We start from the raw sequence: 50253 nt of genomic DNA, 5'->3' as shown, positions 1-50253 counted from the left end.
GAGGCGCTCCAAGAGGCCCTGCCGCCGCTCGTGGAGCTGTGCCAGGCTGTCCGGAGGGCAATCGACTTCGCCGAAGCGATCAAGGTGAGCTTTCGGATGCTCGTTCAGGAGTGACCCGACGGCGCCCGTTTGGGCGCCGTCCCTTGAGGGGCCGAGAGGCCCCGGCGCCGGGATTGGATCCCCCGGCGTCCGGCGCGCCGGTGATGATCACCACTCCTTGCTGCTACGAGGACGCCGGCGCGCCACCAATCTCACAGGAGAAACCGATGAAATACTGCACCCGCGCCCGAGTCTGGCTGCGTCGAAACCTCGTGCGCATTGCGATTGTCGCGCTGCTGGTCGTCCACGGCGCTCTGCTGATCTGGCCGGGCCAGTAGTTTGGGCAGGGTGCGCGCTTCGTGGCCCGTGGGGATATGGGCGAGACGACCTCGCTACCGACGATCTACCTGCGCGGGCGCAGAGGAATGTGGAGCAAAAAGTGGAGCAAATTTACCGGCAATTGCGGGCGCATAGCGCGGAAATGCCTTGTTTCTTTGAGTGAATGCACATCGCATCATGCCAAGAGTGGCGGAGAGACAGGGATTCGAACCCTGGAGACGGTTTCCCGCCTACACACTTTCCAGGCGTGCGCCTTCGACCACTCGGCCACCTCTCCGCATGGGGGGCGGTTTAGTCGGCTTCGTCGCGCATCGCAAGCGAAAAACAGAGGGATTTCAGGTGGTCGAACCGATGCCGTCAGCTCGCAAAATCCCCGTCGCCGGGCCGTATGACAGGTGACGCGGGCGGAGTTCTGCGCTAGGCGCTCTCGCGAGAAGCGCAAGGAGATCGACCATGAGCCTTCGTTCTGCCGACGAGACCGATGCGGCACGCAGAGCCTTTCTCGCGGATCATGCACCGGGTGCGATTCGTGTGACGCCGCTTGCCTCGGATGCATCGGCGCGCCGCTATTTCCGGCTGGAGGAGGAGGGCCTTCTGCTGCTTCAGGACGATGATGGTGCCCCGACATTGGCACGCTTCATCGAGATCGCCGCCCATCTGCGGCAGCTCGGCCTGAGCGCGCCGGCCCTGCGGGCGTGCGATGTGACCGCGGGGCTCGCGCTGATCGAGGATTTCGGCGACGGAACCTATACCCGGCTCCTGGCGCAGGGGCGGGACGAGGCCATGCTCTACGGCCTTGCCGTCGATGCGCTCGCGCATCTGCACGAGCGGCCCGAGGCGACGGCGATCAGCGTGCCGACATTCGATCTGCCGCGAATGATGGAGGAGTTGACGCTCTTCACCGACTGGTTCGTGCCGCGTCTTCGGCCAGCGGTAGCGCACGAGGCGTTCAGGCGGGACTTCCTGGATATCGCTCGCGGTGTTCTGGCGCCCGTTGGCGGATTGCACGGGACGCTGATCTTGCGTGACTTCCATGTCGACAACCTCATGCTGCTCGAGGAGCGGCACGGGGTGGCGGCCTGCGGCCTGCTGGACTTCCAGGACGCGGTCATCGGCGGCGGCGCCTATGATCTGGTCTCGCTCCTGCAAGATGCGAGGCGTGATCTGGCCTCCGGTCTCGAGGAGCGGATGCTCGCGCGGTATCTCGCCGCGCGGCCCGCGCTCGATGCGCCGACATTCATGCGCCACTACCACCTTTACGGATTGCAGCGGCATCTGCGGATCGCCGGTGTTTTCGTCCGCCTTGCCGAACGCGACGGCAAGCCGCATTACCTTGCCTTCATGCCGCGCGTTCTGCGACAGGTGCAGCAGGCCCTTGCCGCGTCACGGCAAGAGGAGCTGCAGGCACTTTTGTCCCGGTCCCTCGGCGCCTGGACCGAATGGCCCGCGCAGGGCTGAGCTCGCGGCCTATTCCACGGTCACCGATTTCGCGAGATTGCGCGGCTGATCGACATCCGTGCCCTTCGCGATCGCCGTGTGGTAGGCGAGGAGCTGCGCCGGAACGGCATAGAGGATCGGGGCGAAGATCTGCGGCACGTCCGGCAGGGTGATGACCTGCCAGACACCATCCAGATCAGCCGCGGTGCCCTGCGCGTCCGAGATCAGCACGACGCGCCCGCCGCGTGCCATCACCTCCTGCATGTTCGAGATCGACTTGTCGAAAAGGTTGTCGCGCGGGGCCATGACGATCACCGGGACCTTGTCGTCGATCAGGGCGATGGGCCCATGTTTCAGCTCGCCCGATGCATAACCTTCGGCGTGGATATAGCTGATTTCCTTCAGTTTCAGCGCGCCCTCCATCGCAAGGGGGTACATCGCGCCGCGCCCGAGGAAGAGGATGTCCCGCGCTTCGGAGAGTTGCCTTGCGATGTTTTCGATGGCTTCCTCGGCATTGAGCGCCTGCGCCATCAGGCCGGGCAGGCGGCGCAGGTCGGCATGATGCACGGCGAGCTGATCCGCGCCCTGCATTCCGCGATCCCCTGCCGCCTTCAGCGCGAGGATCGACAGGACGGACAACTGGCAGGTGAAGGCCTTCGTCGAGGCGACGCCGATCTCGATCCCGGCGTGAATGGGCAGGGCGAGATCGCTCTCGCGCGCGATCGAGCTTTCGGGAACATTGACCACCGACAGGATATGGGCTTTGCCCTGGCAGTAGCGCAGGGCCGCGAGCGTATCGGCCGTCTCTCCTGACTGGCTGACGAAGATCGCGAGGGTGCGCGGCGCGATGGGTGGCTCGCGGTAGCGGAACTCCGATGCGATATCCACTTCCACCGGAATGCGGGCAATCTGCTCGAACCAGTATTTCGCGGTGAGACAGGCATAGAAGGCGGTCCCGCAGGCGACCATCACGATCCGGTCGAACCGGGTGAAATCGAAATCAGTGAGCGGTCCGGCCGAAGCGGCTTCTTCGCCGAGGTAATGAGCGAGTGCATCGGCGATGACGACGGGCTGCTCGGCGATCTCCTTGGCCATCCAGTGACGGTGTCCGGCCTTATCGGCGAGGGCGCTGTCGATCTGGATGACACGCTCTTCGCGGCGGGTCTCGCGGCCCTCGGCATCGATGATGCGCATGCTCGTCCGGGTCAGGACGGCGCAGTCGCCCTCTTCGAGGTAGGTGATGCGATTGGTCATCGGCGCGAGCGCGATCGCGTCGGAGCCGACATACATCTCGCCCTCGCCGCGCCCGATTGCCAGGGGCGAGCCCTTGCGTGCCGCGATCATCAGGTCCTGCTCGCCCTCGAAGAGGAAGGCGAGGGCGAAGGCGCCCTCGAGCCGTTCGAGCGTGTGGCGCACGGCCTCTTCCGGGCTCTGGCCTTCGGCGATCTGCGTCTGGACGAGATGCGCGACCGTTTCGGTATCCGTGTCGCTTTCGAAACCCTGGCCCCGGGCCGCAAGCTCCCGGCGAAGCTCGGCGTAGTTCTCGATGATCCCGTTATGGACGACCGCGACACCGCCGGAGCGGTGCGGATGCGCGTTCGCCTCGCTCGGACCGCCATGGGTGGCCCAGCGCGTATGACCGATGCCGGATTTTCCCGCCAGGGGTTCATGCACCAGCTTGTCCGACAGGTTCACCAGCTTGCCGACGGCGCGGCGCCGATCGAGCCGGCCTTCCTCGATCGTGGCGATCCCGGCGCTGTCATAGCCGCGATACTCGAGGCGCTTGAGCGATTCGAGAATGATCGGTGAGACTTCATGCGTTCCCAGAACGCCGACGATTCCACACATCAGGCATCATCCTTGTTGCGCGCGGCCTTTGCCGCCTTGAGCTTGTCGACGAGGCGCCGGGCCAGCCCCGGCTTGGTCACCTGCCGCGCCCGGCCGATCGCGAGGGCGCCATCGGGAACGTCGGTGGTGATGACCGAGCCGCTCGCCGTCATGGCATCCGCGCCGATCGCGACCGGCGCCACCAGCATCGTGCTCGACCCGATGAAGGCCCGGGCGCCGATGCTGGTGCGATGTTTCAGGACACCGTCATAATTGCAGGTCACGGTGCCGGCTCCCAGATTGGCCGCGTTGCCGATCTCCGCATCGCCGACATAGCTCAGGTGATTGACCTTCGCGCCTTCGCCGATCGCGGCCTCCTTGATCTCGACGAAATTGCCGATCTTCGCGTCATTGCCAAGCTCCGTGCCCGGGCGCAGGCGCGCATAGGGTCCGACCACCGCGCGGGCGCCGACATGCGCGCCTTCCAGATGGCTGAAGGCGCGGATGCGCGCGCCCGACTCGACGCTTACGCCGGGGCCGAAGACCACCATCTGCTCCACCACCGCATCGCGGCCGATAACCGTGTCGAAGGCCAGGTGAACGGTGTGCGGCGCCAGCAGGATCGCGCCGTCCTGCGCGGCCCGGGCCCTGGCCTCCTCTTGGAATAGGGCCTCCGCGCGCACCAGCTCGCCGCGCGTATTGATGCCGAGCGTCTCGCGCTCGGCGCAGCGCACCACCGCCGCGTCAAGCCCGCGTGCGCGGGCGATCGCGACGATGTCGGTGAGGTAATACTCGCCGCTGGCATTGTCGTTGCCGACCGCCTCGACCAGCTCGAAGAGAAGCGCGGCATCGGCGGCGATGACACCGCTGTTGCAAAGGGTTATGTCGCGCTCTTCGGGTGTGGCATCCTTGTATTCGACGATCCGCTCCAGGCTGTCGCCGCGCGCCACGAGCCGGCCGTAGCGGCCGGGGGTTTCGGCCTCGAAACCCAGCACGACGATCGACGCGCCCTCGGCGCGTTTCTGCGCCATCTCGTCCAGCGTACCGGAGCTTATGAAGGGCGTGTCGCCATAGAGGATGAAGACATCGCCCTCCGCGTCCGCGAGGAAGGGGCGCGCCTGTGCCACGGCATGGGCCGTCCCCAGTTGCTCGTGCTGCACGGCGATCTCGATCTCCGGGTCGATCTCGGCCGCCGCCGCGCGCACCAGCTCGGCGCCGTGTCCCGCGACCAGCACGCTGCGCTCGGGAGAGAGGCTGCGTCCCGCGGCGAGCGCATGCGCGAAGAGGGGCGCGTGGCCGATTTCATGCAGAACCTTGGGCAGGTCCGACTCCATCCTCGTACCGCGGCCGGCGGCGAGGACGACGAGATGTGCCGTCATGACAGGCCTTTCAAAATGTGCGGGCTCGTTCTACCCCGGCGGCACCGGATCGCAAGCGTGTCCGGTTTCAGCATATATCGTGCCGCCTAGCATGGCGGCGGCGCGTCAGCGAGGGGCGGCATGGCAAAAACGGTGATCTTCGACCTTGATGGCACATTGGCCGATACCGGCGCTGACCTGATCGCGGCGGCGAATGCGTGTTTTCGCGGGCTCGGGCAGGGCGATCAGCTCGATCCCGCCCGCGACAAGGGTACGGCCTTTCGCGGTGGGCGGGCGATGCTGCGCCTGGGGTTCGAGCGGCTCGGCCGGGAGGGCGCGCATCTCGATGAGGGCATCGAGGCACAGTATCCGCTCCTTCTGGACAGTTACGGCGAGAATATCGACACCCATACCGTCCTCTACGATGGTGCGGCCGCGGCGATCTCCGAGCTGCGCGAGGCGGGATACGGCGTCGGGATCTGCACCAACAAGCCGGAGGCCCTGGCCGAGACGCTGCTCGCGCGGATGGGATGCCGCGATTGGTTCGGCGCGCTCGTCGGCGCCGACACGCTGGCGCAGCGCAAGCCCGATCCGGCACCCTTCCACGAGGCCGTGCGGCGCGCCGGCGGCGGCGATGGCGCGGAGGGCGCCGTGCTCGTCGGTGACACCGATACGGACCGGCAGACGGCGCGGGCGGCGGGCGTTCCGTGCATCCTCGTCACGTTCGGCCCCGAAGGGGACAGGGTATCGGCCCTGGGTCCCGAGGCTCTCCTCGGCGACTACCGCGACCTGCCGGTGACGGTGGCAAAGCTCATCGGGTGAACTCTGTGCGCCGCGCCGCGTTATCTCCGGGGTCCGCTGGGGGCCCGGTCAGGGAGGCGAACATGCAAGGCAGTGACGGCGAGCGGGGACAGTTTTCGGGTCTCAGGGCGGTTTTCGTGAATACGACGCTGAAGAAGAAGTCGGAGGACAGCCACACGCGCCTTCTCGTCAATGCGTCGGCGAACATCATGGCGCGCGAGGGCGTGGACGTGCAAAAGCTGCACATGCTGAGCCACGATGTGCCGCCCGGCGTCTATCCCGACATGACCGACTATGGCTGGGAGCGCGATGACTGGCCGCAGCTATGGCAGCAGATCGAGGCCGCCGACATCCTCGTCGTCGCGACGCCGATCTGGCTGGGCGAGGAAAGCTCGGTCTGCCGCGTCCTGATCGAGCGGCTCTACGCGATGTCCGGCGAACTCAACGCGCATGGCCAGTCGGTCTTCTACGGCAAGGTCGCGGGCGCGCTGATCACCGGCAACGAGGACGGCATCAAGCATGTTGCGCAGACGCTGATCTTCGCGATGAGCCATCTGGGCTACACGATCCCGCCCCAGGCGGATGCCGGCTGGATCGGCGAGGCCGGGCCGGGCCCGTCCTACGGGGACGAGCTCGATGACGGCACCCGCGCCGGTTTCGACAATGACTTCGTCGCCCGCAACACGACGATCATGAGCTGGAACCTGATGCACATGGCGCGCATGCTGAAGGCCGGCATTCCGAATCAGGGCAACGACCGCAACGCCTTGAAAGACGGTGTGAAGCTCGACCATTCCGCGTCCGACTGATGTGCCGTGCGCCCCGCGGGCGGACGGAGGGCGGCTGGCGATCCCCGCCGCCCCGGTCTAGAAAGAAGCCGAACCGTGCGCGGCGCGCCGCCGCGGCCCATCTTGTCGAAAGGAGCCGACATGATCGTCCTGCACCATTGCCACCAGACCCGGTCGATGCGCAGCCTGTGGCTCCTCAACGAGCTCGGGGTGGAGTTCTCGCTCAGGGTCCATTCCTTCGATCGCAACCTGCGCGAGCCGCAATATCTCAGCCTCAATCCCGCCGGCCGGGTCCCCGCGCTCGAGCTCAACGGGGATGTCATCTGGGAGACCGGCGCCATCACGGAGGTGCTGTGCGAGCGCTTTCCCGAACGCGGGCTGGGACGTCCGCCGGGGGATATCGACCGGCCCGACTGGCTGATCTGGGTGCATTTCGCCGAGACCATCTCGCAGCATGCCGCCACGCTGACGCAGCAGCACATCATCCTGCGCGACCCGCAGACCCGCTCGCCGCTCCTCACCCAGCTGGAGCCGATGCGCCTTCGCAAATGCTACGCCGCGATCGAGGGACGCCTGTCGACCCCGGTGGAGAACCGCGAATACCTGCTGACCAGCGGCTTCTCGGCGGCGGACATATCGGTGGGGCAGGCGGTCTACATGGCGCGGCATTTCGCCGATTTCGAGGGTTTCCCCGAACTGGCGCGCTGGTATGCGCAGATCACCGAGCGCGAGGGGTTCCTGGCATCCCTGCCGCCGAGCGAGGGCGCCGAGCTTCTCTACGGCCGTTCGTTCTACGCCCCGATCGAGGCGTGAGGCCGGCCGCCCCCGCGCCCGGACGCGGGGGCCTGTGCGCCAGGATGACGCGCCGCGCGCTTTGCCCGGCCGCTCGTGTTGACCCTTCGGGGGGGCGGGTCTACACCCGTATGCAATTGAAGCCGGCCGTGGCCGGTTTGCCGCGAAAGGAGTTCTCGTGGACGACCTTCTCAGAGAGTACCTGCCGATCCTGATCTTCCTGGGCCTGGCGTTGACGCTCGGCCTGGTCCTGATCCTGGCCGCCGCGGTCCTGGCCGTCCGCAGCCCCGATCCCGAGAAGGTCAGCGCCTATGAATGCGGCTTCAACGCGTTCGACGATGCACGGATGAAGTTCGACGTGCGCTTCTACCTCGTGTCGATCCTCTTCATCATCTTCGATCTCGAGATCGCCTTCCTCTTTCCCTGGGCCGTCGCGTTCAAGGATCTGGGCGCCGTGCCGTTCTGGTCGATGATGGTGTTCCTGGGCGTGCTGACGGTCGGCTTCGCCTATGAGTGGAAAAAAGGAGCCCTCGAATGGGAGTGAGCACCTCAGCCAACACCGCAGGGGCCGACCGCGAGGTCACGGTCCAGGCACTCAACGCCGATCTGGCCGACAAGGGGTTCCTGCTCACCTCGGCCGACGACATCATCAACTGGGCGCGCACCGGCAGCTTGCACTGGATGACCTTCGGGCTTGCCTGCTGCGCGGTCGAGATGATGCATACCTCGATGCCCCGTTATGATGCCGAGCGGTTCGGCATCGCGCCGCGCGCCAGCCCGCGCCAGTCCGACGTGATGATCGTCGCCGGCACCCTGACCAACAAGATGGCGCCCGCGCTGCGCAAGGTCTACGACCAGATGCCCGAACCGCGTTACGTGATCTCCATGGGAAGCTGCGCCAATGGCGGCGGCTATTACCATTACAGCTATTCGGTGGTGCGCGGCTGCGACAGGATCGTGCCGGTCGACATCTACGTGCCGGGCTGCCCGCCATCGGCGGAGGCGCTGCTCTATGGCATCTTGCAACTGCAGCGGAAGATCCGCCGCACCGGAACCATCACGCGCTGAGGCGAGACGAGGACAAGCATGACCGATGCCCTGAACGAGCTTGGTGCCCATATCGAGGGACACAAGCCTGATTGCGTGCTCAACTACGCGGTGGCGCATGGCGAGCTGACCGTGACCATTGCCCGTTCGTCGGTCAAGTCGATGGTGGAATTTCTCAAGACCGACCGGACTTGCAAGTTCTCGTCCCTCGTCGACATCACGGCGATCGACTATCCCGCGCGCGAGGAACGCTTCGACGTCATCTATCACTTCCTGTCGATGTACACCAACCAACGCATCCGCCTGCGCTGCGCGGTGCGCGAGGAGGACATGGTCGCCTCGATCACCGATGTGCATCCCTCAGCCAACTGGTTCGAGCGCGAGGTGTTCGACATGTTCGGCATCCTCTTCTCGGGCCATCCCGACCTGCGCCGGATCCTCACCGATTACGGCTTCAGGGGCTATCCGCTGCGCAAGGATTTCCCAACGACCGGCTATACCGAGGTCCGCTACGACGACGAGCAGAAGCGCGTGGTCTACGAGCCGGTGAACCTCGTGCAGGAATACAGGCAGTTCGACTTCATGTCGCCCTGGGAAGGGGCCGATTACATCCTGCCGGGCGACGACAAGGCCGAGGCGACCGGGGACAAGCGGTGAGCGCGGCCCATTCCGCAGCGCGGCGCGCGGCGCCCTGATGGATGATCTGCGGGTGGCATATTGCGTCGGCGCGACGAAGGCGGGCACCAGTTGGCTGCACCGCTACCTGAGCGATCATCCCGATTGCCATCTGCGATCGGTGAAGGAGCTGCATTACTTCGACACGCTCGAGGCGGGGCGCACCGCGCGCGAGGCCGAGCGTCACGCGATCCGGTGGGAGATGCTCGAGCGGGAGCTGTCGCAGGCAAGCCGGCCGCAGCGCCGCGCGACGCTCGAGCGCCATATCGCGGATGCGCGGGAGCTTTCGGCGCTCTTCGCGCAGGCGGGGCAGGGCGGCGCGGGCGATGGCCGTTATCTCGACTATCTCGCCCGGGGCCGCGGCGATCGCGGGCTGCTTGCCGACATCACCCCGGCATACGCGCTGCTGCCGGAGGCCCGCCTGCGGCAGATGGCGGCGCTCGCGCCCCAAACACGCTTCGTCTACCTGCTGCGTGATCCGGTGGCGCGGCTCTGGTCGCATGTGCGCATGATGGCGGCGCGGCGCGCAGCGGCGCCATCCGAAGTGCCCCAGAGGGCGCGCAACATCCTCGCCCGCGTTCTGCGCGGCGGGGAGGAGCAGATCGAGATCCGGTCGCAATACGGCGCCGCCCTGCGCCGGCTGACCGCCGCGCTCGAGCCCGACCGTTTGCTCTGCGTCTTCTACGAGGATATGTTCGGCGGGGACGCGCTTTCCCGGATCTGCGGCTTTCTGGGGATCCGCGCGCGGCCCGCCGATTTCTCGCGGCGCATCCACGAGGGACCGACACTCGATCCCGGCGCGGAGGCGCTCGCCCAGATGCGCGCGCATCTGGCGGATCAATACGACGCGGTCGCCGCCCATATGGGACGGCTGCCGCAGGCATGGCTGGCCAATATTCATCCGCCCGCCGGGCGGAGCAACGCGATGAAGGTCTGAGACAATGGACGGACAATTCGACGACGCCCTGACGGGCGAGCAGAAGATCCGCAACTTCAACCTGAACTTCGGGCCGCAGCATCCGGCGGCGCACGGGGTTCTCAGGCTCGTTCTCGAGCTTGACGGCGAGATCGTGGAGCGGTGCGATCCGCATATCGGGCTTTTGCATCGCGGAACCGAAAAGCTGATGGAATCGCGCACCTATCTGCAGAACCTGCCTTATCTCGACCGGCTCGACTACGTCGCCCCGATGAACCAGGAGCATGCCTGGTGCCTTGCGATCGAGCGGCTGACGGGCACCGAGGTGCCGCGCCGCGCCTCCCTCATCCGCGTGCTCTATTCCGAGATCGGCCGCATCCTGTCGCACCTGCTGAACGTGACCACGCAGGCGATGGATGTGGGCGCTCTGACGCCTCCGCTCTGGGGCTTCGAGGAGCGCGAGAAACTTATGGTCTTCTACGAGCGGGCCTGCGGCGCGCGGCTGCACGCGGCCTATTTCCGCCCCGGCGGGGTGCACCAGGACCTGCCGCCGAAGCTGATCGAGGATATCGACGCCTGGGCGGTGGATTTCCCGGCGGTGCTCGATGATATCGACGGGCTCCTGAGCGAGAACCGCATCTTCAAACAGCGCAACGCCGATATCGGGATCATCTCCGAGGAGGAGATCCAGGAATGGGGCTTTTCCGGCGTGATGGTGCGCGGCTCGGGTCTCGCCTGGGACCTGCGGCGCGCGCAGCCCTACGAATGCTATGACGAGTTCGAGTTCCAGATCCCCACGGGCGTCAACGGCGACTGCTATGACCGCTACCTGGTGCGGATGGCGGAGATGCGCGAGTCGGTGAAGATCATCCGGCAGGCCTGCGAGAAGCTGCGGCGCGAGCCCGGCCCCGTGCTGGCGCGCGGCAAGCTCGCGCCGCCCGCGCGCGGCGACATGAAGACATCGATGGAGGCGCTCATCCATCACTTCAAGCTCTATACCGAGGGCTTCCACGTGCCCGCCGGCGAGGTTTATGCCGCGGTCGAGGCGCCGAAGGGCGAATTCGGGGTTTACCTGGTTGCCGATGGAAGCAACAAGCCTTACCGGGCAAAGCTGCGTGCGCCGGGCTATTTGCATCTCCAGGCGATGGACCATGTGGCGAAGGGCCATCAGCTTGCAGATGTCAGTGCCATCATCGGCACGATGGATGTAGTTTTCGGAGAGATCGACCGATGAAACCAACCTTGTTCACGATGCTCGCGGCGAGCGGCGCCCTTCTGGCCGCGCCGGTGGCCGCCGAGGAAAGCCGCGACGCGCTTCTGACCGTCCTTGCGCAGAATGCCTGCTCTGTCGCGCAGCCCGAGGTTGTCGAGATGTTCGGGCCCGAGGGCTTCACGCCCGGTTTCGTGCAGGAGACGCTTTCGGGCTGGCTCGTGGACGGGACGGCCAGCGAGGATGCACGCGGCATCCTGTCGGTTCCCGCCAGCATCTGTCCGCCCGAGTCGCCGGCCCCAAGCCCGCGCGATGCGATGATCGAAGCGTTTTCGGGCGCCGAGTGCCGCCTCATGCGCTCCGAACTTGGCCAGCTGACCGAGCGCACCGGACTTTCGGAGGCGCAGATGCGCGCCATCGTCGAGCCGATGGTCGCATCCGGCACCATCACCATTTCACGCTCGGCCGCGACGCTCGACGACGCGCTGTGCGATCCCAAGACCTGATCGAGGACATCCATGCTGCGCCGCCTGCATCCCGAACAGCCCGAGAGCTTCTCCTTCACCCCGGACAACCATGCCTGGGCCGAGGCGCAGATCAGCAAGTATCCCGCCGGGCGTCAGGCCAGCGCCGTGATCCCGCTCCTGTGGCGTGCGCAGGAGCAGGAGGGCTGGCTGAGCCGGCCGGCGATCGAGGAAATCGGGCGGATGCTCGACATGGCCTATATCAGGGTGCTCGAGGTCGCGACCTTCTACTTCATGTTCCAGCTGCAGCCGGTCGGCAGCCTCGCCCATGTGCAGGTCTGCGGAACCACGTCATGCATGATCTGCGGCGCCGAGGATCTGATCGCGGTCTGCCGTGAGAAGATCGCACCCAAGGCCCATCAGCTCAGCGGTGACGGACGCTTTTCCTGGGAGGAGGTCGAATGCCTTGGCGCCTGCGCGAACGCGCCGATGGTGCAGATCGGCAAGGATTACTACGAGGACCTGACGACCGAAAGTTTCGGCGCTTTGCTGGACCGCTTCGCGGCTGGCGAGGTTCCGCTGCCGGGTCCGCAAAGCGGGCGTTTCGCCGCAGAACCCGCCGGCGGGGCGACGAGCCTCGTGCCAGAGGAGGGTGAGAGCGCCGCGCATAATGCCAGCGTGACCCTCGCCAGGGATATCGGCGACACGATCCGCCGGATCGACGGAACCGAGGTCCCGCTGCTGACCCCGTGGCGCAAGGGCAATACCGCCGACGCGCAGCCGCCGCGCAATCGCGACGACCTGATGCCGCCATCCTCGCCCGCGCAGGCGCCCACGCCGGGGCCGCGCTCTTCCGAAGGCAAGCCTGCAGACGAGACCGGCGTGACCGAACAGGCCGCCGAGGCTGTCGAGATGGGCCGCCCCAAGAACGGCCAGGCCGCTCAATCCGCGCCGCATGTCAGCGAGCCGGCCCGGCTGGGCGCTCCCCGCGAGGGCAGGCCCGACGATCTTCAGAGGATCACCGGCATCGACGCCGGCATCGAGGGACTGCTGCACGAGATGGGGATCTATCACTACGAGCAGATCGCGGAATGGGGTCCGGCCGAGATCGCCTGGGTCGACGCCCATCTCGAGGGGGCGGGCGGGCGCGCGAGCCGGGATGACTGGACCGGCCAGGCGCAGGCGCTTCGTGACGGGCAGACAGAAAGCTGAAACGGCGATAGGCTCCTGGCGGGGAGCCGGAACAGGCTCCGTTTCAGGAGGATACCGGGATGAACGGACAATCTGAGAAACCATCGGGCAACGGCGCCATGATCGCCGCCGGCGTCGGCGCCGGCGCCTTCGTGCTGTTCCTGCTCATGGGCTACGGCTTCGTAGCGGCGATCCTGCTCGGGCTCGTCCTCGCAGGGGCGGTGGCCGCGGCGCTGGCATTCGGCGCGGGGCAGGGCGATGCCGCCGCCACCAAGACCGCGGACGCGCCTCCTGCCTCAAGCACGACCGGAACGGACACTTCAAGCACGACCGGCGCGGCAAAGCCGTCGCCCGAGACGCCCCGGGACGAAACGGCCCATGGCGCACCGGAATTCGAGGCCGATGCCTCTGCGGAAACACAAGACCAGACGCCAGACGCTGGAAGCGACGGGGAGCGCGCTGCAAAAGAGTCGGCCGGTGGCGCCCCCGCCTCCGAGGAAACCGCGCCGGCGCCGACACCGGGCGCGCGGGGCGATCTTGGCGAGGAAGCAACCGGGGAGCGCGCGCCGGAGCCATCCGGGCAGGGCGATGCCGAGATGGAAGGCGAACGTCCCGCGGGTCGGATCCAGGCCAGCAAACCCCTTCCGGGGCAGGATGACCTTGCCGCGCGCAAGGGAAGCTGGCGCTACGAGGGGGGCAACACGCGAGCCGATGAGGGCGCGGCGCCGCGGAACGGCGAGACCGAAGGCGTGCAGGAGCGGCGACCGGCCGCAATGGACGCGCCGCGCGGCGGCCGGAAGGACGATCTGCAGAAGATCCGCGGGATCGGCCCGAAGCTCGAGGACATGCTCAACGAAATGGGCATCTACCATTACGAACAGATTGCCGGCTGGAGCCAGGACGAGCTTCGCTGGGTCGACGGCAACCTCGAGGGCTTCAAGGGCCGCGCAAGCCGCGACGAGTGGGTGACGCAGGCCCGCGCCATGGCGCCCTCCGGGCAGGCCTAGGCGGCGGCGGATGAGCACGGAGCCCGCCCGGCAGGACCGCCGCACCGCGCGCAAGGCCAGGATGGTCGGCATGGTGATGGCCTCCACCATGGTGGCATGGATGGGGCTGCAATTTGCCGGTGCGAAGATCGGGCTGCCGGCGCGGTTCGTCTTCCTCTTCGACCTGGCGGCGCTGGCGGCGTTCTTCTGGGCGCTGGTGGTCGTCTTCCAGATCTGGAAGGCGCGCCGAAACGAATGATGGGCCGCCGGCTTGTCCCGGCGCCCCCCGACCTACGGCCATGGCATGCGATGCCGTGGCCGCGTGAACCAAAGGATGAGTCAGATGCTGAGCGATCAGGACCGCATTTTTACCAATATCTACGGCATGCATGACCGCTCCCTTGCCGGGGCGAAGTCGCGCGGCCATTGGGACGGCACGGCGGGGATCATCCAGAAGGGCCGGGACTGGATCATTGACCAGATGAAGGCGAGCGGCCTTCGGGGCCGGGGCGGGGCGGGTTTTCCGACCGGGCTCAAATGGTCCTTCATGCCCAAGGAGAGCGACGGGCGGCCGAGCTACCTCGTCATCAATGCCGATGAATCGGAGCCCGGCACCTGCAAGGACCGGGAGATCATGCGCCATGATCCCCATACCCTGATCGAGGGCTGCCTGATCGCCAGTTTCGCGATGCAGGCCCATGCCTGCTACATTTATATCCGCGGCGAATATATCCGCGAGCGCGAGGCACTTCAGGCGGCGATCGACGCGGCCTATGATGACGGGCTGCTGGGGGCCAATGCCGCGGGATCGGGTTGGGATTTCGACCTCTACCTGACCCACGGCGCCGGCGCCTATATCTGCGGCGAGGAGACCGCACTTCTCGAATCCCTCGAGGGCAAGAAGGGCATGCCGCGCATGAAGCCGCCCTTTCCGGCAGGCGCGGGCCTCTATGGTTGCCCGACCACGGTCAACAATGTCGAGAGCATCGCGGTCGTCCCCACGATCCTGCGCCGGGGCCCCGAATGGTTCGCGGGCTTCGGCCGGGCGAACAACGCGGGCACCAAGCTCTTCGCGATCTCGGGCCATGTGAACCACCCTTGCGTCGTCGAGGAGGAGATGTCGATTTCCTTCGAGGAGCTGATCGACAGGCATTGCGGCGGCATCCGCGGCGGCTGGGACAACCTCAAGGCGGTGATCCCCGGCGGCTCGTCGGTTCCGCTGCTTCCGGGCGGGGTGATGAAGGAGGCGATCATGGATTTCGACTGGCTGCGCGAGCAGCGGTCGGGCCTCGGGACGGCGGCGGTGATCGTCATGGATCAGTCGACCGACGTCATCAAGGCGATCTGGCGCCTGTCCAAGTTCTACAAGCATGAAAGCTGCGGGCAGTGCACGCCTTGCCGCGAGGGAACGGGCTGGATGATGCGCGTCATGGACCGTCTCGTGAAGGGGGACGCTGACCCGGCGGAGATCGACATGCTGCTCGATGTCACCAAGCAGGTGGAGGGGCATACGATCTGCGCACTTGGCGATGCGGCCGCCTGGCCCATCCAGGGCCTCATCCGGCATTTCCGTGACGAGATCGAGGACCGGATCGCCCATAAGCGCTCCGGCGCAAGGCATGTCGCCGCAGAATGACACGCGCAGCACTCATCGCCGGTCTCGCCATGCTGTTGACCCTGCCGGGCTGCGGCCTTCTCAACCGCATCGACCTCTTCGCCCCCACGGGCGAGCCTGAGACGCCACTGCCCTTCGAGGCGCGTCTGGCGCGCTCCGACAGCGATCCGCGTGCCTTCACGGTGCGCGCCGAGGGTGCCGGCGCCACGCTCGCGCAGGTCCGCGAGAGCCTGCGTTATCCCGCGACATCCTTCTGCCTGCTCAATTACGGCACCACGAATATCGCATGGCGGCAGGGCGCGGCCGGGGAATGGACCCTCGAGCGGCGTGGCCGGGATCTCCTTGCGGCCGGACGGTGCGAGGATCGCTGAGGCGCGTCTTTGCCGGAGGCGGGCGGCGCGGCGCTCATGACTTCACGCTCGCGTGCGGCAAGGCGCCGGCCCATTGATCTCCCGGCTAGCAGGGGATGAAATGGCAGCGAGCCGTCCCCAGATCCACGGGACGATCCAGGATCGCATGATCACAGGAGTGACCGCATGCCCAGAACAGTCATACTCGCTGCAATGCTTGGCGCCCTGGCGGCGCCGGCTTTTGCAAAACCGCCATTGCATCAGAACGAGACCGTCAGATCGGGCTTCTATGCCATCGGCCTCGCGGACGAGGTTCGCAAGAATTGCCCCTCCATCTCGCCGCGCATGATCCGCGCGTGGACCTACCTTAAATCCCTCGAGGGCTATGCCCGCGATGCCGGCTACAGCCGCGATGAGATATCGGCCCTGACGGATAACAAGGCCGAGAAGGAAAAGCTCAGGGCGGTCATCCGCGATGATCTGCGCGGGCGCGGTGCGGTTCCGGGCAAGCCCGAGGGATATTGCGCCGTGGGCCGCGAGGAGATCGCCGCCGACAGCGCCGCGGGACGCCTTCTGAAAGGCGACTGAGCACCGGGGGGCGCGGTTCCGCAGGCGTGAGTTCTACCGGCCCCCCGAGGCCCGTTTGACAACAACGCCGTTGAACTCCGGAGGTGGCTGCGGCAAGACAGCAGCGGGGGCGGCCATGCGCCAGCCCCGGCATTTGGCGCGGAGCGGCGGCTCTGCCACGGACGGGAGACAGCCATGAGCGAGCTGCGCAAGATCATCATCGACGGGCGCGAGATCGAGGTCGATCCCGCCATGACGCTGATCCAGGCCTGCGAGGAAGCGGGCATCGAGATCCCGCGCTTTTGCTATCACGAACGGCTTTCGATCGCTGGCAACTGCCGCATGTGTCTCGTCGAGGTGGTCGGCGGCCCGCCCAAGCCCGCCGCGTCCTGCGCCATGCAGGTGCGCGACCTGCGTCCGGGTCCCGAGGGCGCGCCGCCCGAAGTCCGTACCAATTCGCCGATGGTCAAGAAGGCCCGCGAGGGGGTGATGGAGTTCCTGCTCATCAACCACCCGCTCGATTGCCCGATTTGCGATCAGGGCGGCGAGTGCGACCTGCAGGACCAGGCGATGGCCTACGGTGTCGATTTCTCGCGCTACCGCGAGCCCAAGCGGGCGGTGGCCAATCTCGATCTGGGACCCTTGGTCGGCACGCATATGACACGCTGCATCTCCTGCACCCGCTGCGTGCGGTTCATCACCGAGGTGGCTGGCATTCCCGAGCTGGGTCAGACGGGGCGCGGCGAGGATTCGGAGATCACCTCGTATCTCGGCGCCACGCTCGATTCGGAGATGCAGGGCAACATCATCGACCTGTGCCCCGTCGGCGCGCTGACCTCCAAGCCCTACGCCTTCACCGCCCGCCCTTGGGAGCTGACCAAGACCGAGACGATCGACGTGATGGACGCGCTCGGCTCGAACATCCGCGTCGATACCAAGGGCCGCGAAGTGATGCGCATCCTGCCGCGCAACCATGACGGCGTGAACGAGGAGTGGATCTCCGACAAGACGCGTTTCGTCTGGGACGGTTTGCGCCGGCAGCGGCTCGACAAGCCCTATATCCGCGAGAATGGCAAACTGCGCCCCGCCAGCTGGCCCGAGGCGCTTTCGGCCGCTGCCGCGGCGATGAAGGACAAGACGGTCGCCGGCCTCGTGGGCGATCTGGTGCCCACCGAGGCGGCCTATGCGCTCAAGGAGCTGATCACCGGTGCGGGCGGGCGAGTCGAATGCCGGACCGACGGCGCGTGGCTGCCCGCCGGCAACCGCTCTGCCTATGTCGGGACCGCCCGGATCGAGGATCTGGACAGCGCCGCGCAAGTCATCCTGATCGGGACCGATCCGCGCAGCGAGGCGCCGGTGCTCAACGCGCGCCTGCGCAAGGCCTGGCTGCGCGGCGCCGATATCGGGCTGATCGGACCCGCGGTCGATCTGACCTATGATTACGAGCACCACGGTACGGGCCGCAAAGCCCTCGCGGACGCGCTGAGCGGCGCGCAGCAGACCGAGAACGCGGTCGTCATCGTGGGGCAGGGGGCGCTTCGGGGCGGCGACGGGGCCGGGATCCTCGGGCACGCGATGGCGCTCGCAGAGGCACTCGGCGGCAAGTTCCTCGTCCTGCACGGGGCCGCTGGCCGCGTCGGGGCGATGGATGTGGGCTGCACTGCGCCGAACGGCATGTCCGACATCTCCGCCGCGGACGTGATCTACAACCTGGGCGCCGACGAGGTCGAGATCCCGGCCGGTAAGTTCGTCATCTATCAAGGCAGCCATGGCGACAGGGGCGCGCACCGCGCCGACATCATCCTTCCGGGTGCGGCCTATACCGAGGAGCAGGGTCTCTTCGTGAACACCGAAGGCCGGCCGCAACTCGCCCTCCGTGCCAGCTTCCCTCCGGGCGAGGCCAAGGAGAACTGGGCCATCCTGCGCGCGCTTTCGGGGGAGATGGGTTCGGTTCTGCCATTCGATTCCATCGCGGCGCTTCGGCGCGCGCTGATCAAGGCGCAGCCGCATCTGGGCAAGCTCGACCAGGTGGCCGAGAATGACTGGTCCGCCGTCGAGCAGGGAACGCTCGGCGAGGGCGAATTCTCCGTCTCGGTGCGCGACCACTACCTCACCAACCCGATCGCGCGAGCGAGCCAGCTGATGGCCGAGCTCAGCGCCGGAGCGAAAGCCCGCGCCGGAACGTCCCTGGCCGCGGAATGAGGCCAGCGCGATGAGATGCGCGGCGGGGGCGGCCTCGCTTATCCTCGCGGGCTGCGCCGCGGCGCCGCACGCACCGCCCGCCGGCGAGGCGGCGCCGCCGCTCTATCACGGGGTGCAGACGCGGCTGCTCGATGGCGATCTGGTGAATTTCCTCGTCGAGATGGAGGGTGCGGGATCGGCGGCCGACGTTGCCGCCTATGCCGAATGCGCGGCGGCGCAATACACCCTGATCCGGGGATATGGATTTGCGCGCCACTTGCGTACGAATGTAGACGAAGAGGGTGGCATTTGGCGGGGAGATGCGGTTTACACCATCTCGCCAGCGCTACCGCAGGGGGCAAAGACGCTCGACGCCGAAGTCGTCGTGGCCACCTGCGCCGAGAATGAAATACCGACGGTGTGAGGATCGATGGCTGAATTCTTTACCCAGACCAATACCGGCATCGCCCTGCTCACGCTCGGTCAGGCGCTTCTGGTGACGGTGATGCTGCTGGTCAGCATGGCCTTTCTCCTCTACGCCGATCGCAAGGTCTGGGCGGCCGTGCAGATGCGCAGGGGCCCCAACGTGGTCGGCATCTTCGGCCTGCTGCAATCCTTCGCCGACTTCCTGAAGTACATTCTCAAGGAGATCGTCGTGCCGGCCGGTGCCGACAGGACGGTGTTCTTCCTCGCGCCCATCGCCGCCTTCACGCTGCCGCTCATCCTGTGGGCGGTGATGCCGTTCAACGATGGCTGGGTTCTGGCCGACCTGAACGTCGCGATCCTCTACATCTTCGCCATCTCCTCGCTCGAGGTCTACGGCGTGATCATGGGTGGCTGGGCGTCGAACTCGAAATATCCCTTCCTGGGGAGCTTGCGCTCGGCGGCGCAGATGATCTCCTACGAGGTTTCGATCGGCCTCATCCTCGTTGGCGTCATCCTGTCGACCGGATCGCTGAACCTGAGCCAGATCGTCCATGCGCAGGACGGGGGCTGGGGTCTCTTCAGCTGGTACTGGCTGCCGCATTTCCCGATGGTCTTCCTGTTCTTCATCTCGGCACTCGCCGAGACGAACCGCCCGCCCTTCGACCTTCCCGAGGCCGAATCGGAGCTGGTCGCCGGCTACCAGGTCGAATACAGCTCGACGCCCTTCCTGCTCTTCATGATCGGCGAATACACCGCCATCGTCTTCCTCTGCGCGCTGATGGTGATCCTGTTCTTCGGCGGCTGGCTCTCGCCCCTGCCGTTCCTGCCGGATGGCATCCTGTGGATGATGATCAAGATGCTCGTCATCTTCTTCCTCTTCGCATTGGTGAAGGCCGTGGTCCCGCGCTACCGCTATGACCAGCTGATGCGCCTTGGCTGGAAGGTCTTCCTGCCGTTCTCGCTGGCCTGGGTCGTTCTGGTCGCCTTCCTTGCGCATTTCGGCCTCTTCGGCGGTGCCTATGCCCGCTGGGACGACACCACGATCCTGCCCGAATGCGCCGAGGCGCGCGCCGACTTCGTGGCGCCGCTCGGCACAGATGACCGCGCGGCCCTCCTGGAGGATGACAGCGTCATCACCAACCGGCCCGCGCCCGGTGCCTTCGTGCCCGTCGCCGATGCCTATGACGGTGCCGCCGAGGCCATGGAACGGGCGCTCGCCGGCGGCTGGGCCATCCCGCAAGAGGCCGCCGCGCGCTTCGCCGCCCTCGACACGCTGGTGCTCTGCGCCGGGGCAGGGTCGGGCACCACCCCGCGCCACGATGAATTCCGCGCCGCGCATCCCGCACCCGCGCGCGACGCGCTTCTGAACAGGGTTCTGGAAAGGGCCGCAAGATGACGCAGATCGATTATGCCCGCGCCGGGCGCTACTTCCTCCTCGCCGACTTCTTCAAGGGGCTCGGCCTCGGCCTGAAGTATTTCTTCAAGCCCAAGGCGACGTTGAACTACCCGCATGAAAAAGGGCCGCTCAGCCCGCGCTTTCGCGGCGAGCACGCGCTGCGGCGCTATCCCAACGGCGAGGAGCGGTGCATCGCCTGCAAGCTTTGCGAGGCGATCTGTCCCGCGCAGGCGATCACCATCGACGCCGAGCCGCGCAGCGATGGCAGCCGCCGCACCACGCGCTACGACATCGACATGACGAAATGCATCTATTGCGGCTTCTGCCAGGAGGCCTGTCCGGTGGATGCGATCGTCGAGGGCCCCAATTTCGAGTTCTCCACCGAGACCCGCGAAGAGCTCTATTACGACAAGACCAAGCTTCTCGAGAATGGCGAACGCTGGGAAGCCGAGATCGCGCGCAATCTCGAGATCGACGCGCCCTACCGCTGAGCGTTGCAAGCTGGACTGGACCGAAGGACAAGATCATGGGCCCCGCCGATTTCGCATTCTACCTTTTCGCCATCACGGTGGTTGCCGGAGGGCTCCTGACGGTGATCAGCCGCAACCCGGTGCATTCCGTGCTGTGGCTCATCCTCTCCTTCCTGGGATCGGCGGGGCTCTTCGTGCTCGTCGGGGCCGAATTCGTCGCAATGCTCCTTGTCATCGTCTATGTGGGCGCGGTCGCCGTGCTCTTCTTGTTCGTGGTCATGATGCTCGACGTGGATTTCGCCGAGCTCAAGGGCGAGATGGCGAAATACATGCCGCTCGCCCTCCTGATCGGTGTCATCATCCTGATGCAGCTGGCGATCGCTTTCGGTGTCTGGCAAGTCTCGCCGATCGCGGGCGATCTGCGCGCCGCCGTTCCGCTCGAATACGACACCGCGCATAACACGCAGCTTCTCGGCCGGATCCTCTACGACGACTACATTCTCCTCTTCCAGCTCGCCGGGCTCATCCTGCTCGTCGCGATGATCGGGGCGATCGTCCTGACGCTGCGCCACCGCAGCGACGTGAAACGGCAGGATGTCCTCGCGCAGATGTACCGCGATCCTGCCAAGGCGCTCGAACTGCGCGACGTGAAACCGGGGCAGGGGCTTTGACCCCGCGCCCGGCACCCCAAAACCGCCGCGGCATCACCGCGGGTCATTCCGACCGGAGCCCAGCATGATTGGATTAGAGCATTACCTGACCGTCGCCGCCGCGCTCTTCGTGATCGGCATCTTCGGACTGTTTCTGAACCGCAAGAACGTCATCATCATCCTGATGTCGATTGAGCTGATGCTCCTCGCGGTGAACATCAATTTCGTCGCGTTCTCGGCATTCCTGAACGATCTCGTGGGCCAGGTCTTCACCCTTTTCGTGCTGACCGTCGCGGCCGCCGAGGCGGCGATCGGCCTTGCGATCCTGGTCTGCTTCTTCCGCAACCGCGGCACCATCGACGTTGAAGACGTCAACGTGATGAAAGGCTGACAGCATGGCAACGATCATCCTCTTCGCCCCCTTGCTGGGCGCGCTGATCTGCGGCTTCGCCTGGCGCGTGATCGGCGAGAAGGCCGCCCAATGGACCGCGACCGGTCTGCTTATGCTTTCGGCATTCCTGTCCTGGATCGTGTTCTTCACCCTCGATACCGAGATTGAGCATATCCAGATTCTGCGCTGGATCGAGAGTGGCTCGCTGAGCACCGACTGGGCGATCCGGCTCGACCGGCTAACGGCGATCATGCTGATCGTCATCACCACCGTCTCCAGCCTCGTGCATCTCTACAGCTTCGGCTACATGGCGCATGACGAGAATTTCCGCCCCGGAGAGAGCTACCGGCCGCGCTTCTTTGCCTACCTGTCCTTCTTCACCTTCGCGATGCTGATGCTGGTGACGGCGGACAACCTGGTGCAGATGTTCTTCGGCTGGGAAGGCGTCGGCGTCGCCTCCTACCTGCTGATCGGCTTCTATTACCGCAAGCCTTCGGCGAACGCGGCGGCAATCAAGGCCTTCGTGGTCAACCGTGTCGGCGATTTCGGCTTCGCCCTCGGCATCTTCGCGCTCTTCTTCCTCGTGGATTCGATCAGCTTCGACGTGATCTTCGCGGCGGCTCCGCAGATCGCGCAAACCGAGCTCGAATTCCTCTGGACCGAGTGGAACGCGGCCGAGGTCGTGGCTTTCCTTCTCTTCGTGGGCGCGATGGGCAAGTCGGCGCAGCTGCTGCTGCACACCTGGCTGCCGGACGCGATGGAGGGCCCGACCCCGGTCTCGGCGCTCATCCATGCCGCGACGATGGTCACAGCCGGCGTCTTTCTGGTGGTGCGCATGTCGCCGCTGATGGAATTCGCGCCGAACGCGACGGCCTTCATCACCGTGCTCGGGGCGACCACCGCATTCTTCGCCGCGACCGTCGGTCTGGTGCAGACGGACATCAAGCGTGTCATCGCCTATTCGACCTGCTCGCAGCTCGGCTACATGTTCGTCGCCGCCGGCGTGGGCGTCTATTCGGCTGCGATGTTCCACCTCCTGACGCATGCCTTCTTCAAGGCGATGCTGTTCCTTGGTGCAGGCTCGGTCATCCACGGGATGCATCACGAGCAGGACATGCGGAACTATGGCGGCCTGCGAAAGAAGATGCCTTATACCTTCTGGGCGATGATGATCGGAACCCTGGCCATCACCGGTGTCGGCATCCCGCTGACCGGGATCGGCTTTGCGGGCTTCCTGAGCAAGGACGCGATCATCGAGAGCGCCTGGGGCGCGATGTCCGGGCCGGGCGCATATGCCTTCTGGCTGCTGGTCATCTCCGCGATGTTCACCAGCTTCTACAGCTGGCGCCTCATGTTCCTCACCTTCTACGGCACGCCGCGCGGCAACAAGAAAGCGCATGCCAGTGCGCATGAAAGCCCGACCGTCATGCTCGTCCCGCTGGGGGTTCTGGCGATCGGCGCGATCTTCTCGGGCATGGTCTGGTCGGGTGCCTTCTTCGGCTCGCACGAGCAGGTTAACCGCTTCTTCGGTATCGAAGCTGTGCATGGCGAGCAGAGCGCCGGCGCCCATGGCGAAGCGGCTGGCGGTGATGATCACGGCGAAGACGCGCAAGCGGCGCTCGGCGTCGCGCCGGGCGAGGATCATGGCGCCGGCGCATCGGCCGCCGTGGCGGAACTCGCCGAGGGCGATGTCGAAGCCGCACTCGGCGCCGTGGCCGAGCCGGCACAGACCGCGACCGATCACGCCAGCGCCGAAGACGCGCATGGCGCGGCGGCAGAGGGCTGGACGGGCAGCGGCGCGATCTACATGGCGCCCGGCAATGATGTGCTCGATGCGGCGCACCACGCGCCGCTCCCCGTAAAGATCGCCCCGTTCATCGCGATGCTCCTGGGCTTCGTGGGCGCATACGTGATGTATATCCGCCGCCCCGACCTTCCGGGCAAGATCGCAGAGAACCAGCGGCCGCTTTACCTCTTCCTGCTCAACAAGTGGTATTTCGACGAGCTCTACGACGTTCTCATCGTGCGCCCCGTCAAGGCGCTCGGCGGCCTCCTGTGGCGGCGCGGCGATGGCAAGATCATCGATGGCGGGATCAACGGCCTTGCGCTCGGAATCATTCCCTTTCTCGCCCGCCTCGCTGGCAGGGCGCAGAGCGGCTACCTCTTTCACTACGCCTTCGCGATGGTGCTCGGCATCGCGATCCTCATCACCTGGATGACGCTCAGCGGAGGGGCGCACTAAATGGACAGTCTGCTCTCGATCGTCACCTTCATCCCGCTGGTGGGCGCCGCGATCCTCGCGCTGTTCCTGCGCGGCGATGACGATGCCGCGCGCGCGAATGCCAAGTGGCTGGCGCTGATCGCGACCAGCGCCAGTTTCGTGCTGTCGCTCTTCATCCTCGCGGGCTTCGACGCGGCCGATACGGGCTTCCAGTTCGTCGAGGAGGCGGAGTGGATCCTCGGCCTCAACTACAAGATGGGCGTCGACGGGATCAGCGTGCTCTTCGTCATGCTGACCACCTTCCTGATGCCGCTCGTCATCCTGAGCTGCTGGGACGTGAAGGTCCGGGTCAAGGAATACATGATCGCCTTCCTCGTGCTCGAAACCTTGATGCTGGGCGTGTTCATGGCGCTGGACCTCGTTCTCTTCTACCTCTTCTTCGAGGCGGGCCTGATCCCGATGTTCCTCATCATCGGTATCTGGGGCGGCAAGGAGCGCATCTACGCCGCGTTCAAGTTCTTCCTCTACACCTTCCTCGGCTCGGTCCTGATGTTGGTGGCGATGATCGCCATGTATGTCGACGCGGGAACGACCGACATTCCGGCCCTGCTGGCGCACAGCTTCGCAAGCGACGGCTTCACGCTCTTCGGCCTGCACGTGGCCGGCGGCCTGCAGACGATCCTGTGGCTTGCCTTCTTCGCCAGTTTCGCGGTCAAGATGCCGATGTGGCCCGTCCATACCTGGCTTCCCGATGCACATGTTCAGGCGCCGACCGCGGGCTCCGTCGTGCTGGCGGCGATCTTGCTGAAGCTCGGCGGCTACGGCTTCCTCCGCTTCAGCCTGCCGATGTTCCCCGTCGCCTCCGACCTGCTCGCACCGCTCGTTCTGTGGCTGAGCGCGATCGCCATCGTCTACACCTCGCTCGTGGCCCTCGCGCAGACGGACATGAAAAAGCTGATCGCCTACAGCTCCATCGCGCATATGGGCTATGTCACGGCCGGTATCTTCACCGCGACGCAGCAGGGGATCGACGGCGCGATCTTCCAGATGATCAGCCACGGCTTCATCTCCGGCGCGCTCTTCCTGTGCGTCGGCGTGATCTATGACCGGATGCATACGCGTGACATCGATGCCTATGGCGGCCTCGTGAACAGGATGCCGGCCTATGCCGCGGTCTTCCTGCTCTTCACCATGGCCAATGTCGGGCTGCCCGGCACGTCCGGCTTCGTGGGCGAGTTCCTGACCCTGATGGGCATGTTCCAGGTCAACACCTGGGTCGCATCGGTCGCGACGCTCGGCGTGATCCTCTCGGCGGCCTACGCGCTCTGGCTCTACCGCCGCGTGGTGCTTGGCGACCTGATCAAGGAATCTCTCAAATCCATCACCGACATGACCGCCCGCGAGCGCTGGATCTTCGCGCCCCTCGCGGTCATGACCATCCTTCTGGGTGTCTATCCCAGCCTTGTCACCGACAGGATCGGCCCCTCCGTCTCCGCCTTGCTGAACGAGGTTCGCACCGCGCAGGCCGAGGCCGAGGCCACCACTGTCGCCCAAGCCCACGAGTGAGCGCATGACCTCTGCTGATTTCTCGACCGTCCTGCCGGAATTCGTCCTCGCCTTCTACGCGCTCGTCGCGCTGCTCGGCGCGGTCTATACCGGCAAGGACGAACACGGGCCGCTCCTGACATGGCTGACGGGCGGCGTCTTCGTGCTGCTCGCCGCATGGATCGGTTTCTCGGGGCAGAACGACCTCGCGGCCTTCGGTGGCTCGTTCAAGGATGACGGCTTCTCGCGGTTCGCGAAGGTCACGATCCTGCTCAGCGCCGCCTCCATTCTGGTGATGAGCGAGGGCTACATGGCGCGGCGCGGCCTTCTGCGCTTCGAGTATCCGCTCCTCGTCGCCCTTGCCGTGGTCGGCATGATGGTCATGGTCAGCGCCGGCGATCTGATGGTCCTCTACATGGGGCTCGAGCTGCAATCGCTCGCGCTCTACGTGGTTGCCTCGCTGCGGCGTGACAGCGTGAAATCCACCGAGGCCGGCCTGAAGTATTTCGTCCTTGGCGCGCTCAGCTCGGGCCTGCTGCTCTACGGGGCATCGCTGACCTACGGCTTTGCCGGAACGACCCTTTTTGACGGGATCTTCCTTGCCGCTTCCGCGGGCGACATGCCGCTCGGCCTGCTCTTCGGTCTCGTCTTCATCGCCTCCGGCCTTGCCTTCAAGGTGTCGGCCGCGCCCTTCCACATGTGGACCCCGGATGTCTACGAGGGCTCGCCCACACCGGTCACGGCCGTCTTCGCCACCGCGCCGAAGGTCGCGGCCATGGCGCTCTTTGCCCGGGTCGTTCACGACGCTTTCGGCGGGATCGTCGGCGACTGGCAACAGATCGTGGCGCTGCTCTCCGTGGCCTCGATGTTCCTCGGCGCCATCGCGGCGATCGGGCAGACCGACATCAAGCGTCTGATGGCCTACAGCTCGATCAATCACATGGGCTTCGCGCTGATGGGCCTTGCGAGCGGCACGGCCTACGGCGTGCAGGCGATGCTGGTCTACATGGCAATCTACGTCACGATGAACATCGGTACCTTCGCCTTCATCCTCGGGATGGAGCGCGACGGCCGCCCGGTGGTGCGCATCTCCGCGCTGTCGATGTATTCGCGGCAGGAACCGCTGAAGGCGCTGGCGGTGCTGGTCTTGATGTTCTCAATGGCCGGCGTGCCGCCGCTTCTGGGCTTCTTCGGCAAGTTCTACGTGCTGAGCGCCGCCGTTCAGGCCGATCTCGGGTGGCTCGCCATCCTGGGGGTGATCGCCTCCGCGATCGCGGCTTTCTACTACCTGCGCATCATTTACCTGATGTATTTCGGCGCCGAGACCGAGGCGCTCGACACGGGCGGATCGCGGGTGCTGTGGGGCTTCCTGATGGCCTCGGCGGCGGCGATGGTTTTCGGCATCGTCAACCTCTTCGGGATCGAGGGAGCTGCCGCGTTGGCCGCTGCGACACTTGTCAACTGAGGGCGGTTTTCCGCGGGGCTACGAGCGGATCGTGCTCGACAGCGTCGACAGCACGAATGCCTATGCCGCGCGGATCGCGCCGGAGCTGGACCGGCCGACATGGATCATGGCGCATCGCCAGACGGCAGCGCGGGGCCGGCGGGGGCGCACCTGGGCGAGCCCCGATGGCAATTTCTCCGCAACGCTCGTGATGCGCCCCGGCGGCGTGCCCGGATGGGCCGCGCTGCGCTCCTTTCTCGCGGCGAACGCGCTTTTCGAGACCCTCGCCCTGGAGGTCGACCGCACGCGGCTGGCGACCAAGTGGCCCAATGACGTGCTGCTCGATGGAGGCAAGATCGCGGGCATCTTGCTTGAATCTGCAGGCAGTGGGGGCCAGGTCGATTGGCTGGCCATCGGGATCGGCGTCAATCTCGCGCAGGCCCCCGTCGCCGAGCCGGACGCCGCTTTCCCGCCGGTGTCGCTGACGGGGCAGGGCGGGAGCAACATCGCGCCGGAGGCCTTCCTCGCCCGGTTGGCCGATCACTACGCGACCGAGGAGGCCATCCTCGAGCGGCTGGGCTTCGAGCCGATCCGGGAAAAATGGCTCCGTGCCGCCGCCCGTCTCGGCGAGACGATCAGCGCGCGCACCGGTGATGGGGTGATCGAGGGCATCTTCCGCACCATCGATCCTGCCGGGCAGTTGATACTCGACTGCGCCGACGGTCCGCGTTCCATCGCGGCCGCCGACGTGTTCTTCTGAGGGGGACCCGATGCTGCTCGCCATCGATTGCGGAAACACCAATACCGTCTTCTCCATCTGGAACGGGCGCGAGTTTCTCGCGACCTGGCGCACGGCGACCGACTGGAACCGCACGGCGGATCAGTATTACGTCTGGCTCTCCACGCTGATGACCCTTCAGAAGATCGACGCCGAGATCGACGAGGTGGTGATCAGCAGCACCGTACCGCGGGTCGTGTTCAACCTGCGTGTCCTGTGCAGCCGCTATTTCGATTGCCGTCCGCTTGTCGTGGGCAAACCCGAATGCCGGCTGCCGGTCGATATCCGGGTGGATAGCGGCGCGCAGGTGGGACCGGACCGGCTGGTCAATACCGTCGGCGGCTTCGATCTGCATGGGGGCAACCTGGTGATCGTGGATTTCGGCACGGCCACGACCTTCGATGTCGTCGCCGAGGATGGCGCCTATATCGGGGGCGTGATCTCGCCGGGGGTCAACCTGTCGCTGCAGGCGCTGCACGAAGCGGCCGCGGCCTTGCCCAATGTCGACGTGACCCAGCCCGAGAAGGTCATCGGCACCAATACGGTCGCCTGCATGCAGTCCGGGATTTTCTGGGGCTATGTCGGGCTGATCGACGGGATCGTGAACCGCATCCGCCGGGAGCTTGGCCGCGACATCAAGGTCGTCGGCACGGGCGGGCTTGCCCCTTTGTTCCAGCAGGGCGAAGACCTATTTGATTCTTTCGAAGATAACCTGACGATGCACGGCCTGACCGTCATCAACGCCTATAACAAGGATACAAGCCACATATGAACAGCGAACGGCTGATTTACCTCCCCCTCGGCGGCGCCGGTGAGATCGGGATGAACTGCTATGTCTACGGATATGGCGCGCCCGGAGAGGAGCGGCTGATCGTGGTCGATCTTGGCGTGACCTTTCCCGACATGGACAGCACCCCTGGCGTCGATTTGATCTTTCCCGACATCGCATGGCTCGAGGAGCGTGCCGACCGGATCGAGGGGATCTTCATCACCCACGCGCATGAGGACCATGTCGGTGCCGTCGGGCATCTTTGGTCGCGTCTGCGCGCGCCGGTCCATGCGCGCGTCTTCACTGCCCATCACGCAAGGCGCAAGATGGAGGAGCAGGGCGGCGATCCCAAGGCGGTCGTGGTGGCGAATGTCTGGCCCGACACCGTCGAGGCCGGGCCTTTCAAGGTGGGCTTCCTGCCGGTCTCCCACTCGATCCCCGAAAGCTCGGGACTGGTGATCGACACGCCCGCAGGACGGGTGATCCACACCGGTGACTTCAAGATCGACATGGCGCCCGGTGTCGGCGAGCCATTCGACCGCGAGCTCTGGGCAAGCGTGTCGAAGCAGGGGGTTCTCGCACTCGTCTGCGATTCGACCAATGTCTTCTCGAGCCACGAGGGACGGTCCGAATCCTCCGTCGGCCCCGAAATCCGCCGCCTCGTCGCCGAGCAGGAAGGCATGGTCGTCGCGACCACCTTCGCCAGCAACGTGGCGCGGGTGAAGACCCTCGCTGAGGCCGGCATCGCCGCAGGACGCTCGGTCTGCCTTCTGGGCCGGGCGATGCGCCGGATGATCGAGGCATCCGTCTCGACAGGCGTGCTGAGCGATTTTCCCACGACCGTCAGCCCCGAGGAAGCGCGCGAGATCCCGCGCGACGACCTGATGCTGATCGTGACCGGCAGCCAGGGCGAGCGCCGTGCGGCCAGCGCGCAGCTTTCCCGCGGCAAGTATCTCGGACTGAAGCTCTCGGATGGCGATACGTTCCTTTTTTCGTCGAAGACTATCCCGGGCAACGAGCGCGGTGTGATCCGCATCATGAACGCCTTCTCCGAGATGGGCGTCGATGTGGTCGATGACGATGATGGCCGCTACCACGTCTCGGGCCATGCCAACCGGCCCGACCTCAAGGCGATGCACGAACTGGTGCGCCCGCAAGCGGTGATCCCGATGCATGGCGAGCACCGGCACCTGCGCGAGCATGTGAAGCTTGCCAAGTCGCTCGGCCGCACCGCTGTTCTGGCACCGAACGGCACCTGTGTGTCGCTGTCCGGGAACAAGCCCGAAGTGGTCGATTTCGTCGAGACGGGCCGGACCTATCTCGACGGGGCGGTGCAGATCGGTGCGATGGACGGCGTCGTGCGCGACCGGATCCGGATGGCGCTCAACGGTCATGTCATCGTGACCCTGATCATGGACGAGGACGACACGCCCCTCGGCGATCCCTGGGTCGAGCTCATGGGCCTGCCGGAGACCGGCCGGTCCGGCACGGCCCTGACCGATGTGCTCGAGGCGGATCTCGCGCAGATGCTCGGCCGGGCCAATGACAAGACGCTGATCGACGATGACAAGCTCGACGAGGCCTTGCGGCGCACCGCGCGGCAAAGCTGCCTCAACGAGATCGGGCGCAAGCCCGAGGTTTCGGTGGTCGTCAGCCGGCTGAGCTGAACCGGCCGACAAGATGGGCCCCGCGAAACGGGCCCCGGTAGATGGCGATGTGCGGCAGGACCGCGCATCGCCCGACCGGCGGATGAAGTGGCGGTTGCGCCGCCTCATCCGCCGAGTTCAGCGACGCGTTATTCCGAGCAGAGATAGACCGCGCCGCCCACTGCCACGAGCGAGACGCTCGCCGCCGCGATGACCGCCGGCGCGGAAAGCGCGGCCCCGGCACCGGATGCCGCGGACCCCAGCGCACCCAGGATATAGCTCGACGATCCCTTCAGGATGGCCGCGCCGGAGCTGTGCAGCACGGCGTCCATGTCGCTGCCATCGGGATCGGGTTCCGGGCCGCGCGACAGGTCGATGGCCTTGACCGCCGTGTTGATCGCGGCCGTTTTGGCGCCATTAACCCGCTCGCAGGCGGTCTTGGCACAGCGCCCCCGGGCCCCGCGCTCACCCGGAACGAGCAGCCATCCCTGTTCGGGGTCCTCGGCAAGGCAATAGCCGGCGACCTCATCCTCGGGAACGGTCTGCGCGAGCGAGCGGATCAGGATTTCAGGACCGCATTCGGGGTAGTCGCCCTTCAGCGCGTCGAGCTTGCGCGAGGGCCAGCCAAGGGCACGGCGGGCGAGCGAGGCCTTGGGGACCTCGTCGCCGAGCAAGTCCCGGTCGATGACGATTTCCTGCGCGTTCACATGCGCGAGGCAGAGCTGTTCGGCGGACACGCCGCCGCTTGCCGCCCCGGTCAACAGGGCGGCGGCCGCGATGATTCTGATCATGTTCGATCTCTTCGAGTAACTGAACCTGTCAGCTAGCCTGCCGCTCTTCGAAGCTCTTTGCAATGAAGCTCGGAAGATGATCGCCCATTCCCACGACGACTTCGCCGCCGCGCTGGCGATCGTTGCGGCCTTGGCGCGGCTGCTCGTTGCCCGATTGCTGACCTTGCGACTTGTCGCGGCCACGATCGGAGCGGCTTCCCTTGCCGCGCGCCGGACGCTTTTGCTCGGGCGCCTCATCGGCCTGCGCGGCGGGTGCCGGCTCAGGCGCGGCCTCGGCGGTTTCCCGTGCGGGCGCCTTGGGGGCCGCGTCATCCTGAACGCCTTGTGCGGTCTCTGTTGCGGGGGGCGTCTCGGCAGGAGCGCCCGGGGCGTCGACCGGTGCCGTTTCGGATGGGGCCTCGCCGCTCCTGGCGCTGGACGCGCTGTCCTTCGGCTTCCGGCGCGAGCGGGTGCGCTTGGGCTGCTCGCCGCTCTCCGGGCTCTCCTCCGCGGGACGTGCCGGCGCTTCGGGATCGGCGGCGGCGCTTTGGCCCAGCGGGTTGTCGATCCGCGGGATTTCCTTCTCGATCAGCCGCTCGACATCCTCGAGGTTCTTCTCGTCGGAGGTGGAGCAGATCATGATCGCCTTGCCGTCACGCCCGGCGCGTCCCGTACGCCCGATGCGGTGCACGTAATCCTCGGCATGGCCCGGAACGTCGAAATTGAACACATGGCTCACCGCGGGCACGTCGAGCCCGCGCGCCGCGACGTCGGAGGCGACGAGGAAGCGCAGCTTGCCTTCGCGGAAGCCCTCAAGGGTGCGCGTGCGCTGCGACTGTTCCAGATCCCCGTGGATGGGCGCGGCGTCATATCCGTTCTTCGTGAGGCTCTTGGCCACCACGTCCACGTCGACCTTGCGGTTGCAGAAGATGATCGCGTTGCTGCAGGCGTCGCCCTCGGCATCGATGAGCGCGCGCAGTACCTTGCGCTTCTCCGAAGCGGAGCGGTCCTTGCGGCTGGCGCGGAACATCACGACGCCCTGGGTGATCGTCTCGGACGCGGTGGCCTGGCGTGCGACCTCGATCTTCTCGGGATTGCTCAGGAAGGTATTGGTGATCCGCTCGATCTCGGGCGCCATGGTGGCGGAGAAGAAAAGCGTCTGCCGGGTGAAGGGCGTGAGCGAGAAGATGCGCTCGATATCGGGGATGAACCCCATGTCCAGCATCCGGTCCGCCTCGTCGACGACCATCACCTGCACCCCGGTCAGCAGCAGCTTGCCGCGCTCGAAATGATCGAGCAGACGGCCGGGCGTCGCGATCAGCACGTCGACACCCTTGTCGATCAGCGCGTCCTGCTCCTTGAAGGAGACGCCCCCGATCAGCAGCGCCTTGGTCAGCTTGGTATACTTGGCATAGGTGTCGAAGTTCTCGGCGACCTGCGCGGCAAGCTCGCGGGTCGGGGCCAGGACGAGGCTGCGCGGCATCCGTGCCCGTGCGCGGCCGCGGCCGAGCATGTTGATCATCGGCAGGGTGAAGCTCGCGGTCTTGCCGGTCCCGGTCTGCGCGATGCCCAGCACGTCGCGCCCGTCGAGCGCGGCGGGAATGGCGCCGGCCTGTATGGGGGTCGGGGTTTCGTACCCGGCTTCTTCGATGGCTTTGAGGACTTTGGCGTCCAGGTTCAGGTCGCTGAATTTGGTCATTGTGATCCGTTGGTTCACGGACCCTCTTGCGGCCCGCGCATCTGATGGGGACATGGCCCGGATGGCCGCCAATGCTGGCTCTCCCCGATAGGACCCGTCGTTACTGGATATCTTGGACGTGGTCAACGCGGTGCTGCGGCGGGCTCTCGATATGTTGTAACGCGTGCCTGCCGAGGCTTCGGACGCTGCGGCCCGTCATGCGGTGGCGCGTACCGCGCGGCGGCGCAACCCGGCCGCCACCGCGAATGCGCCGAGGAGGAGCGGCATCGAGGCGGGCAGCGGCACCGGCGCGATATCGGCCACCTCGTAGCGCAGTGACATGCTGCCCTCGAAGAGGCTCGGGGTCGCGATGGAGAACGGCTGGCCGAGACCGTTCGAGAAGGTCAGACCGGCGAGGGTCAGGGCGCCCGCAACGAGGCCGCTGCCGGTGAAATCCGACAAATCGCGCATCTCGATATTGCCGCGCAGGAGCGTGTTCATGCCGGGCAAGGCAAGTGTGGGGGTCGAGATCTGCGCCATCGGTCCATAAGCGCCGCTTCCCCGCAGCTCGGAGCGATAGAGGGGAAGGCCCGTATCGGTGGGCAGGGGCATGAAGCTCGCCGCGGCGAAGGGCAGGCTCGTGCAGATCGCGCAGATCGGCATCCCGGCGGTGATGGTATAGCTCAGCACGGCACTTTCGAGCCGCCCGGGGCCGTCATGACGCGCGAAGGGGGCCAGCTCATGCGCGAAGCCGGTGACCGGCCCGATCTCCTGCGTCTGGATGTAGGTTTTCGCCAATGCCGTCGAAGCGGCCGCCGCGGCCCCGATCGCGAAGGCGAGTGCCATGATGAGTGACTTCATTCCAGCTCTCCCGAATTGTCCTGCGAAAGCAGTGGCAGAGCTCGGCTGACCTGTCATCTTTCGGACGCATTCTGCCCCGAAAACGCCGTTATACAGCGGCGATTGGCACCGATCGGTGGCCAATCGCCGAAGTTTCAGACCATCATTTCCTTCGTCGCGTTCAGGGTCAGCTCGGGGTGATCGCGCTCGATGCGGTCGATGTCCCATTGCAGGCGCGTAAGGTAGACGACGTCGCCGTCATTATCCTCGGCGATATGGCCCTTGTTGACGTTGACGAACTTGTCGATCGCCGCCTGCGGTCCGGTAACCCAGCGCGCCGAGGTGAACTGCGATGGCTCGAAGCGCACCGGCAGGCCGTATTCCAGCTCGATCCGGCTGGCCAGAACCTCGAATTGCAGCTGCCCGACCACGCCCACGATGAAGCCGGAGGACAGCATCGGCTTGAAGACCTTCGCAGCCCCCTCCTCGGAGAACTGCATCAACGCCTTTTCCAGATGCTTGGCCTTCATCGGATCACCCGCCCGGCAAGTCTGCAGCAGCTCGGGCGCGAAGGAGGGGATGCCGGTGACGCGCAGCGCCTCGCCCTCGGTCAGCGTGTCGCCGATCCTGAGCTGGCCGTGGTTCGGGATGCCCATGATGTCGCCCGCCCATGCCTCCTCGGCAAGCTCGCGGTCGGAGGCCAGGAACAGCACGGGGTTGGAGATCGCCATGGGCTTCTTGCTGCGCACATGGGTCAGCTTCATGCCGCGCTTGAAATGCCCCGAGGCCATGCGCACGAAGGCCACCCGGTCGCGGTGCTTGGGGTCCATGTTGGCCTGCACCTTGAAGACGAAGCCCGAAACCTTGGTCTCGTCGGGCGAGATCTGGCGCGGCGTGGCCGATTGCGGCTGCGGCTCGGGGCCGTAGCGGCCGATCCCGTCCATCAACTCCTTGACGCCGAAGCTGTTGATCGCGCTGCCGAACCAGATCGGCGTCAGCGTGCCCTCGAGGAGCGCCTTGCGATCGAAGGGCGGCAGCAGCTCGCGCGCCATCTCCACTTCTTCGCGCAGCTGCGCAAGCAGATCCTGCGGCACATGCTCGGCCATCTTGGGATCGTCGAGCCCGTCGAGGCGGACCGTCTTCGCCACCTTGTTGCGGTCCGCGCGGTCCATCAGTTCGAGCCGGTCATTCAGCATGTCGTAGCAACCGATGAAATCGCGCCCCACGCCGATCGGCCAGGAGGCGGGGGTCACGTCGATCGCGAGGTTCTCCTGGATCTCGTCGATGATATCGAAGGTGTCCCGGCTCTCGCGGTCCATCTTGTTGCAGAATGTCATGATCGGCAGATCGCGCAGGCGGCAGACCTCGAAGAGCTTTTGCGTCTGGCTCTCCACGCCCTTGGCGCCGTCGATCACCATCACCGCCGCATCCACGGCCGTCAGCGTGCGATAGGTGTCCTCGGAGAAGTCCGAATGGCCAGGCGTGTCGACGAGGTTGAACCTGTAGCCGTCGAAATCGAAGGACATGGCCGAGGCGGAGACGGAGATGCCGCGATCCTTCTCCATCTGCATGAAGTCCGAGCGCGTGCGCCGTGCCTCGCCCTTGGCGCGCACCTGTCCGGCCATCTGGATGGCCCCGCCATAGAGAAGGAACTTCTCGGTCAGCGTGGTCTTGCCCGCATCGGGATGCGAGATGATGGCGAAGGTCCGGCGCCGCGCGATCTCGGGCGGCAGGACGGGCGAATTGGAAGAATGATCCAGCATCCGCAGGATATAGGCCAGCGCGCCGATGCGCGCAATCGGCTCGCTTGTCGTCATCCCGGCGCTATGTCACGCTCCTCGCCAGCTGTGTTCACAAGAAAGGAAACACGATGTCCGACCGGTTGATGGCCGTTGCGAATGCGCTCGTCTCGGCCTGCCGCAACAATGAAAGCTGTCTCGACACGCTCTACGCCGAAGATGCGGTCTCGGTCGAGGCGGCCGCAGCCGAGGGCCAGCCGCGCATCCGGAACGGACGCGATGCGATCCGCGCCAAGCATGAATGGTGGAGCGAGACTTTCGAGACCCATTCGAACAGTGTCGACGGACCCTATCCACATGGCGACGACCGCTTCGCCGTCGTCTTCCAGAGCGATACGAGCAATCGCGCGACCGGCGAGCGCGTCAGCCACCGCGAGATTGCCGTCTATCATGTGCAGGACGGCCTGATCTGCCGCGAGGAGTTCTTCTACCAAGCCTAGCCGGTTCAGCGCACCGCTCAAGGACGCCGCGTCGAAATGGCGGTGGCTTAGTGGGAAATTAACCTTGGCGGCCCGATCATCCGTGGCAATTGCACTGGCCGGAGGTCACATCTTGCGCGGTTTTACTCTCCTGTTGTCGCTTCTTTTACTGCTCATGGGCTGCGGGGGCGGCGCGTCATCCGCGCTCGGCGGCGGCACCGGCGCCGGAGAGGGTGACGGCAACTCGGGCGGGCAGGGTGATGGGACGGATGGCGACACCGGCTCGGGGCAGGCATCGACCTCCCTGAGCTATGCCGAGCGCTCGGCGGCGCAGGGCGCCCTGCTTGCCGACTTCCATGCGCAGACCGGGGGCACGGCGACCGCGGCCGGACGGCGCCCGATGGCGGGCCAGGCGATCCACCGCGGGTTTGCCGACATCACCCTTTCCGGCGGCCCCTCGGCGCAGAGCATGAACGGCGATCTCGACATGGTGGTTAATTTCGGACAGGGGACCCTGATCGGCAGCATTACGACCCTGCGCCGCAGCGATGATGTCCCGCTCGGCGGCACGCTCTACGTTCGCGATGGTCAGATGGGGGCAGGCGGGGGCGGCACCATCAGCGGCCGGCTCGAAGGCACCTTGACCGAGGCACGCGGCGCGCTCGATTTCGACGCCGCCGTCAGCGGCGATTTCTACGGCCCATCCGCCGAGTTCACTCGCGGCACCATCGCGGGTTCCGTGCAAAGCGGCGCAGGTTCGCTGAGCGCCGAGGGCAACTTCCTCGCGGGACGCTAGGCAGGGCGGGTCGGCGCGCCGGCGGCTTCGGGGTCAGCCCGTGGATGCGGCCCGCAGCAGGCTCGCGGCATTCGCACGATCGAGGCTCTTGCGCGACAGCTCGGTCCTGCCGGGCGCCCTCTCGGACAGTTGCGGCGGGTAGGCGAGGCGCAGATCGGCCGGAAGCATCTGCCGGGTACGGGTGTCGATCATCAGGCTTTCGGCGGCGATGCCTTCGGCGAAGATGAGCTCGTGCCGATCGAAAAGGATCTGGAAATAATCGACGAAGCCGCCATCGGTCCGCGTGATCGTGTCACCGTCGATGAGGTATTTCGCCTTCACCAGAATCTCGGCGGCACCGGCCTTCGCGCGGTCCTGTCTTTGATAGACGAAGAGGCGGTGATTGGGGCTGACGATGAGCGCGTTCTCGTTGTGAAGGACACCCTTGTTGATGCGGATCGGGGCCAGATCGCCCACGGCGCGCACCGTATGATGCCCGATCCAGCGGACCTTCTGCGCGCCGTGATCGCGCGTCAGGACACTGTCCCCCGGGGTGATCCGCTCGATCGGGATCTGCCGCCCCGAGGCCATGGTGATATGCGTTCCGCGCGTGAAGGAGACGCAGGCCAGTTCGGCAAGACGCGCCGGCGCGCCGTCTCGGTCGATGGCGACAAGGGAATATTCGCGTTTCGGCCTGAGCCGGGCGAGCGGATAGACATAGACCTCCGCGATCAGGGAGGAGGCGCCATCGAGTTCGACGAGGATGAGGGCCTCCACGGTGGCACCATCGGGGGTCATGAATGTCGCGCAGCAATCGAGATGCAGCGGGGCGCCCACCCGGCCCAGATCGCTGCCCGCAGCGATCGCGAGCGGCGCGTCGCCCCGTGCGCCCGCAACGCCGAGCCGTCCGCCGTGCCGACGTGCCGACAGCATGTAGACATCGCCGAGCGACAGCTCGAATGCCGGGCCGATCGGATCACCCAGATTCGCGCCATCGATCGCAACGAAGCCCGCAGCGCGCAGCACCGCAAGGCTATATGCCGGATCCTGGTCGATCTGACGTTCGAAACTCATCTGGCTCTTCGCTCCCGCGATGATCGGTCAGGACGTCGACCGACGAATACGCAACCGCTTCCCCAACGTCGTCCGCATGCCCCGCGATCACCCGGCTGTAGCAGCCGAGGACGCGCCGTCCGTGGCCAGACGCCGGATGCATCGACCAGGTCCGGGGGGGGGGGCGCTATGCCCGGCCGCGGCCCGCCTCCGCCATGCCGTTCTGGCATAATCCGTGCGGCCGAGAATATGAAACTTGCCATTTCGGCACAACTGCTTGGCGGCACGCGCCACCATTCGAGGCGCCGCCTGTCACCTCATCGCATCTTAGCCGCAAATCCTTACCGAAAGGGACAGGTCATGCGGTTCTTCCCGGCATGCGGCGCGGCTGGTATTGCGGAACCTGACCGGACACCGTGTTCGGAACAGCAGGGAGAGAAGCGAATGGATCTGGGGATCAGGGGGCGGCGTGCGCTGGTGACGGCATCGTCCAAGGGCCTGGGGCTCGGCTGCGCGCGGGCGCTTGCCGAGGCCGGCGTCGATCTGGTGATGAATGCGCGCGGCAGCGACGCGCTCGAGGCGGCGGCGGCGCAGATACGCGGCACGTTCGGCGTGTCGGTCGAGACCGTCGCCTGCGATGTGACGACATCCGAAGGCCAGCGCGCGGTGCTCGATGCGGCTGGCGATATCGACATTCTCGTGACCAATGCGGGCGGACCTCCTCCGGGGATGTGGACAGACTGGTCGCGCGACGATTTCATCGCCGCCCTGGATGCAAACATGCTGACCCCGATCGGGCTGATGAAGGCGAGCCTGCCCGGCATGATGGAGCGCGGATGGGGCAGGGTGGTGAACATCACCTCCGTCTCCGTCAAATCGCCCATCCCGGCCCTAGGATTGTCGAACAGCGCCCGCGCGGGCCTGACCGGCTATGTCGCGGGAACGGCGCGGCAGGTGGCGCCGCATGGCGTGACGATCAACAACCTGCTGCCCGGCATCCATGCGACCGACCGGGCCATCTCGCTCGACAAGGGGGTCAGCGCGCAGCAGGGGATCGACATTGCCGAGGCGCAGGCGCGCCGCGAGGCCACCATCCCGGCCCGCCGCTACGGCACCCCGTCCGAGTTCGGCGCCACCTGTGCATTCATGTGCTCGGTCCATGCCGGTTTCATGGTCGGGCAGAACGTCCTGCTCGACGGGGGCGCGGTCAACGCAACCCTGTAAGGCATGACGGGCGCGCACGTTTGCGTGCGCGCCGAAAGCTGCGCTGTGCAGGGGACATTCGGCCTGCTACCTGCTGAAAGGCCAATTCTTCGGGAGGACTCTCATGCTCGTGATCGCCATTTTCGCCGGGACGGCGCTCGTCGTCGCGCTCAGCCTGGTCGCCGCGCCGCGCCGCGCCTCGGTGGAGGGTTTCTTCGGCGGAACGGATGCGCAGGGTCATGCGCCGGGCCTTTGGACACTCGCGCTCAGCCAGGTCACGACCTGGATCTTCGCCCGCTCGCTGATGAATTCCGCCATCCTCGGCTACTATTACGGCATCGCCGGCACCCTGGCGTATGCCGCCTACTACCTGTCCTTCCTGACCGGCGGCGCGATCGTCGGCCGGCTGCGAGCCGATGGCGCGCAATCGGTGCAGGACTGGCTGGGGCGCCGTTTCGGCGCGGTCGGCACAAGCTGCTACAACCTGGTGATCGCCCTACGCCTGCTGAGCGAGGTTTTCGCCAACCTGCTCGTGGTCGGGCTGATCTTTGCCGCGGTCCTTCCCGGAACGCCCTGGGCCGGCATGGCGGCCATCCTCGCCGTGGCTGCGCTTGGCCTGGCCTATTCGGCCTGGGGCGGGCTGACGGCGGCGCTGCGCACGGACGTGATGCAGATGCTCCTCTTTCTCGCCGCCTTCGCCTTCGCGCTCGGTTGGCTGGTGACGGCGCCGGGCTTCGATCCGGTTGCCGTTCTGACAGCGCCGGGCACCGCCGGAGGCTATAATGGCTGGATTTTGCTGGCCGTTGCCGCGTTGCAGGTCTTCTCCTATCCCGCGCATGACCCGGTCATGATGGATCGCGGCTTCATCGCCGATCCGGCCACGACCCGGCGCTCCTTCATCCATGCCTTCTGGATCTCGGCCCTGTGCATCATCGGTTTCGGCTTCTTCGGGATCCAGGCGAGCATCGTCGGCGCCGCCTATGAGGGTGAGCTTCTCGGGACATGGTCGGGCATGTTCCCGCCCTGGGTCTTCGCCCTTCTGCTCGTATCGCTGCTGATCTCGGCACTCTCCACCCTCGACAGCGCCCTCGCATCGGCCGCCCGCCTGACGGTCGAGGAGTTCCGGATCGCACCGCGCAGCCTGTCGGGCGGGCGCGCGGCGATGATCGTTTTCATGCTCGGCGGGGTCGCGCTGACCCTGTGGGGCAACGCCTCGCTCTTCGATGCGGTCGCGGTGAGCGGCACGGCCTCGATGTTCCTGGCACCGGTCCTGGCGGTCGGGCTCTTTGCACGGCGGCGCATTGCCCGCTGGTCCTATCTGATCGCGTTCGCGAGTGCGATGATCGGGGCGATCATGTATTTCCTGCGCGACTGGGGCGCCGTTGCCGCCCTCCTGCCCGATGCGCATAAATACGAACAACTCCTGTTGATCTGCTTGGGCGTGCTCGCCGCCGGGTTCGCGGCCGTCCTGGCCGGCGCGCGGCAGGGGGAGGCCGCGCCGCGGCATTGAGAGATGCGAACGCGCCCCGCCGCGGGCTGGGTAAAGGCGGGCAGGGTTGAAGCGGGCGGGGGTGACTGCTAGGTCGCTCCTGCCCGGACAGCTGCGTCCGGATGCGAGCCGAAGGTCACGCAAGTTGAGCATTCCCCCAAGATTGGCGGTCAAGGGACTGACCCGCAGCTATGGCGGCCGAACGGTGGTCGATGATGTGAGCTTCTCGGTGGAGCCCGGCCACATCACCTGCCTTCTCGGCCCCTCGGGCTGCGGGAAATCGACGACGCTGCGCATGATCGCCGGGGTCGAGATGCAGGATAGCGGCACCATCCATGTCGACGGCAAGCTGATCTGTGACACCCATACGAGGGTGCCGCCCGAGAAGCGCTCCATCGGACTGATGTTTCAGGATTTCGCGCTTTTCCCACATCTGTCGGTGGCCGACAACGTCGCCTTCGGCCTCAAGGGCCGCAAGGCACAGAAGCGCAGCCGGGTCGAGGAGCTCCTGGCCCGTGTCGATCTCGCCCGCTATATCGACGCGTTCCCGCATGCGCTCTCCGGCGGCGAGCAGCAGCGCGTCGCCCTCGCGCGTGCCCTCGCGCCGCGCCCCAGGATCATGCTTATGGACGAGCCCTTCTCGGGGCTCGACAACCGTCTGCGCGACGGGATCCGCGACGAGACGCTTTCGATCCTGAAGGAGGAGGGCACCGCCGTCCTCCTGGTCACCCATGAGCCGGAAGAGGCGATGCGCATGGCCGACGAGATCGCGCTCATGCGGGCGGGAAAGATCGTCCAGTTCGGCGCGCCCTACAACGTCTACAACGCGCCCGTCGACAAGGCGGCTGCGGCCTTCTTCAGCGATATCAACGTTATCCGGGGCACGGTGCGCGGCGCGCTCACGCAGACCGCCTTCGGGCAGTTCCTCGCGCCGGGTCTGCCGGACGGAACCTGCGTGGATATCGTGATCCGGCCCCAGCATGTCAGGATCGATTTCGACCGGGCCGGGCGCGGCCCCCTTCCCACGCCCGAGGATGGCACGCCCGCCCGCGCCGTGGTGACCCGCTCGCGTTTCATCGGCAAGGAAAGTCTCGTCGAGTTCGCGCTCGACTACGATGGCTCCGCGATGAGCGCCACGGTGCCGTCCGTCTTCCTGCCCAAGCCCGGCACGCCGCTTTGGCTGATGATCCGGCGCGGCCGCTGCTTCGTCTTTCCCGATCGCGGCGAGACGCTCACTCCAGGGTGATGTCCGCCGCAAGGCTGCAGCGCAGGACCAGCCGCGCATTGGGCAGATCGTTTCCCTCGAGCTTGGCGCGCGCCGCGCATTCGTCGTAGCCGTGCTGTTCCCAGCGCGCGCACAGGCGGCGCTCGATCTCGTCCCGGGGTGGGGCGAGCCGGATGCTCAGGGACCACAGGCCGGCAAGGTCGCGCCAACCCGGCCGGTCCAGAAGCAGGTAGTTGCCCTCGACGATGACGAGTTCGCACTGCGCGGGGATCTCACCCGCGCCGGCGATCGCGATCTCGCGCGCGCGGTCGAAGACGGGGTGGATGACCTCCCCCCCGGCATGGATTGCCTCGAGGCATCGACGCAAACCGGCAAGGTCGAACGTCTCGGGTGCGCCCTTGCGGGCGCGCAGGCCGCGCCGTTCGAGAATCGCGTCGTCGAGATGGAAGCCGTCCATCGGCAGGACCGAGGCGACGCGCCCTTTATCCGCAAGTGCGCGGGTGATCCGCTCGGCGCGGTATGACTTGCCGGCGGCGGGCGGCCCGGCCAGCGCGACGAGGTGGCGCCGCCCGGGGGGAAGCGCCGCGATCCGCGCGGCGAGATCCGTCACTGCACGACCTGGTCGGGGGCGTCACGCGCGCCGGTCATGAAGGCGACGGCGTCGGACATCGTGTAATCCTCCGGGCGGATGACGCAGAGCCGCTTGCCGAGGCGGTGAATATGGATGCGATCGGCCAGCTCGAAGACATGTGGCATGTTGTGGCTGATCAACAAGATGGGAATGCCGCGCGACCTGACATCCTGGATCAGCTCGAGCACCCTGCGGCTCTCCTTCACACCCAGCGCGGCGGTCGGCTCGTCGAGGATGATGACCTTGGAGCCGAAGGCCGCCGCACGGGCCACGGCCACGCCCTGCCGCTGTCCGCCGGAGAGGGTCTCGACCGCCTGGTTGATATTCTGGATCGTCATCAGGCCCAGCTCTGAGAGCTTGTCACGCGCGAAGGCCTCCATCGCCCCGCGATCGAGCTGGCGCAGCCATTTGCCGCGAAAGCCCGGCTTGCGCAGCTCGCGGCCCATGAACATGTTGTCCGTGATCGACAGGGCCGGAGACATCGCAAGCTGCTGATAGACGGTTTCGATGCCGTGGCTGCGCGCGTCGAGCGGCGAGGCGAAGCGCATCTTCCGCCCCTCGAGGAAAACCTCGCCTGCATCCGGGACCACTGCGCCGGACACTGCCTTGATGAGGCTGGACTTGCCGGCGCCGTTATCGCCGATCACCGCGAGGATCTCGCCCGGGTAGAGCTCGAAGTCGCAATGATCGAGGGCAGTGACGCGGCCATAACGCTTCACCAGGTTGCGGCCCTGCAAGATCGGCTCCATCACACCGTCACCTTTCTGATCCACTGGTCCACGGCCACCGCCCCGATGATCAGCACGCCGATCAACAGATAAGTCCATTGCGCATCCGCTCCGAGGAGCCTCAGCCCCAGCGTGAAGACGCCCACGATCAGCGCACCGAAGAGGGTGCCCAGGATCGAGCCGCGCCCACCGAAAAGGGAGATGCCGCCGATCACGACCGCCGTGATGCTCTCGATGTTGCCAAGCTGTCCCGAGGTTGGCGAGACCGAGCCGATCCGCCCGATGAGGGCCCAGCCCGCGAAGGCGCAGATCAGACCCGACAACATGTAGACCGACATCAGCACCCGGTTCACCTGCACGCCCGAGAGCTGCGCCGCTTCGATGTCGTCGCCCACCGCATAGACATGCCGGCCCCAGGCGGTCTGGCGCAGCGCGTAGGCCAGGAGTGCCACGAGCGCGACCATGAAGACGACCCCCACCGTGAAGACGGCACCGCCGATCTGGAACTTGGCGCCGAAGATCTGCAGCAGTGGCGCCGCCGCCTCGATATCCTGCGCGCGGATGGTTTCGTTGCGCGAATAGAGGAAGTTCGCGGCGAGAACGATCTGCCACATGCCCAGCGTCACGATGAAGGGCGGCAGTTTCACGCGCGCGACGAGCCAGCCGTTGACCGCGCCGATCGCCGTGCCGACCAGCAGACCGGCAAGAACGGCGATCGCCGGAGGCAGGCCGTAGCGGAACGTCACCTGTCCCATGACGACCGAGCTGAGCACCATGATCGCCCCGACGCTGAGGTCGATGCCGGCGGTCAGGATCACAAGGCTCTGCGCGGCGGCGAGGATGCCGACGATCTGCACCTGCTGCAAGATGAGGGTCAGCGCGAAGGGAGAGAAGAACTTGGCCCCCAGCAGGATCCCGAAAATGGCGATCGAAAGCAGCAGGACGACCAGGGGCACGAGGCTCGGTGTCTGGTGCAGCGCATGCTGGATCTTGTGAATGAGGCCGGTCCGGTGATCCTCGAACTCGGCGAGGCGATCGGTTTCCCTGTTCAGCGCGGATTCGTAATCCTGCGCCGCCGCGGCACGCTCGCTCATGGGCTCCCCCCTCTGGCTGGTCGGCCGGCCATGTATCGCACGGCCCGCCGGCTTGCGGCCGGAAACACCACCCTGGCGTCCCCGGCCGCGGTTCGGCGAGGCTTCAGCCCCAGCACAGCTCCTTGCCTTCGTCGACGGAGATCGAACCGACCCCATCGACCGGCTGATCGGTCACGAGCGCCACGCCGGTATCGAAGAAGGACTTGCCCTCGGTCGGCTGGGGGAGGGTCTCGTCCTTGGCATATTGCGCGATCGCCTCGACCCCGAGCGAGGCCATTTTCAGCGGATATTGCTGCGACGTCGCCCCGATGACCCCATCGGCCACGTTCTGCACGCCGGGGCAGCCGCCATCGACGGAAACGATCAGCACGTCATTCTCGCGGCCGAAACTCTTCAGCGCCTCGTAGGCCCCGGCAGCCGCGGGTTCGTTGATGGTGTAGACCACGTTGATATCCTGGTCCTTGGCAAGGAGGTTCTCCATCGCCTTGCGGCCGCCTTCCTCGTTGCCGGCGGTCACGTCATTGCCCACGATCCGGTCGTCGCTCTCGTCGCCGATCACGTTGGGATCGCCCAGCTCGATGCCGAACCCCTCAAGGAAACCCTGGTCGCGCAGCACATCGACCGAAGGCTGGCTGACCGAAAGGTCGAGCATGGCGATCCTGGCGTTCTGTGCGTCGTCGCCGAGCTTGGCCCGCGCCCATTCCCCGATCAGCTTGCCGGCGAGGAAATTGTCGGTGGCGAAAGTCGCATCCGCGGCGTCGGCGGGCTGCAACGGCGTATCGAGCGCGATCACGAGGAGACCGGCATCGCGGGCCTGCTGCACGGCGGAGACGATGGAGGACGTGTCCGATGCGGTCAGCAGGATGCCGCTCGCGCCGTCGGCGATGCAGGTCTCGATCGCCTGCACCTGCGTTTCATGATCGCCGTCGACCTTGCCGGCATAGGTCTTGAGCGCGATGCCGAGCTCTTCGGCCTTGGCCTGCGCGCCTTCCTTCATCTTCACGAAGAAGGGGTTCGTATCGGTCTTGGTGATCAGGCAGGCGCTTGTCTGCATATGCGCCTCGGCGAAGGCCATCGTGCTCGAGGCGATCAGCGCGAGCGCGGTTCCGGAAATCAGTTTGGTCATATCGGTCCTCCCCATTATGTCTGGAGCGACTCTGCACCCTAGCCTGACCATGCAGCCCCGGGTCCCGACCCGCCCTCGCCGATCAGATAGTCACCGAATTCCTTTAGCGTCAACATTCCACCTATGCGGGAGTCGCCGGCCGCGCGGTGTCCCGGCGTCCGGCGCCGGATCATCCGGTGCCGCGCCGGCTGTCAGAACAGCGAGGCGATCAACGATCCGACAGGCGCGAGCGTGTCGAGAGCGGCGGTCAGGCCCTGCGTGGCCGGCACGGTGATTTGCGCGAGGGCAGGTGCCGCCGCGAGGCTCGAGAAGCCGATCCCGGCGCCGGTGATCCCCATCGCGCGCGCGCTGACGGTGACCGAGCCGCCGCGCAACAGGCTGTAGACCATCATTCCCGCGCCGACAGGCGCGCAAATTGCAACCAGGAGCGCGTTCAGCGCGTAGAGCGCGACCTTCTCGCCCCATGCCCCCAGGCGCGCCGGATCACGCTCGGGCGAGGCCGGGGAGGCGCCAAGCTCGCGGCGCAGATCGCGCATCGCGCGCTCGCCATCCTCCGCGCCCTCCCCGGACAGGGCGACCTTCGCCCGCGGAGCCGGCAGCGCGGCGCGCGGCATGTCGGTCACCTCCGGAAGCTGCCGCATGGCACGGCGCACCCGCTGCGGCTCGATCTCCGTCTCCATCTGCTCTGCCGTGACATATGTCCGGCCCTTGTGTTTCCACACGACACGGTCGGCCTGCCGAAGCGCGAGGAGCTGCCGCACCACGGCGGTGCAGGCCGCGAACCTTGCCGCGGCCATGCTGCGCGGATGGCCGGCCCCGACGAGGCTGGCGGCGGCGACACGCAGGCTGGAGGCGTCGGTGGCGCAGCGGCGCAGGGTCACGATGAGGCTGCCGGAGATGAATTGCAGCTCATCGTCCTGGGTCGTCCCGATGACATCGAAGCGGGCGCCGCGCGTGGCCAGCCGGGCCTCGAGGGGGCCTGCGATACGGGCCATGTCGAGCGATATCGGCGCGGCGTATTCGACGCGGGCCGTTGTCTCTTCGTAACGTGCAGTCATTTGCGTGTCCGCCATTCGATCCGTTAACCTTTGGATGGCGGCCAATTGCGGACAGATTTCGGCATGAAGCGGCCATGATTGCGGTGATCGTGGCCCAATGCGGACAATTATGCGCGAACCTTGCGCTTTTACGAGGCCACCATGCCTCGATGGACATACGGACCCGCACCGATGGCCCGCGCCCATATCGCGAAAGGGCGCCCCGTGGGACGCCCTTTCCAAACAATCTGCCGTGACCGCGGGCGATCAGCAGCTGTAATACATCTTGAACTCGACCGGGTGCGGCGTGTGCTCGTAGGCGTAGATCTCTTCCCACTTCAGATCCATGTAGCCGCGGATCTGGTCGCGGGTGAACACGTCGCCGGCCACGAGGAAGTCCATGTCCTTCTCGAGTTCTTCCATCGCCTCGCGCAGGCTGCCGCAGACGGTCGGGATGCCGGCCAGCTCTTCGGCGGGAAGGTCGTAGAGGTCCTTGTCCATCGCCTCGCCGGGGTGGATCTTGTTCTTGATCCCGTCGATGCCGGCCATCAGCAGCGCCGCGAAGCACAGGTAGGGGTTGGCGGCCGGATCGGGGAAGCGGGCCTCGACGCGCTTGCCCTTGGGGGATTCGGACCACGGGATACGGACGCAGCCCGAGCGGTTGCGCGCCGAATAGGCCCGCAGCACGGGCGCCTCGAAGCCGGGGATCAGGCGCTTGTAGCTGTTGGTCGAGGGGTTGGTGAAGGCGTTGAGTGCCTTGGCGTGCTTGAGGATGCCGCCGATGAAGAACAGCGCCTCGTCGGAGAGATCGGCATACTTGTCGCCGGCGAAGACAGGCTTGCCATCCTTCCAGATCGACATGTTCACGTGCATCCCCGAGCCGTTATCGCCGGAAATCGGCTTGGGCATGAAGGTCGCGGACTTGCCATAGGCATGGGCCACGTTGTGGATGACGTACTTGTATTTCTGGAGGTTGTCGGCCTGCTCGGTGAGCGTGCCGAAGATCATGCCAAGCTCGTGCTGGCAGGAGGCGACCTCGTGATGGTGCTTGTCGACCTTGATGCCCATCCGCTTCATGGTGGAGAGCATCTCGCCGCGGATGTCCTGGCCGTCATCGATCGGGTTGACCGGGAAATAGCCGCCCTTGATGCCGGGACGGTGACCCATGTTGCCCATCTCGTACTCGGTATCCGAGTTCCAGGCGCCGTCATTGGCGTCCACTTGGTAGGAGACCTTGTTCGAGGTCACGGCAAAGCGCACGTCGTCGAACAGGAAGAACTCGGCCTCGGGTCCCATGTAGGCGACATCACCGATGCCGGTGGACTTGAGGTATTCCTCCGCATTGCGGGCGGTCGCGCGCGGGTCGCGGTCATAACGCTCGTTGGTGTCGGGCTCGAGCACGGTGCAATGCACGGCCAGCGTCTTCTCGGCGTAGAAGGGATCGAGATAGGCGGAGCTGGGATCGGGCATTAGCTTCATGTCCGACTGCTCGATCGACTTCCATCCGGCGATCGACGATCCGTCGAACATGAAGCCCTCGTCGAGGAAATCCTCGTCCACGAGATCGGCGACCACGGTGACATGCTGCAGCTTGCCGCGCGGGTCGGTGAAACGGACGTCGACATATTCGACATCCTCGTCCTTGATCAACTTAAGCAGGTCAGATTTGCTCATGGGTATCCAGTCCCCTCGGGTTTGATATTCATTCGCGGGCCTTCGGGCCCGGCTCTGCCGCCGGTCGGACCGGGCGGCGGATCGTCGTCATTCCTTCGCCCTCGCGCGGGCATCCGTGGCTCAGAGCGCGTCCGAGCCCGTCTCGCCGGTCCGGATGCGGATCGCCTGCTCCACCGGAGAGACGAAGATCTTGCCGTCGCCGATCTTGTCGGTCTTGGCAGCGGCCACGATCGCCTCGATGGCGCCCTCGACCTGGTTGTCGTCGAGAACCACCTCGATCTTCACCTTCGGAAGGAAATCGACGACGTATTCGGCACCGCGGTACAGCTCGGTATGGCCCTTCTGACGGCCGAAGCCCTTGACCTCCAGCACGCTGAGACCCTGGACGCCGACATCCTGGAGCGCTTCCTTGACCTCGTCGAGCTTGAAGGGCTTGATGATCGCCTCGATCTTTTTCATGGTTCGCCAACTCCTTCAGGTGCGTCTACCGGCTCAGACCATCTCCCGGCTCGGGGCTCAATCGCAAGACCCGTCTCGATCGGGCCGGCTCAAGGGAAATTCCTATGCTCTGCGCAACGAACATGCAAACCGATGATTTTTTGTGCGGTTTGAAAACCCGTGCCGGGGGGTGGGACGCATGAGCATCCTCATCGGCGCGCGCGAGATGCGCGCGGCAGAGGCGGCGGCCCTCGCGATGCCGCAGAACGGGCAGGGCGCACTGATGGAGCGCGCGGGCGAGGCGGCCCTCGGCGCGGTCATGACCAACTGGCCCGAGCTTGCCGGCGGGCAGGGCCGGGCGGCGGTCGTTCTTTGCGGTGCGGGCAACAATGGCGGCGACGGTTACGTGATCGCGCGGCATCTGGCGCAGGCCGGTTGGTCCGTCACGCTCTGCGCGGCCGGGTCGGGGCGATCGCCGCCCGACGCGGCGCGCGCGCGGGCGGCATGGGAGCGCCACGGCCCAGTTCATCCGGCGAGCAAGGCTCCGGACGCCCTGCCGGACGCGGCGCTCCTCGTCGACGCGGTATTCGGCATCGGCCTGAGCCGCCCGGTGTCGGGCGAGATGGCACAGCTTTTCGAGCGTATCGCCGAAGCCGGCCGCGCCGACACATTCCGGCGCGTGGCGGTCGACATTCCCTCCGGGCTCGATGCCGATTCGGGACGGTGCCACGGCGCCTGCCTCCCGGCCGATCTGACCGTCACCTTCGCGGCCGCCAAGCCGGGGCATTACCTAGCCTCGGGGCCGGAGCTCAGTGGCCGTCTCGTGGTGGCCGATATCGGGATCGACATCGGCGGGGCCGCGGTCGCCGCGCGCCTTGCCGGTCCTCCGGCGGGGCTTCTCAAACGCGGCGCGCACAAGTTCGATCACGGTCATGCGCTCGTTCTGGCCGGGGGCTCCGGGCGCGGGGGGGCCGGACGGCTCGCCGCCCGTGCGGCCCTGAGAATCGGTGCCGGACTGGTCAGCCTCGCTCCGCCGCCGGACGCCTTGGCCGAGAACGCGGCGCAGCTCGAGGCGGTCATGCTCAGGACCTTGCCCGATGCGGCCGCCCTGACCGAATGGCTCGCGGGTGATGAACGGATCAACGCGCTCTGCCTTGGGCCGGGGCTCGGGACCGATGCGCGTGCCGGGGCTCTCCTGCGCGCCGCCCTGGATGCCGGGCGGCCGACGGTTCTCGATGCCGATGCGCTGACGCTGCTCTCGCGAGAGGACGCGCCCTTCGCGCTGCTGCACGAGGCCTGCGTCCTGACCCCGCATGGGGGAGAATTCGCCAGGCTGTTCCCCGATATCAGCCGGACCCTGGGCGAGGTCTCTGCCGCGCCCCCCGGGCATGACAAGCTGTCCGCGGTGCGCGAAGCGGCCGCGCGGGCGGGGTGCCACGTGCTTCTGAAGGGGCATGATACGGTGATCGCGGCGCCATCGGGGGAGACCTGGCTCAGCAGCGCCGCCTACGGGCGCGCCGCGCCATGGCTTGCCACCGCGGGCGCGGGCGACGTGCTCGCGGGATTGATCACCGGGTTGCTCGCACGCGGCATGCAGCCACTCCCCGCGGCGCGGGATGCAAGCTGGATGCATGTCTCCGCCGCGCTGGAATTCGGGCCGGGACTGATCGCCGAGGATCTGGAGCGGCAGGTGCCCGCCGTCCTTCGCGCGCTGTGCTGAGCCGGGCGCCGGAGGGACGTCCCGCGCGGCGCCCCCGGACGGGCAGTGTCAACGGCGCAGGGGCGCCAATGCGGCCAGCGCGTCGACCTTGCCGCGCGCGGCGCCGCTGTCGATGCTTTCGGCGGCCATCTGCGCGCCGCTCCTGAGATCGCTTGCATGGCCCGCCAGCAGGAGCGCCGCCGCGGAATTGAGCAGGACCGCATCCCGGTAGGCGCTTACCTCGCCCTGCAGGAGC

General features: G+C 66.4%; 48 protein-coding genes, 1 tRNA gene and 1 pseudogene (1 of these 50 cut by a window edge). 34 read left to right on the top strand and 16 right to left on the bottom strand.

What is annotated here, in order from left to right:
- Positions 1-565: 565 nt before the first annotated feature.
- A tRNA-Ser gene (locus PMES_RS14610) sits at positions 566-655 on the bottom strand.
- 176 nt (positions 656-831) lie between these two features.
- Here PMES_RS14610 and PMES_RS14605 point away from each other — a divergent pair.
- On the top strand, positions 832-1836 hold the full coding sequence (locus PMES_RS14605) for an aminoglycoside phosphotransferase family protein (RefSeq protein WP_159966461.1): 1005 nt from the start codon (positions 832-834) through the stop codon (positions 1834-1836).
- A gap of 9 nt (positions 1837-1845) precedes the next feature.
- Here PMES_RS14605 and glmS read toward each other — a convergent pair whose 3' ends face one another.
- Together glmS and glmU are read right to left on the bottom strand one after the other, a co-directional pair.
- The gene (gene glmS, locus PMES_RS14600) at positions 1846-3663 is read right to left on the bottom strand and encodes a glutamine--fructose-6-phosphate transaminase (isomerizing) (protein ID WP_159966460.1); all 1818 of its coding nucleotides are present in this window, start codon (positions 3661-3663) and stop codon (positions 1846-1848) included.
- Complete coding sequence (gene glmU, locus PMES_RS14595; protein WP_159966459.1) at positions 3663-5021, bottom strand: bifunctional UDP-N-acetylglucosamine diphosphorylase/glucosamine-1-phosphate N-acetyltransferase GlmU; 1359 nt, start codon at positions 5019-5021, stop codon at positions 3663-3665. The genes glmS and glmU overlap by 1 nt, the downstream gene beginning before the upstream one ends.
- Positions 5022-5141: 120 nt before the next feature.
- Between glmU and PMES_RS14590 the strand changes: the two genes are divergently transcribed.
- From PMES_RS14590 to PMES_RS14460, 27 genes and pseudogenes are all read left to right on the top strand, one after another.
- On the top strand, positions 5142-5822 hold the full coding sequence (locus PMES_RS14590) for an HAD-IA family hydrolase (protein WP_159966458.1): 681 nt from the start codon (positions 5142-5144) through the stop codon (positions 5820-5822).
- Between the two features lie 62 nt (positions 5823-5884).
- Positions 5885-6610, top strand: a complete 726-nt coding sequence (locus PMES_RS14585) for a flavodoxin family protein (RefSeq protein WP_159966457.1) — start codon at positions 5885-5887, stop codon at positions 6608-6610.
- 120 nt (positions 6611-6730) lie between these two features.
- Positions 6731-7402, top strand: a complete 672-nt coding sequence (locus PMES_RS14580; protein WP_159966456.1) for a glutathione S-transferase family protein — start codon at positions 6731-6733, stop codon at positions 7400-7402.
- A 157-nt stretch (positions 7403-7559) separates the two neighbouring features.
- Positions 7560-7925, top strand: coding sequence for an NADH-quinone oxidoreductase subunit A (locus PMES_RS14575; RefSeq protein ID WP_159966455.1), 366 nt, complete (start codon positions 7560-7562; stop codon positions 7923-7925).
- Positions 7916-8449, top strand: a complete 534-nt coding sequence (locus PMES_RS14570) for a NuoB/complex I 20 kDa subunit family protein (protein WP_159966454.1) — start codon at positions 7916-7918, stop codon at positions 8447-8449. The genes PMES_RS14575 and PMES_RS14570 overlap by 10 nt, the downstream gene beginning before the upstream one ends.
- An 18-nt stretch (positions 8450-8467) precedes the next feature.
- Positions 8468-9085 carry an NADH-quinone oxidoreductase subunit C gene (locus PMES_RS14565; RefSeq protein ID WP_159966453.1) on the top strand — a complete coding sequence of 206 codons (618 nt, stop codon included), beginning with the start codon at positions 8468-8470 and terminating at the stop codon, positions 9083-9085.
- A gap of 37 nt (positions 9086-9122) precedes the next feature.
- Positions 9123-10040, top strand: coding sequence for a sulfotransferase (locus PMES_RS14560; protein WP_159966452.1), 918 nt, complete (start codon positions 9123-9125; stop codon positions 10038-10040).
- 4 nt (positions 10041-10044) lie between these two features.
- Positions 10045-11253 (top strand): NADH-quinone oxidoreductase subunit D, encoded by a 1209-nt coding sequence (locus PMES_RS14555; RefSeq protein ID WP_159966451.1) that lies wholly within the window; start codon positions 10045-10047, stop codon positions 11251-11253.
- Entirely contained in the window at positions 11250-11735 is a 486-nt protein-coding gene (locus PMES_RS14550; protein ID WP_159966450.1) for a hypothetical protein, read from the top strand. The genes PMES_RS14555 and PMES_RS14550 overlap by 4 nt, the downstream gene beginning before the upstream one ends.
- 12 nt (positions 11736-11747) lie before the next feature.
- Positions 11748-12905, top strand: coding sequence for an NADH-quinone oxidoreductase subunit E (locus PMES_RS14545; RefSeq protein ID WP_159966449.1), 1158 nt, complete (start codon positions 11748-11750; stop codon positions 12903-12905).
- Positions 12906-12964: 59 nt separating this feature from the next.
- Complete coding sequence (locus tag PMES_RS14540; RefSeq protein ID WP_159966448.1) at positions 12965-13891, top strand: helix-hairpin-helix domain-containing protein; 927 nt, start codon at positions 12965-12967, stop codon at positions 13889-13891.
- Between the two features lie 10 nt (positions 13892-13901).
- Complete coding sequence (locus tag PMES_RS14535; RefSeq protein ID WP_159966447.1) at positions 13902-14129, top strand: DUF5337 domain-containing protein; 228 nt, start codon at positions 13902-13904, stop codon at positions 14127-14129.
- An 84-nt stretch (positions 14130-14213) separates the two neighbouring features.
- On the top strand, positions 14214-15506 hold the full coding sequence (gene nuoF, locus PMES_RS14530) for an NADH-quinone oxidoreductase subunit NuoF (RefSeq protein ID WP_159966446.1): 1293 nt from the start codon (positions 14214-14216) through the stop codon (positions 15504-15506).
- Positions 15503-15856: a hypothetical protein gene (locus PMES_RS14525; RefSeq protein WP_159966445.1), complete on the top strand. Its 354-nt coding sequence runs from the start codon at positions 15503-15505 to the stop codon at positions 15854-15856. Before nuoF ends, PMES_RS14525 begins: the two co-directional genes overlap by 4 nt.
- Positions 15857-16021: 165 nt before the next feature.
- Positions 16022-16423, top strand: coding sequence for a DUF5333 domain-containing protein (locus PMES_RS14520; protein WP_159966444.1), 402 nt, complete (start codon positions 16022-16024; stop codon positions 16421-16423).
- 174 nt (positions 16424-16597) lie between these two features.
- Positions 16598-18604, top strand: coding sequence for an NADH-quinone oxidoreductase subunit NuoG (nuoG, locus tag PMES_RS14515; protein ID WP_159966443.1), 2007 nt, complete (start codon positions 16598-16600; stop codon positions 18602-18604).
- A 10-nt stretch (positions 18605-18614) separates the two neighbouring features.
- A complete protein-coding gene (locus PMES_RS14510; protein ID WP_236549819.1) occupies positions 18615-19007 on the top strand; it encodes a YNQ4 family lipoprotein in 393 nt (130 codons plus the stop codon).
- Positions 19008-19013: 6 nt separating this feature from the next.
- A pseudogene (gene nuoH, locus PMES_RS14505) lies at positions 19014-20039 on the top strand (NADH-quinone oxidoreductase subunit NuoH); the annotation flags it as partial.
- A gap of 362 nt (positions 20040-20401) precedes the next feature.
- On the top strand, positions 20402-20896 hold the full coding sequence (gene nuoI, locus PMES_RS14500) for an NADH-quinone oxidoreductase subunit NuoI (protein ID WP_159966442.1): 495 nt from the start codon (positions 20402-20404) through the stop codon (positions 20894-20896).
- A 35-nt stretch (positions 20897-20931) separates the two neighbouring features.
- Entirely contained in the window at positions 20932-21546 is a 615-nt protein-coding gene (locus PMES_RS14495) for an NADH-quinone oxidoreductase subunit J (protein ID WP_159966441.1), read from the top strand.
- Positions 21547-21610: 64 nt separating this feature from the next.
- A complete protein-coding gene (gene nuoK, locus PMES_RS14490; RefSeq protein ID WP_159966440.1) occupies positions 21611-21916 on the top strand; it encodes an NADH-quinone oxidoreductase subunit NuoK in 306 nt (101 codons plus the stop codon).
- Between the two features lie 4 nt (positions 21917-21920).
- Positions 21921-24158, top strand: a complete 2238-nt coding sequence (gene nuoL, locus PMES_RS14485; protein WP_159966439.1) for an NADH-quinone oxidoreductase subunit L — start codon at positions 21921-21923, stop codon at positions 24156-24158.
- Positions 24159-25703 carry an NADH-quinone oxidoreductase subunit M gene (locus PMES_RS14480; RefSeq protein WP_159966438.1) on the top strand — a complete coding sequence of 515 codons (1545 nt, stop codon included), beginning with the start codon at positions 24159-24161 and terminating at the stop codon, positions 25701-25703.
- Between the two features lie 4 nt (positions 25704-25707).
- Complete coding sequence (nuoN, locus tag PMES_RS14475) at positions 25708-27147, top strand: NADH-quinone oxidoreductase subunit NuoN (RefSeq protein ID WP_159966437.1); 1440 nt, start codon at positions 25708-25710, stop codon at positions 27145-27147.
- Positions 27137-27886, top strand: a complete 750-nt coding sequence (locus PMES_RS14470) for a biotin--[acetyl-CoA-carboxylase] ligase (RefSeq protein WP_159966436.1) — start codon at positions 27137-27139, stop codon at positions 27884-27886. Before nuoN ends, PMES_RS14470 begins: the two co-directional genes overlap by 11 nt.
- Positions 27887-27896: 10 nt before the next feature.
- Positions 27897-28676 carry a type III pantothenate kinase gene (locus PMES_RS14465; protein ID WP_159966435.1) on the top strand — a complete coding sequence of 260 codons (780 nt, stop codon included), beginning with the start codon at positions 27897-27899 and terminating at the stop codon, positions 28674-28676.
- On the top strand, positions 28673-30340 hold the full coding sequence (locus PMES_RS14460; RefSeq protein WP_159966434.1) for a ribonuclease J: 1668 nt from the start codon (positions 28673-28675) through the stop codon (positions 30338-30340). Before PMES_RS14465 ends, PMES_RS14460 begins: the two co-directional genes overlap by 4 nt.
- 128 nt (positions 30341-30468) lie before the next feature.
- Here PMES_RS14460 and PMES_RS14455 read toward each other — a convergent pair whose 3' ends face one another.
- From PMES_RS14455 to PMES_RS14440, 4 genes are all read right to left on the bottom strand, one after another.
- Positions 30469-31110: a hypothetical protein gene (locus tag PMES_RS14455; RefSeq protein WP_159966433.1), complete on the bottom strand. Its 642-nt coding sequence runs from the start codon at positions 31108-31110 to the stop codon at positions 30469-30471.
- A 28-nt stretch (positions 31111-31138) separates the two neighbouring features.
- Positions 31139-32788: a DEAD/DEAH box helicase gene (locus PMES_RS14450; RefSeq protein ID WP_159966432.1), complete on the bottom strand. Its 1650-nt coding sequence runs from the start codon at positions 32786-32788 to the stop codon at positions 31139-31141.
- Positions 32789-32983: 195 nt separating this feature from the next.
- Positions 32984-33628 carry a VPLPA-CTERM sorting domain-containing protein gene (locus PMES_RS14445; RefSeq protein WP_159966431.1) on the bottom strand — a complete coding sequence of 215 codons (645 nt, stop codon included), beginning with the start codon at positions 33626-33628 and terminating at the stop codon, positions 32984-32986.
- Between the two features lie 134 nt (positions 33629-33762).
- Complete coding sequence (locus tag PMES_RS14440) at positions 33763-35370, bottom strand: peptide chain release factor 3 (RefSeq protein ID WP_159966473.1); 1608 nt, start codon at positions 35368-35370, stop codon at positions 33763-33765.
- A 107-nt stretch (positions 35371-35477) separates the two neighbouring features.
- Between PMES_RS14440 and PMES_RS14435 the strand changes: the two genes are divergently transcribed.
- Positions 35478-35846: a nuclear transport factor 2 family protein gene (locus tag PMES_RS14435; RefSeq protein WP_159966430.1), complete on the top strand. Its 369-nt coding sequence runs from the start codon at positions 35478-35480 to the stop codon at positions 35844-35846.
- A gap of 112 nt (positions 35847-35958) precedes the next feature.
- Positions 35959-36621: a hypothetical protein gene (locus PMES_RS14430; protein WP_159966429.1), complete on the top strand. Its 663-nt coding sequence runs from the start codon at positions 35959-35961 to the stop codon at positions 36619-36621.
- 33 nt (positions 36622-36654) lie between these two features.
- On the opposite strand, the gene PMES_RS14425 is transcribed toward PMES_RS14430, so the two are convergent.
- The gene (locus PMES_RS14425; protein WP_159966428.1) at positions 36655-37674 is read right to left on the bottom strand and encodes a Hint domain-containing protein; all 1020 of its coding nucleotides are present in this window, start codon (positions 37672-37674) and stop codon (positions 36655-36657) included.
- A gap of 423 nt (positions 37675-38097) precedes the next feature.
- On the opposite strand from PMES_RS14425, the gene PMES_RS14420 reads away from it, so the two are divergent.
- From PMES_RS14420 to PMES_RS14410, 3 genes are all read left to right on the top strand, one after another.
- Complete coding sequence (locus PMES_RS14420) at positions 38098-38877, top strand: SDR family oxidoreductase (RefSeq protein WP_159966427.1); 780 nt, start codon at positions 38098-38100, stop codon at positions 38875-38877.
- 103 nt (positions 38878-38980) lie between these two features.
- Positions 38981-40366 carry an SLC5/6 family protein gene (locus PMES_RS14415; protein ID WP_159966426.1) on the top strand — a complete coding sequence of 462 codons (1386 nt, stop codon included), beginning with the start codon at positions 38981-38983 and terminating at the stop codon, positions 40364-40366.
- A gap of 124 nt (positions 40367-40490) precedes the next feature.
- Entirely contained in the window at positions 40491-41591 is a 1101-nt protein-coding gene (locus tag PMES_RS14410; protein WP_159966425.1) for an ABC transporter ATP-binding protein, read from the top strand.
- Here the strand turns inward: PMES_RS14410 and PMES_RS14405 are convergent.
- The 7 genes from PMES_RS14405 to PMES_RS14375 all read right to left on the bottom strand — a co-directional run bounded on the left by PMES_RS14405 (position 41578) and on the right by PMES_RS14375 (position 48319).
- Positions 41578-42180, bottom strand: a complete 603-nt coding sequence (locus tag PMES_RS14405; RefSeq protein ID WP_159966424.1) for a nucleoside/nucleotide kinase family protein — start codon at positions 42178-42180, stop codon at positions 41578-41580. The two genes, PMES_RS14410 and PMES_RS14405, sit on opposite strands and share 14 nt — an antisense overlap.
- Complete coding sequence (locus PMES_RS14400; protein WP_159966472.1) at positions 42177-42950, bottom strand: ATP-binding cassette domain-containing protein; 774 nt, start codon at positions 42948-42950, stop codon at positions 42177-42179. Before PMES_RS14400 ends, PMES_RS14405 begins: the two co-directional genes overlap by 4 nt.
- Positions 42950-44023, bottom strand: a complete 1074-nt coding sequence (locus tag PMES_RS14395) for an ABC transporter permease (RefSeq protein ID WP_159966423.1) — start codon at positions 44021-44023, stop codon at positions 42950-42952. Before PMES_RS14395 ends, PMES_RS14400 begins: the two co-directional genes overlap by 1 nt.
- A gap of 103 nt (positions 44024-44126) precedes the next feature.
- Positions 44127-45149, bottom strand: coding sequence for a sugar ABC transporter substrate-binding protein (locus PMES_RS14390; protein WP_159966422.1), 1023 nt, complete (start codon positions 45147-45149; stop codon positions 44127-44129).
- Positions 45150-45340: 191 nt separating this feature from the next.
- On the bottom strand, positions 45341-46207 hold the full coding sequence (locus PMES_RS14385) for a hypothetical protein (protein ID WP_159966421.1): 867 nt from the start codon (positions 46205-46207) through the stop codon (positions 45341-45343).
- 246 nt (positions 46208-46453) lie between these two features.
- Complete coding sequence (gene glnA, locus PMES_RS14380; protein ID WP_159966420.1) at positions 46454-47860, bottom strand: type I glutamate--ammonia ligase; 1407 nt, start codon at positions 47858-47860, stop codon at positions 46454-46456.
- 120 nt (positions 47861-47980) lie between these two features.
- Positions 47981-48319: a P-II family nitrogen regulator gene (locus PMES_RS14375; RefSeq protein WP_159966419.1), complete on the bottom strand. Its 339-nt coding sequence runs from the start codon at positions 48317-48319 to the stop codon at positions 47981-47983.
- Between the two features lie 178 nt (positions 48320-48497).
- Between PMES_RS14375 and PMES_RS14370 the strand changes: the two genes are divergently transcribed.
- Positions 48498-50018 (top strand): NAD(P)H-hydrate dehydratase, encoded by a 1521-nt coding sequence (locus PMES_RS14370; protein WP_159966418.1) that lies wholly within the window; start codon positions 48498-48500, stop codon positions 50016-50018.
- A gap of 48 nt (positions 50019-50066) precedes the next feature.
- Here PMES_RS14370 and trpD read toward each other — a convergent pair whose 3' ends face one another.
- Positions 50067-50253: the 3' end of an anthranilate phosphoribosyltransferase gene (trpD, locus tag PMES_RS14365; RefSeq protein ID WP_159966417.1), read on the bottom strand. 833 nt of this gene lie beyond the right edge of the window; 187 of the gene's 1020 nt are visible here — the last part of the coding sequence; the start codon falls outside the window, past its right edge — the gene reads right to left on this strand; it ends in the stop codon at positions 50067-50069.

Origin of the sequence: Profundibacterium mesophilum KAUST100406-0324, assembly GCF_009835145.1 — a bacterium.
GTDB classification, from domain to species: domain Bacteria; phylum Pseudomonadota; class Alphaproteobacteria; order Rhodobacterales; family Rhodobacteraceae; genus Profundibacterium; species Profundibacterium mesophilum.
Note: the sequence above shows the minus strand (reverse complement) of the source record. Positions and strands in the feature narration are given on the sequence as shown.

Coding starts and splice junctions, on each gene's coding strand:
- PMES_RS14440 (WP_159966473.1), bottom strand. CDS start 35,370: ATGCTGGATCATTCTTCCAATTCGCCCGTCCTGCCGCCCGAGATCGCG.
- PMES_RS14605 (WP_159966461.1), top strand. CDS start 832: ATGAGCCTTCGTTCTGCCGACGAGACCGATGCGGCACGCAGAGCCTTT.
- PMES_RS14420 (WP_159966427.1), top strand. CDS start 38,098: ATGGATCTGGGGATCAGGGGGCGGCGTGCGCTGGTGACGGCATCGTCC.
- PMES_RS14555 (WP_159966451.1), top strand. CDS start 10,045: ATGGACGGACAATTCGACGACGCCCTGACGGGCGAGCAGAAGATCCGC.
- nuoF (WP_159966446.1), top strand. CDS start 14,214: ATGCTGAGCGATCAGGACCGCATTTTTACCAATATCTACGGCATGCAT.
- PMES_RS14395 (WP_159966423.1), bottom strand. CDS start 44,023: ATGAGCGAGCGTGCCGCGGCGGCGCAGGATTACGAATCCGCGCTGAAC.
- PMES_RS14570 (WP_159966454.1), top strand. CDS start 7,916: ATGGGAGTGAGCACCTCAGCCAACACCGCAGGGGCCGACCGCGAGGTC.
- PMES_RS14535 (WP_159966447.1), top strand. CDS start 13,902: ATGAGCACGGAGCCCGCCCGGCAGGACCGCCGCACCGCGCGCAAGGCC.
- PMES_RS14540 (WP_159966448.1), top strand. CDS start 12,965: ATGAACGGACAATCTGAGAAACCATCGGGCAACGGCGCCATGATCGCC.
- nuoN (WP_159966437.1), top strand. CDS start 25,708: ATGACCTCTGCTGATTTCTCGACCGTCCTGCCGGAATTCGTCCTCGCC.
- PMES_RS14460 (WP_159966434.1), top strand. CDS start 28,673: ATGAACAGCGAACGGCTGATTTACCTCCCCCTCGGCGGCGCCGGTGAG.
- PMES_RS14550 (WP_159966450.1), top strand. CDS start 11,250: ATGAAACCAACCTTGTTCACGATGCTCGCGGCGAGCGGCGCCCTTCTG.
- PMES_RS14445 (WP_159966431.1), bottom strand. CDS start 33,628: ATGAAGTCACTCATCATGGCACTCGCCTTCGCGATCGGGGCCGCGGCG.
- PMES_RS14580 (WP_159966456.1), top strand. CDS start 6,731: ATGATCGTCCTGCACCATTGCCACCAGACCCGGTCGATGCGCAGCCTG.
- PMES_RS14435 (WP_159966430.1), top strand. CDS start 35,478: ATGTCCGACCGGTTGATGGCCGTTGCGAATGCGCTCGTCTCGGCCTGC.
- PMES_RS14455 (WP_159966433.1), bottom strand. CDS start 31,110: ATGATCAGAATCATCGCGGCCGCCGCCCTGTTGACCGGGGCGGCAAGC.
- PMES_RS14590 (WP_159966458.1), top strand. CDS start 5,142: ATGGCAAAAACGGTGATCTTCGACCTTGATGGCACATTGGCCGATACC.
- PMES_RS14520 (WP_159966444.1), top strand. CDS start 16,022: ATGCCCAGAACAGTCATACTCGCTGCAATGCTTGGCGCCCTGGCGGCG.
- nuoL (WP_159966439.1), top strand. CDS start 21,921: ATGGCAACGATCATCCTCTTCGCCCCCTTGCTGGGCGCGCTGATCTGC.
- PMES_RS14495 (WP_159966441.1), top strand. CDS start 20,932: ATGGGCCCCGCCGATTTCGCATTCTACCTTTTCGCCATCACGGTGGTT.
- glmS (WP_159966460.1), bottom strand. CDS start 3,663: ATGTGTGGAATCGTCGGCGTTCTGGGAACGCATGAAGTCTCACCGATC.
- nuoI (WP_159966442.1), top strand. CDS start 20,402: ATGACGCAGATCGATTATGCCCGCGCCGGGCGCTACTTCCTCCTCGCC.
- glmU (WP_159966459.1), bottom strand. CDS start 5,021: ATGACGGCACATCTCGTCGTCCTCGCCGCCGGCCGCGGTACGAGGATG.
- PMES_RS14415 (WP_159966426.1), top strand. CDS start 38,981: ATGCTCGTGATCGCCATTTTCGCCGGGACGGCGCTCGTCGTCGCGCTC.
- PMES_RS14545 (WP_159966449.1), top strand. CDS start 11,748: ATGCTGCGCCGCCTGCATCCCGAACAGCCCGAGAGCTTCTCCTTCACC.
- PMES_RS14400 (WP_159966472.1), bottom strand. CDS start 42,950: ATGGAGCCGATCTTGCAGGGCCGCAACCTGGTGAAGCGTTATGGCCGC.
- nuoK (WP_159966440.1), top strand. CDS start 21,611: ATGATTGGATTAGAGCATTACCTGACCGTCGCCGCCGCGCTCTTCGTG.
- PMES_RS14585 (WP_159966457.1), top strand. CDS start 5,885: ATGCAAGGCAGTGACGGCGAGCGGGGACAGTTTTCGGGTCTCAGGGCG.
- PMES_RS14450 (WP_159966432.1), bottom strand. CDS start 32,788: ATGACCAAATTCAGCGACCTGAACCTGGACGCCAAAGTCCTCAAAGCC.
- PMES_RS14560 (WP_159966452.1), top strand. CDS start 9,123: ATGGATGATCTGCGGGTGGCATATTGCGTCGGCGCGACGAAGGCGGGC.
- PMES_RS14425 (WP_159966428.1), bottom strand. CDS start 37,674: ATGAGTTTCGAACGTCAGATCGACCAGGATCCGGCATATAGCCTTGCG.
- glnA (WP_159966420.1), bottom strand. CDS start 47,860: ATGAGCAAATCTGACCTGCTTAAGTTGATCAAGGACGAGGATGTCGAA.
- nuoG (WP_159966443.1), top strand. CDS start 16,598: ATGAGCGAGCTGCGCAAGATCATCATCGACGGGCGCGAGATCGAGGTC.
- PMES_RS14565 (WP_159966453.1), top strand. CDS start 8,468: ATGACCGATGCCCTGAACGAGCTTGGTGCCCATATCGAGGGACACAAG.
- PMES_RS14390 (WP_159966422.1), bottom strand. CDS start 45,149: ATGACCAAACTGATTTCCGGAACCGCGCTCGCGCTGATCGCCTCGAGC.
- PMES_RS14510 (WP_236549819.1), top strand. CDS start 18,615: ATGAGATGCGCGGCGGGGGCGGCCTCGCTTATCCTCGCGGGCTGCGCC.
- PMES_RS14385 (WP_159966421.1), bottom strand. CDS start 46,207: ATGACTGCACGTTACGAAGAGACAACGGCCCGCGTCGAATACGCCGCG.
- PMES_RS14375 (WP_159966419.1), bottom strand. CDS start 48,319: ATGAAAAAGATCGAGGCGATCATCAAGCCCTTCAAGCTCGACGAGGTC.
- PMES_RS14480 (WP_159966438.1), top strand. CDS start 24,159: ATGGACAGTCTGCTCTCGATCGTCACCTTCATCCCGCTGGTGGGCGCC.
- PMES_RS14525 (WP_159966445.1), top strand. CDS start 15,503: ATGACACGCGCAGCACTCATCGCCGGTCTCGCCATGCTGTTGACCCTG.
- PMES_RS14465 (WP_159966435.1), top strand. CDS start 27,897: ATGCTGCTCGCCATCGATTGCGGAAACACCAATACCGTCTTCTCCATC.
- PMES_RS14370 (WP_159966418.1), top strand. CDS start 48,498: ATGAGCATCCTCATCGGCGCGCGCGAGATGCGCGCGGCAGAGGCGGCG.